General features: G+C 70.7%; 48 protein-coding genes and 2 pseudogenes (2 of these 50 cut by a window edge). 32 read left to right on the forward strand and 18 right to left on the reverse strand.

Annotation, left to right across the window (positions count from 1 at the left end; genetic code table 11):
• Positions 1-1892, forward strand: the 3' end of a protein-coding gene (locus ABZU74_RS20110; protein WP_355425873.1) for a S8 family serine peptidase. It extends 2491 nt beyond the left edge of the window; only the last 1892 of its 4383 coding nucleotides appear in the window; its start codon lies beyond the left edge, outside the window; its stop codon occupies positions 1890-1892.
• Positions 1893-1964: 72 nt separating this feature from the next.
• Here ABZU74_RS20110 and ABZU74_RS20115 read toward each other — a convergent pair whose 3' ends face one another.
• On the reverse strand, positions 1965-2465 hold the full coding sequence (locus ABZU74_RS20115) for a winged helix-turn-helix domain-containing protein (RefSeq protein WP_355425875.1): 501 nt from the start codon (positions 2463-2465) through the stop codon (positions 1965-1967).
• Positions 2466-2733: 268 nt separating this feature from the next.
• Here ABZU74_RS20115 and ABZU74_RS20120 point away from each other — a divergent pair, with 268 nt between their 5' ends.
• The 4 genes from ABZU74_RS20120 to ABZU74_RS20135 are packed head-to-tail and all read left to right on the forward strand — an operon-like array spanning position 2734 to position 6380.
• Positions 2734-3711: a phosphatase PAP2 family protein gene (locus ABZU74_RS20120; RefSeq protein WP_355425878.1), complete on the forward strand. Its 978-nt coding sequence runs from the start codon at positions 2734-2736 to the stop codon at positions 3709-3711.
• A gap of 16 nt (positions 3712-3727) precedes the next feature.
• The gene (locus ABZU74_RS20125) at positions 3728-4420 is read left to right on the forward strand and encodes a response regulator transcription factor (protein WP_355425881.1); all 693 of its coding nucleotides are present in this window, start codon (positions 3728-3730) and stop codon (positions 4418-4420) included.
• A complete protein-coding gene (locus tag ABZU74_RS20130; RefSeq protein ID WP_355425884.1) occupies positions 4417-5874 on the forward strand; it encodes an ATP-binding protein in 1458 nt (485 codons plus the stop codon). Before ABZU74_RS20125 ends, ABZU74_RS20130 begins: the two co-directional genes overlap by 4 nt.
• Positions 5871-6380, forward strand: coding sequence for a hypothetical protein (locus tag ABZU74_RS20135; protein ID WP_355425887.1), 510 nt, complete (start codon positions 5871-5873; stop codon positions 6378-6380). Before ABZU74_RS20130 ends, ABZU74_RS20135 begins: the two co-directional genes overlap by 4 nt.
• Positions 6381-6399: 19 nt before the next feature.
• On the opposite strand, the gene ABZU74_RS20140 is transcribed toward ABZU74_RS20135, so the two are convergent.
• Genes ABZU74_RS20140 through ABZU74_RS20150 form a run of 3 tightly spaced genes read right to left on the reverse strand, consistent with a single transcriptional unit; the run spans position 6400 to position 9709 of the window.
• Positions 6400-7422: a D-alanine--D-alanine ligase family protein gene (locus ABZU74_RS20140; protein ID WP_355425890.1), complete on the reverse strand. Its 1023-nt coding sequence runs from the start codon at positions 7420-7422 to the stop codon at positions 6400-6402.
• Positions 7419-8561, reverse strand: coding sequence for an alanine racemase (gene alr / locus ABZU74_RS20145; protein ID WP_355425893.1), 1143 nt, complete (start codon positions 8559-8561; stop codon positions 7419-7421). Before alr ends, ABZU74_RS20140 begins: the two co-directional genes overlap by 4 nt.
• Positions 8558-9709 carry an acyltransferase gene (locus ABZU74_RS20150; protein WP_355425896.1) on the reverse strand — a complete coding sequence of 384 codons (1152 nt, stop codon included), beginning with the start codon at positions 9707-9709 and terminating at the stop codon, positions 8558-8560. Before ABZU74_RS20150 ends, alr begins: the two co-directional genes overlap by 4 nt.
• Before the next feature lie 148 nt (positions 9710-9857).
• On the opposite strand from ABZU74_RS20150, the gene ABZU74_RS20155 reads away from it, so the two are divergent.
• The 3 genes from ABZU74_RS20155 (at position 9858) to ABZU74_RS20165 (ending at position 12907) form a co-directional block, all read left to right on the forward strand.
• Positions 9858-10730 (forward strand): LLM class F420-dependent oxidoreductase, encoded by an 873-nt coding sequence (locus tag ABZU74_RS20155; protein WP_355425899.1) that lies wholly within the window; start codon positions 9858-9860, stop codon positions 10728-10730.
• A 96-nt stretch (positions 10731-10826) separates the two neighbouring features.
• Positions 10827-11924, forward strand: a complete 1098-nt coding sequence (locus tag ABZU74_RS20160; protein ID WP_355425902.1) for an FHA domain-containing protein — start codon at positions 10827-10829, stop codon at positions 11922-11924.
• Positions 11921-12907, forward strand: a complete 987-nt coding sequence (locus ABZU74_RS20165; protein WP_355425904.1) for a serine/threonine-protein kinase — start codon at positions 11921-11923, stop codon at positions 12905-12907. Before ABZU74_RS20160 ends, ABZU74_RS20165 begins: the two co-directional genes overlap by 4 nt.
• Here the strand turns inward: ABZU74_RS20165 and ABZU74_RS20170 are convergent.
• Together ABZU74_RS20170 and ABZU74_RS20175 are read right to left on the reverse strand one after the other, a co-directional pair.
• Complete coding sequence (locus ABZU74_RS20170; RefSeq protein WP_355425907.1) at positions 12891-14429, reverse strand: serine/threonine-protein kinase; 1539 nt, start codon at positions 14427-14429, stop codon at positions 12891-12893. The two genes, ABZU74_RS20165 and ABZU74_RS20170, sit on opposite strands and share 17 nt — an antisense overlap.
• A gap of 109 nt (positions 14430-14538) precedes the next feature.
• A complete protein-coding gene (locus ABZU74_RS20175) occupies positions 14539-16800 on the reverse strand; it encodes a catalase (protein ID WP_355425910.1) in 2262 nt (753 codons plus the stop codon).
• 184 nt (positions 16801-16984) lie between these two features.
• Here ABZU74_RS20175 and ABZU74_RS20180 point away from each other — a divergent pair, with 184 nt between their 5' ends.
• From ABZU74_RS20180 to ABZU74_RS20230, 11 genes are all read left to right on the forward strand, one after another.
• Positions 16985-17884, forward strand: coding sequence for an alpha/beta hydrolase (locus ABZU74_RS20180; protein ID WP_355425913.1), 900 nt, complete (start codon positions 16985-16987; stop codon positions 17882-17884).
• Positions 17885-18020: 136 nt separating this feature from the next.
• Positions 18021-18809, forward strand: a complete 789-nt coding sequence (locus ABZU74_RS20185; protein ID WP_355425916.1) for an ATP-binding cassette domain-containing protein — start codon at positions 18021-18023, stop codon at positions 18807-18809.
• 58 nt (positions 18810-18867) lie between these two features.
• Positions 18868-19590: an ABC transporter ATP-binding protein gene (locus ABZU74_RS20190; protein ID WP_355425918.1), complete on the forward strand. Its 723-nt coding sequence runs from the start codon at positions 18868-18870 to the stop codon at positions 19588-19590.
• Between the two features lie 30 nt (positions 19591-19620).
• Entirely contained in the window at positions 19621-20499 is an 879-nt protein-coding gene (locus ABZU74_RS20195; protein ID WP_091399163.1) for a branched-chain amino acid ABC transporter permease, read from the forward strand.
• The gene (locus ABZU74_RS20200) at positions 20496-21608 is read left to right on the forward strand and encodes a branched-chain amino acid ABC transporter permease (protein WP_355425922.1); all 1113 of its coding nucleotides are present in this window, start codon (positions 20496-20498) and stop codon (positions 21606-21608) included. The genes ABZU74_RS20195 and ABZU74_RS20200 overlap by 4 nt, the downstream gene beginning before the upstream one ends.
• An 84-nt stretch (positions 21609-21692) precedes the next feature.
• Positions 21693-22979 carry an ABC transporter substrate-binding protein gene (locus ABZU74_RS20205; protein WP_355425925.1) on the forward strand — a complete coding sequence of 429 codons (1287 nt, stop codon included), beginning with the start codon at positions 21693-21695 and terminating at the stop codon, positions 22977-22979.
• 142 nt (positions 22980-23121) lie between these two features.
• Positions 23122-23889 carry an SDR family oxidoreductase gene (locus ABZU74_RS20210; protein WP_355425928.1) on the forward strand — a complete coding sequence of 256 codons (768 nt, stop codon included), beginning with the start codon at positions 23122-23124 and terminating at the stop codon, positions 23887-23889.
• Positions 23890-23983: 94 nt separating this feature from the next.
• On the forward strand, positions 23984-24595 hold the full coding sequence (locus ABZU74_RS20215; RefSeq protein WP_355425931.1) for a TetR/AcrR family transcriptional regulator: 612 nt from the start codon (positions 23984-23986) through the stop codon (positions 24593-24595).
• A 64-nt stretch (positions 24596-24659) separates the two neighbouring features.
• Positions 24660-27482 (forward strand): AAA family ATPase, encoded by a 2823-nt coding sequence (locus ABZU74_RS20220; protein ID WP_355425934.1) that lies wholly within the window; start codon positions 24660-24662, stop codon positions 27480-27482.
• Positions 27483-27528: 46 nt separating this feature from the next.
• The gene (locus tag ABZU74_RS20225) at positions 27529-28677 is read left to right on the forward strand and encodes an acyl-CoA dehydrogenase family protein (RefSeq protein WP_355425937.1); all 1149 of its coding nucleotides are present in this window, start codon (positions 27529-27531) and stop codon (positions 28675-28677) included.
• A gap of 20 nt (positions 28678-28697) precedes the next feature.
• The gene (locus ABZU74_RS20230; protein WP_355425939.1) at positions 28698-29162 is read left to right on the forward strand and encodes a MaoC family dehydratase; all 465 of its coding nucleotides are present in this window, start codon (positions 28698-28700) and stop codon (positions 29160-29162) included.
• A 39-nt stretch (positions 29163-29201) separates the two neighbouring features.
• On the opposite strand, the gene ABZU74_RS20235 is transcribed toward ABZU74_RS20230, so the two are convergent.
• Together ABZU74_RS20235 and ABZU74_RS20240 are read right to left on the reverse strand one after the other, a co-directional pair.
• The gene (locus ABZU74_RS20235) at positions 29202-30503 is read right to left on the reverse strand and encodes a vanadium-dependent haloperoxidase (protein WP_355425942.1); all 1302 of its coding nucleotides are present in this window, start codon (positions 30501-30503) and stop codon (positions 29202-29204) included.
• A gap of 184 nt (positions 30504-30687) precedes the next feature.
• Positions 30688-31747: pseudogene (locus ABZU74_RS20240) on the reverse strand (cellulose binding domain-containing protein).
• Between ABZU74_RS20240 and ABZU74_RS20245 the strand changes: the two are divergent.
• On the forward strand, positions 31641-31871 hold the full coding sequence (locus ABZU74_RS20245; RefSeq protein WP_355426051.1) for a hypothetical protein: 231 nt from the start codon (positions 31641-31643) through the stop codon (positions 31869-31871). The pseudogene ABZU74_RS20240 and the gene ABZU74_RS20245 overlap by 107 nt on opposite strands.
• 257 nt (positions 31872-32128) lie before the next feature.
• Here the strand turns inward: ABZU74_RS20245 and ABZU74_RS20250 are convergent, their stop codons facing one another.
• From ABZU74_RS20250 to ABZU74_RS20265, 4 genes and pseudogenes are all read right to left on the reverse strand, one after another.
• Positions 32129-32467, reverse strand: coding sequence for a zinc-binding dehydrogenase (locus ABZU74_RS20250; protein WP_355426045.1), 339 nt, complete (start codon positions 32465-32467; stop codon positions 32129-32131).
• A pseudogene (locus ABZU74_RS20255) lies at positions 32370-32642 on the reverse strand (zinc-binding dehydrogenase); the annotation flags it as partial. The gene ABZU74_RS20250 and the pseudogene ABZU74_RS20255, both read right to left, overlap by 98 nt.
• Before the next feature lie 557 nt (positions 32643-33199).
• Positions 33200-34204: an acetylxylan esterase gene (locus ABZU74_RS20260; RefSeq protein ID WP_355425945.1), complete on the reverse strand. Its 1005-nt coding sequence runs from the start codon at positions 34202-34204 to the stop codon at positions 33200-33202.
• A gap of 22 nt (positions 34205-34226) precedes the next feature.
• Positions 34227-35264 carry a LacI family DNA-binding transcriptional regulator gene (locus tag ABZU74_RS20265; protein ID WP_355425948.1) on the reverse strand — a complete coding sequence of 346 codons (1038 nt, stop codon included), beginning with the start codon at positions 35262-35264 and terminating at the stop codon, positions 34227-34229.
• Positions 35265-35583: 319 nt separating this feature from the next.
• Between ABZU74_RS20265 and ABZU74_RS20270 the strand changes: the two genes are divergently transcribed.
• From ABZU74_RS20270 to ABZU74_RS20290, 5 genes are all read left to right on the forward strand, one after another.
• Positions 35584-37947: a glycoside hydrolase family 3 N-terminal domain-containing protein gene (locus ABZU74_RS20270; RefSeq protein WP_355425951.1), complete on the forward strand. Its 2364-nt coding sequence runs from the start codon at positions 35584-35586 to the stop codon at positions 37945-37947.
• A gap of 10 nt (positions 37948-37957) precedes the next feature.
• The gene (locus ABZU74_RS20275) at positions 37958-38947 is read left to right on the forward strand and encodes an ABC transporter permease subunit (RefSeq protein WP_355425954.1); all 990 of its coding nucleotides are present in this window, start codon (positions 37958-37960) and stop codon (positions 38945-38947) included.
• Complete coding sequence (locus ABZU74_RS20280; RefSeq protein ID WP_355425957.1) at positions 38944-39852, forward strand: carbohydrate ABC transporter permease; 909 nt, start codon at positions 38944-38946, stop codon at positions 39850-39852. The genes ABZU74_RS20275 and ABZU74_RS20280 overlap by 4 nt, the downstream gene beginning before the upstream one ends.
• Before the next feature lie 53 nt (positions 39853-39905).
• Complete coding sequence (locus tag ABZU74_RS20285; RefSeq protein WP_355425960.1) at positions 39906-41543, forward strand: extracellular solute-binding protein; 1638 nt, start codon at positions 39906-39908, stop codon at positions 41541-41543.
• Between the two features lie 67 nt (positions 41544-41610).
• Positions 41611-42300, forward strand: a complete 690-nt coding sequence (locus ABZU74_RS20290) for a DUF624 domain-containing protein (RefSeq protein ID WP_355425963.1) — start codon at positions 41611-41613, stop codon at positions 42298-42300.
• Here the strand turns inward: ABZU74_RS20290 and ABZU74_RS20295 are convergent.
• Complete coding sequence (locus ABZU74_RS20295; RefSeq protein ID WP_355425966.1) at positions 42290-43486, reverse strand: transposase; 1197 nt, start codon at positions 43484-43486, stop codon at positions 42290-42292. The genes ABZU74_RS20290 and ABZU74_RS20295 overlap by 11 nt on opposite strands.
• A gap of 38 nt (positions 43487-43524) precedes the next feature.
• Between ABZU74_RS20295 and tnpA the strand changes: the two genes are divergently transcribed.
• The 5 genes from tnpA to ABZU74_RS20320 all read left to right on the forward strand — a co-directional run bounded on the left by tnpA (position 43525) and on the right by ABZU74_RS20320 (position 51193).
• Positions 43525-43920: an IS200/IS605 family transposase gene (tnpA, locus tag ABZU74_RS20300; RefSeq protein ID WP_355425968.1), complete on the forward strand. Its 396-nt coding sequence runs from the start codon at positions 43525-43527 to the stop codon at positions 43918-43920.
• Between the two features lie 54 nt (positions 43921-43974).
• Positions 43975-46008 (forward strand): beta-galactosidase, encoded by a 2034-nt coding sequence (locus ABZU74_RS20305; RefSeq protein ID WP_355425971.1) that lies wholly within the window; start codon positions 43975-43977, stop codon positions 46006-46008.
• On the forward strand, positions 46005-48143 hold the full coding sequence (locus tag ABZU74_RS20310) for an alpha-glucuronidase (protein WP_355425974.1): 2139 nt from the start codon (positions 46005-46007) through the stop codon (positions 48141-48143). The genes ABZU74_RS20305 and ABZU74_RS20310 overlap by 4 nt, the downstream gene beginning before the upstream one ends.
• A 310-nt stretch (positions 48144-48453) precedes the next feature.
• Entirely contained in the window at positions 48454-49794 is a 1341-nt protein-coding gene (locus ABZU74_RS20315; protein ID WP_355425977.1) for a PHB depolymerase family esterase, read from the forward strand.
• 115 nt (positions 49795-49909) lie between these two features.
• On the forward strand, positions 49910-51193 hold the full coding sequence (locus ABZU74_RS20320) for an endo-1,4-beta-xylanase (RefSeq protein WP_355426048.1): 1284 nt from the start codon (positions 49910-49912) through the stop codon (positions 51191-51193).
• An 85-nt stretch (positions 51194-51278) separates the two neighbouring features.
• Here the strand turns inward: ABZU74_RS20320 and ABZU74_RS20325 are convergent, their stop codons facing one another.
• The gene (locus ABZU74_RS20325; RefSeq protein WP_355425980.1) at positions 51279-51974 is read right to left on the reverse strand and encodes a methyltransferase domain-containing protein; all 696 of its coding nucleotides are present in this window, start codon (positions 51972-51974) and stop codon (positions 51279-51281) included.
• Positions 51975-52002: 28 nt separating this feature from the next.
• Between ABZU74_RS20325 and ABZU74_RS20330 the strand changes: the two genes are divergently transcribed.
• Positions 52003-52410, forward strand: coding sequence for a MerR family transcriptional regulator (locus ABZU74_RS20330; RefSeq protein WP_355425983.1), 408 nt, complete (start codon positions 52003-52005; stop codon positions 52408-52410).
• Here the strand turns inward: ABZU74_RS20330 and sthA are convergent.
• The 4 genes from sthA to ABZU74_RS20350 form a co-directional block, all read right to left on the reverse strand.
• Entirely contained in the window at positions 52407-53810 is a 1404-nt protein-coding gene (gene sthA / locus ABZU74_RS20335; RefSeq protein ID WP_355425986.1) for a Si-specific NAD(P)(+) transhydrogenase, read from the reverse strand. The genes ABZU74_RS20330 and sthA overlap by 4 nt on opposite strands.
• A 53-nt stretch (positions 53811-53863) precedes the next feature.
• On the reverse strand, positions 53864-54886 hold the full coding sequence (locus ABZU74_RS20340; protein ID WP_355425989.1) for a cellulose binding domain-containing protein: 1023 nt from the start codon (positions 54884-54886) through the stop codon (positions 53864-53866).
• Positions 54887-54974: 88 nt separating this feature from the next.
• The gene (locus tag ABZU74_RS20345) at positions 54975-55613 is read right to left on the reverse strand and encodes a response regulator transcription factor (protein ID WP_355425992.1); all 639 of its coding nucleotides are present in this window, start codon (positions 55611-55613) and stop codon (positions 54975-54977) included.
• On the reverse strand, positions 55610-56812 hold the full coding sequence (locus tag ABZU74_RS20350; protein WP_355425995.1) for a histidine kinase: 1203 nt from the start codon (positions 56810-56812) through the stop codon (positions 55610-55612). Before ABZU74_RS20350 ends, ABZU74_RS20345 begins: the two co-directional genes overlap by 4 nt.
• Before the next feature lie 147 nt (positions 56813-56959).
• On the opposite strand from ABZU74_RS20350, the gene ABZU74_RS20355 reads away from it, so the two are divergent.
• Positions 56960-57671, forward strand: the 5' portion of a protein-coding gene (locus ABZU74_RS20355) for an ABC transporter ATP-binding protein (protein ID WP_355425998.1). The gene runs 47 nt beyond the window's last position; only the first 712 of its 759 coding nucleotides appear in the window; it begins with the start codon at positions 56960-56962; its stop codon lies beyond the right edge, outside the window.

Raw genomic sequence — 57671 nt, forward strand, 5'->3', positions numbered from 1 at the left:
TGGTCGTCGGCAACGTCCGCGACAAGAACGACGACAGCTACGTCAACGGCGCGACCGTCACCAGCAAGGACCGGCCCGCCGAGAAGGCCGTCACCGTGGCGACCCCGGACGACCCGGGGCTGGCCGACGGCTTCTACTGGATGTACTCGTCGCTCACCGGCGAGCACCCGTTCACGGCGACCGCCGGCAACTACGTCAGCCAGACCAAGACTGTCGACGTCGAGGCCGACTGGGCGACCACGGCGAACTTCCAACTGGCGGCCGGTCGACTGTCGGTGACTCCGACGCAGCTGAGCGCGACGCTCCAGATGCCCGGCGGCAAGACCAGCAAGTCGTTCACGGTGACCAACACCGGCGGCGCGCCGGTCGAGGTCAAGTTCGGTGAGCGGGACAACGGATTCGAGTTGCTGCGGGCGGACGGCTCCACTGTCACCCGGCAGCAGGTGCTCGGGTCCGGCGGCGCGCCGGAGCAGCGGCTCACTGTACCGACGTCGTTCGCCGCCAAGGCGTCCGGCAAGGAGGCCAAGGCCGCTGCCGCGGCGGTCGGCCCGCAGGCGGCGCCGTGGACCGACATCGCCAACTACCCGGCCACGATCATGGACAACCGGGTGGTGAACCTGGACGGCAAGGTGTACTCGCTCGGTGGCGGCGACGGTGAGGCCTCCACCACCAAGAACTACGCCTACGACCCGGCCGCGCAGACCTGGACGGCTGTCGCCGACCTTCCCGGCGCGCGCAACGCAGTGACCGCTGGCGTGGTGAACGGCAAGATCATTGTCACGGGTGGTTGGGCCGACGCCGGCCCGGACTCCGCCACCTGGTCGTACGACCCGGGAGCCAACACCTGGACCGAGCTGGCCGACAACCCGGCGCCGCGGGCTGCGGCCGGTCAGGCCGTCGTCGACGGCAAGCTGTACGCGGTCGGCGGCTGCACGACGGCGGCCTGCCTGCCGATGTCGAACAGCGTCGTCCGGTACGACCCGACCAGTGACACCTGGGAGACGATGGCCAACTACCCGAAGTCGGTGGCCTTCGCCTCCTGCGGCGGGATCGACGGCGTCGTCTACTGCACCGGCGGCAACGACGGTTCCGCCGCGCAGAAGTCCAGCTACGCCTTCGACCCGGGTGCCAACACGTGGACCGCCATCGCCGACGCGCCGGCCGACAACTGGGCCAGCTCGTACGCCGTCGCCAGTGGCAAGCTCCTCGTCGTCGGTGGTTCGCAGGGTGGGGCCATCAGCAACGCCGGCTTCGCCTTCGACCCGGCCACCGGTTCGTGGTCCAACCTGCCGAACGCCAACACCGCGCGCTACCGCGGCGGCGCGGCCTGCGGCTTCTACAAGATCGGTGGCTCGTCCGGCAGCTTCAACGCGGCTCCGGACAGCGAGGTGCTCCCGGGCTTCGAGGGATGCTCCGAGTCGGCGGCCGACGTCAGCTGGATGACCATCGACAAGTCGGCGGTCACCCTCGCACCGGGTGCGAAGGTCACTGTCACCGTCGGTCTGACGGCGAACGTGGACCAGCCGGGCACCTACTCCGGCGCGGTGGCGATCTCCGAGAACACCCCGTACTCGGTGCCGCCGGTGGCGGTGACCATGACCGCGAACCCCCCGAAGACCTGGGGCAAGCTCATGGGTACGGTCACCGGCACCAGCTGCCAGGGTGCGACCTCGCCGCTGACCGGCGCGGTCGTGCAGGTCGACTCGTGGGCGGCGTCGTACACCTTCGCCACCGATGCCGAGGGCAAGTACGCCTACTGGGTGGACCGCCGTAACAACCCGCTCACGATGATCGTGGCCAAGGACGGCTGGAAGCCGCAGACCCGTCAGACGAGGATCGACACCGCCACTCCGACGGTGGAGAACTTCGGCCTGGCGCCCATCAGGTGCTGACGCCTGAGCACTAGCCGAAATAGTCCGGCCCGCCTGGTCCTCGACCAGGCGGGCCGGACCGCGTCCGGGGGATCAGACGGGGGCGAGCCGGAAGCCGACGCCGCGCACCGAGTGGATCGTCGCCGCGGCGTTGAGCCGGGCGAGCTTGCCGCGCACCCGGCGGACCACCGAGTGCATGTCCGAGCCCCGGCCGAGGTGCCGGTTGCCCCAGACCTCAAGGTGCAGACGCTCGTAGGTCCAGACCTGACCGGGCGCGTGCACCAGGCAGAGCAGCACGTCGTGTTCCAATCGGGTCAGGTCGATCTCCTGGTCGCGCCAGCGCAGCACCCGGCGGTCGGAGTCGACGGCCAGGTCCGGTGGCGGTGGGCTCGGCGCCACCTCGGCGAGCGCCGCCCTGGTCGGGGGAGCCGGGGCGGGAGGCGCCTCGACCACCCCGAGGAACTCTCGTGCCTGGTCGACGGTCGAGACGATCAGGAAGGCATCACTGCCGCCGAGCAGCCGGGCCAGCTGTCGCCGCTCGGCCGGCGAGGAGGCGATGCCGATGACCAGGCTGGCGACTGGAATTTCCTGCATTTGCCAACACCTTCCGGTTCCCCAACTCACTCCGGATGGATTTTTCGCACCGCCGGCCGAGACATCGATCGGCGTCCTGACCCTAGTGGTGGCTGATCTCGGCTGGGTAAAACATAGTTGCATGGAAGCATGTGAATCCCGCCGCGCCGTCCCGGCCGCCCTGGCCCACCGCCGACGATCCGCTTTCCGGAAGCGGTCGGGGTGGTTGTGACAGAACCAAGACAATTCGAGTACGGGGTACGGACCTGCCGGGGCGAGCATTGTCGCCATGTCCATCGGATCGTCGTACTCCGTCGGGCGGCCGACGCCCGGCCCGGCGCGACCGCTGCCCCACGCCCGCGCGGCGGTGCCGATGGGGCTCCGACTGCTCGCTGCGGCGCTGTGCGGTCTGGTCGCCCTGGCACTCACCGCCGCCGTCTTCGTGCGGACGTACCCCGGGCAGTGGCTGGACGGGGTGCTCGTGCCGCGCGCCGAGCGGGGCGGAGGGTACGAACAGCAGACCGTACTGGTGGGCCCGGCCAGGAGCGTGCTGGCCACCTTCGGCGACCCGGCCCTGCTCGCGGCCCTGCTCGGCGTGGTGCTGCTGGTGGGTGTGCTCCGCCGACGGCTGGTGGCCGGGGTCGTCGGCGTGGGCATTGTCGTCTGCGCGGTGCTGGTGGCCGGAGCGGTGAAGTCGGCGCTGCCTCGCCCGGATCTGCAGATCGGAAGCTCCACCACCCACAACAGCTTCCCCAGTGGCCATGTCGCGGCGGCGACCGCCCTGCTGCTGGCGTTCATGCTGGTCCTGCCCGGGTGGGGCCGACGGTGGCTGGCGGTGCCGGGCGCGGCGGGGGTCTCGGTGATCGGCTCCGCCACGATGATCGCGGGCTGGCACCGGTTCAGCGACGTGCTCGGTGGCGTACTCCTGGGGGTGACCCTGTTCTGCCTGGCCGCGGCCGCGTTGGCGGCCTGGCCCGGCGATCGCGACGCGGCCGGCGGTTCGGACGGTGGCAGCCTCTGGCGCAGGCTGACCGAGACGGCGGCCGGGCTGGTCGTGCTGGTCTGGGCGCTGGTGGTGGTCGTGCCCGGTCTGGCGGCGTCGGTGCAGCGCGGCGTGCTGATCGCCATCGTGGCCGCGGCCGCGTCGACGATGTTCCTGGTGGGCGCTGTGGTGTTCCTGGTGCGGTCGTCGGATTTCGCGGTGCCGGTTCCCTCGAGGAGCCTTGAGCAGCCGCCGCCGTCGACGGAAACCCGAAACAACTCATGATGGGATACTTGACGACATGTCCCAGGTGCTGTTGATCGAAGACCACCAGACGGTGCGCGACGGACTGCAGTTGGCGCTGACCCGACAGGGCCACACAGTGCATGCCGTGGAGACCGGTGAGCAGGGGTTGGAGCGGCTGCGCACGGCCCAGTCCGACGTCGTGGTCCTCGATCTCATGCTGCCCGGGATGGACGGGTTCGAGGTCTGCCGCCGGATTCGGCAGCTCGGTGACCTGCCGATCATCATGCTCACGGCCCGCAACGACGACATGGACGTGGTGGCCGGCCTGGAGGCCGGCGCGGACGACTACGTGGTCAAGCCCGTGCAGGCCCGGGTCCTCGAGGCGCGCATCCGCGCGGTGCTGCGACGGACCGGTGGCGAGTCGCGGCGCGGCGGTGACCGGGCCGGCCTGGAGCAACACGGCGCGTTGACCATCGACCGGGCCGCGCTGGTGGTCAGCAAGGACGGGGCGCCGGTCAGCCTCGCCCCGACGGAGCTGCGGCTGCTGCTCGAACTCTCGCACACGCCGGGTCAGGTGCTCAGCCGCCAGCAGCTGCTGGAGGCCGTGTGGGAGCACGGGTATCTCGGTGACTCGCGACTCGTCGACGCGTGCGTCCAGCGGGTACGCGCCAAGATCGAGGCCGATTCGTCGGCGCCGGTCTTCATCCAGACCGTGCGTGGTTTCGGATACCGGTTCGGGCCACTGTGACGTTCTGGCGCTCGGTCGCCGCCCAGGTCTCCGGCCTACGGGTCCGGCTGCTCCTGGCGTTCGGGTTGCTGGGGGTCACCACCACGGCAGTCGTGGCCAGCGGCAGCTACTTCCAGGCCCGGACCGTCATCCTCCAACAGGCGCAGGACGCCGCGGTGACGTCACTGACCGACCAGCTCACGAAGGTCTATCCGATCGCCCAGCTTCCGCCGACCCAGGACGAGCTGAACCTGTTGGCCCAGCGACTCTCCGACCGCGAGGGGTTCGCTGTCGTCGTCTACCGGGACATGCGGGCACAGGGCTCTCCGACCCCCGCCCCGCTCACCCCCGAGCTGCGGCAGGAGGTCGGCGACGGCCACATCGCCTGGCAGCGCGTCTCGCTGGACGGGCAGCCGTGGCTGCTCATCGGCACCCAACTGAGGCTCGACCGACCCGACGGCGCGTCCCGACCGTCCGGGCTGGAGGTCTACTCGGTGCGCAATCTCGTGCCCGAGCAGCAGAGCATCGACCGGCTCGCCACCAGGGCGTGGCGGACCGGCGGGTTGTCCCTGCTCCTCGCCGTCCTGCTGGCGTTGCTGTCCGCCCGCGGCGTCCTGCGACCCGTCCGCGAACTGGGCCGGGCGGCCCGCCGCCTCGGTGAGGGCGACCTGACCACCCGGCTGACGGTCCGGGGGGTCGACGAGCTGGCCGACGTGGCGCGGACCTTCAACGACACCGCCGGCACGCTGGAGCGGCAGGTCGGTGAGCTGCGGCGGATGGAATCCGATGCCCGCCGCTTCGTGGCCGACGTCTCGCACGAACTCCGTACGCCGCTGGCCGCCATGACGGCGGTCACCGACGTGCTCGACGAGGAGGCCGAACACCTGCCCGGGGACGCGGGCCGGGCCGCCCGGCTGGTCAGCCAGGAGACGCAGAACCTCACCCAACTGGTCAACGACCTGATCGAGATCAGCAGGTTCGACTCCGGTACGGCACGGCTCGCCCTCGACGACGTGGACGTGGCCGCGGCGGTGACCGCGACTCTGCGGATCCGCGGCTGGGCCGACCGGGTACGCGCGGACCTGCCGCCCGCAGTGGTGGCCCGGCTCGATCCCCGCCGGCTGGACGTCATCGTCGCCAACCTGGTCGGCAACGCCTTCCGGCACGGTGCCGAGCCGGTGTCCGTACGCCTGAGCGCCGACCCGGACTGGGTCACCATCGAGGTGGCCGACCAGGGGCCGGGACTGGACCCGGAGGTGTTGCCACACGTCTTCGACCGCTTCTACAAGGCCGACACCGCGCGAACCCGCTCCGAGGGCAGCGGCCTCGGCCTCGCCATCTCCTGGGAGAACGCGCGGCTGCACCGCCACGGCGAGCGACGGGGGACTCTCGTCGCCGGCAACGGCCCGGGCGGCGGCGCGGTCTTCACGCTCCGGCTGCCCCGCGAGACGACGGACGCCGGAGGTGCCCGGTGACCGGCCGGCGGACCGGCCGCCGGCTGCTCGCCGGCGGACTGCTGCTCGGCACGCTGCTGACAGCGGGTTGTGGGGTACGCCCCAGCGCCGTCATCACCGGTCGTCCCGCTGTCAGCGGCCCGGGGCAGGGCGTCGGGCTCTACCTGGTCGCGCAGGGCGAACTCGTGCTGGTCCTCCGCAGCGTCAACGCAGGTGCCTCACCGAGCGAGGCGCTTGCCCTGCTCGCCGCCGGCCCGCAGCAGAACGAACGCAGCCAGGGCCTGACCAGCGACGTGCCAACCGGGTTGACCCCGGTCGTCGAGGTGACGCCCGGGGCCGGTCAAATCGGTGCCCTCACGGTGCGAATCACCGGGACGGCGCGGGCGTTGGCGCCAACGGCGAGCGACCAGATCATCTGCACAGTGGCCGACGCCGCCGCCCAGAATGGCCTGGTGGGAAGTTCGGCCCCGGTCACCATCGTCGGGTCCGACGGTGCCCAACCAGCCCGCCGCTGTCCCGCCAGGTGACCGGGCACCGACCACCGCCTCACACCAGGTCGACCGCTCGGGCCTGCCGGGGCAACCCGCTGTGCTGGCCGTGGTCCTGGTCGGCCAGCGCGCCCGCGATCAGGATGTCGATCAGGGCGGCGAACCCGATGCCGGCCTGCTGCCAGATCTGCGGGAACTGTGACGCGGCGGTGAAACCGGGGAAGGTGTTGACCTCGTTGACGATGGGCTCCGACGACCCCTCGGTGGGCAGGAAGAAGTCGACCCGCAGCAGCCCGCGGCAGTCGAGGGCCTGGAAGGCGCGGATCGCGCGGTCCTGCAGCACCTCGGTGGTCGTCGCGTCGAGCGGGGCGGGAATCTGGAAGATCGCCCCGCCGTCGTACTTCGCGTCGTAGTCGAAGAAGCCGGCGCCGGTCACCCGGATCTCCAGCGGCGGACCGGCCTGCACCCGGCCGTCCGGGTGTTGGAGGACGGCCACGTCGATCTCGCGCCCCCGCGCACCCTGCTCGATGAGCACCTTCGGGTCGACCTGGCGGGCCTGCTCCAGCGCGGCGGGAACCCCCGCCCAGTCGTTCACCTTGACGACGCCCAGGCTCGACCCGGCCCGGGCCGGCTTCACGAAGACCGGCAGCTCCAGCCGACGCTGGTCCTCGGGCGACAGGTCCTCGCCGGCGCGCAGTGTCACCCCCGGGCTGACCCGCAGGCCCTCCGCCGCGAGGAGCCGCTTGGTGACCCCCTTGTCCATGCCGGCGGCGCTGGCGAACACGCCGTTGCCGACGTACGGCACACCGAGCCATTCCAGCAGCGACGACACGGTGCCGTCCTCGCCGTACGGGCCGTGCAGGGCCGGGAACACCACATCCTGGGCGCGCAGGACACGCAACGCCGCAGGCAGAGGCGTCGGTCGGCCGTCGACATGCCACCCGCCGTCACGGTCGATGAGCACCTCGGTCACCTGGTACCGCTCACGGTCCAGGTGGGCGAGGATGCTCGCCGCCGAGCGGCAGGACACCTCGTGCTCGCCGCTCTGCCCGCCGTACAGCACTGCCAGTCGGGTTGTCATGAATTCGGTGCCCTTCCGTGGAGGTGCTCGCGGGCCACCCGGGCCCCGATGCCGGTCAAGATCTCGTGCGGGTTGGTGTCGGCCCAACGGGCCCACTCGACGACCGTCGGCGGGCTCTGGTCACCCTCGCCGGGGCCGAACACCACGACCGGGTCGCCGATCGCCACGGGAAGATCCCCGGCGTCGACCACGCACTGGTCCATGGCGATGCGCCCGACGATCGGGCATCGCCGACCGGCGAGCCACACCGAGGCGTGGCCACCCGCAGCCCGGGGCAGCCCGTCGGCGTAGCCGAGTGGCAGCAGCGCCAGCGTGGTCGGTGCGCCGGTCACGTGCTCCGGCCCGTAGGAGACGCCCGTGCCGGCCGGCACCCGCTTGACGTTGACGACGCTCGTCCGCACTGTCATCGCGGCGTGCAGCCCGAACTCGCCCGGACCGCTCGCGCCGAACGGGTCCACGCCGTAGAGGGCGATCCCGATCCGGCAGAGGTCGAAGCGGGTCCGTGGTGCGGAGAGCGCAGCCGCCGAGTTGGCCAGGTGGACGAGGTCGGGGTCCAGACCAGCCGACCGCGCGGTCCGCAGCGCCTCCTCGAAGATCGCCACCTGCCGGTTGAGCGCCGGGGCGCCCGGCACATCGGCGTCGGCGAGGTGGGACCACACCCCGCGCACCCGGATCCCGCCCTCCCGTTCGTACTTGCGGGCCCAACCGACCAACTCGGGCCAGTCGTCCCCGGCGGCCCCGTTGCGGGACAACCCGGTATCCGCCTTGAGCTGCACCATCGCCGGTACGCCGAACAGACGGGCCGCGTCGGCGACGGCGTGCAGATGCGTCGTCGTGGACACGCCGACGTCGACGCCATCCTTGATCAACATACCGAAGTCGTCATTCGGGCCGTGCAGCCAGCTCAACGTGGGCGCTGTCACACCCGCCGCGCGGAGGGTCAGCGCCTCGGCCGCCGAGGTCACCCCCAGCCAGGCGGCACCGGCACGCAGCGCGGCCCGGGCCACCTGCACCGCGCCGTGGCCGAACCCGTCGGCCTTCACCACGGCCATCAGCCCGGTGCCGGTGACCGACGCGATCGTCCGCACGTTTGTGGCGATCGCGTCCAGGTCGACCAGGGCTTCGGCGAGGGCGTTCATCCGGCCACCTCCACCCGGCGCTGGCCGGGGAGCGCGAACAGCCAGCCCGCGCGAACCGCCAGCAGCCCGCGGTGGACGGCCAGGCTCAGGCCGATCACCAGCCCGCTCAGCAGAATCGGATAACCGAGCACGATCAGGCCCTGAGCAGACCCAGTCAGCCCGGAAACCGGTACGAGCAACAGCCGGTGCAGCAGGGCCAGGACCGGCATGTGCATGACGTAGATCGGCAGCGTGATGCGGCCGAGCTTAGCCAGCGGTTTGCTGAGCGCCGACCACCGGGCCAGCCGGGCAGCGGCGGTTATGCCGAAGATCACTGCCACCCCGGAGACCATCGTCCATACCCCGAACCACTGCTGGGCACCGGTCATCGCCATCGCGGCGAGCGCCAGCACATAGGCGCCCGAGGTCAGCAACAGCCGGCGGCGGCTGGCGGTGCCGGCCCACTGCTGGATCTGCGCCCGAAGGTGCAGGCCGACGAGGAAGAAGACCAGGTTCTGGTAGAGACCGGCGCGGTTGCCCGGCGTGTCGAGCAGGCCGGCGGCGGTGACGGCGGAGAGCGCGGCGGCGGGGGCCAGGACCAGCGCCCGGGGCAGACGACGGGTCGCCTTGGCGATCGTGAAGTACAGCGCCAGCGCGTACAGGTACCAGAGGTTGGACGGCGTGACGGTGAGCTGCTCCAGCAGGCCGAGGGCCGAGGTGGCGCGGTCGGTCGGCAGTTCCGGCGCGGCGGCGAGGACCACGGTGTGGATCAGCAGCCAGACCACGTACAGGTAGAGGAACCCGGCGATCCGGCTGCGGGCGACGACCCGCCACGGCCGCTGGGCGGCGTTCGCCGCGAAGACGCCCGAGATGGTGAAGAACAGCGGCATCCGCAGCGGAAGGAACTGCTCACCCAGCGTTCCCCAGAAGCCCGGCACCGGTGCGCCGACGTGCCAGTCGATCTGGAGGTAGTCCTTCACGACGACGTGCCACAGCACGACGAGGATGATGCAGACGCCCTTCGCGGCATCGGCCCACTGCGCCCGGTGTGCTCCGGCTGCGGGCGCGGAGGCAGGGGCGGGTCCGGTCCGTTGGCGGTGGCGGAACCGGACGTGCGTCGCGTCGGGCTCGAGTTCGGCGGGCCGGGACTCGGTCAGCTGTTGGATCACCCACCGAAAACTGCCAGCCGGATATCCGCACGTGATCCGCGAATTGTCATGATCCGGTAATGGACGCCGCCGGACCTGGTTCGTGGGCAGCTCCGAGCCGCCCCCGGCGGACGCCGGGGGCACTAGGCTCGTTGCGGAGGTGCCGAACATGAAGCTCGGGCTGCACTACTGGAACTACTCGACCCCGGCCGATCCGGCTGCGATCGCACCGACCCTGGCCCAGACGGCGGCCACCGCCGAGCAGGCCGGCGTCGCGTCGTTCACGGTGATGGACCACTTCTTCCAGATGGACGCGGTGTTCGCGGCCGAGGAGCCGATGCTGGAGGCGTACACCACGCTGGGCTACGTCGCTGCGACGACTCAGCGGATGACGCTGGGCGTGCTGGTCACCGGTGTGATGTACCGCTACCCGGGGTTGCTCGCCAAGACCGTGACGACCCTCGACGTGCTGTCCGGCGGCCGGGCCCGACTCGGGATCGGTGCCTCCTGGTACGAGCGGGAGCAGCTCGGGCTGGGCGTGCCGGTCGTGCCGGTGGCCGAACGGTTCGAGCGGTTGGAGGAGACGCTGCGCATCTGCCGTCAGATGTGGAGTGCCGACGACGGCCCGTTCAACGGGAAGCACTACCAGCTCGCCGAGACCATCAACTCGCCGCAGCCGTTGAGCCGCCCGCACCCGCCCATCATGATCGGTGGTGGGGGCGAGAAGAAGACCCTGCTGCTCGTGGCCCGGTACGCCGACGCCTGCAACCTGTTTGGCCGTGGCGGCACCGACGACGTCGCGCGCAAGCTGGATGTGCTGCGCGGGCACTGCGCCGCCGAGGGCCGCGACTACGACACCATCGAGAAGACGGTGGTCGCCTCGCAGGCGCCGCTGGACGACACCGACGCGTTTCTCGCCGAGGTGTCCGAGTACGCCGCGCTCGGGGTGAGCGAGGTGCAGGTGACGCCGGATCGGCACCCGGTGGAGTTCGCCCAGCGGCTCGGCGACGAGGTGCTGCCCCGGTTGGCCGACATCGGCTGATTCCGCTACGACGCTGCGGGCGCCAACTCTGAACAGGATTATCGGTGGGCCCGGTTTGGGGCCTCGTAGCCACTGCTGAGACGTACAGTGTGGACGGTGTGGATTGAAGAGCATCTAACCACGGTCCCGGACGTGACTGATGTCGTACTTGATCTATCCAATGTTGTGCGGGAGCGTGGGCTCTGCAGTGAACGAAAAGCCGACCTGCGTCGCCTGCCAGCCTTGATCAACGGTCTCAAGGTCTACCTGCAGGACGAGACCGTTCGGGTGTACACCGTGACCGACTGGTCGCTGTGGCGCCGGGAGGACCTGCTGCCGCAGGCCGACAGGCGCACCCTGAAGCGCTGGATTGATCTCGGCTGGGTCGAGGCCCGCGACGGGGCGGACGATCGCGTCCTTGAGATCGCTGATGTCACCGGCGCCAGGATTGTCAGCCACGACACCTTCAAGGGCAGGCATCGGGCTTTTCCCTGGATCCCGGGCAGCTCCGACCGCTTCCTCGGCATGGAGCCCGACGGCGAGGGCGTCCGGGTCGTCGCGCGGGAGATCCCGATCTACCCCGAGCGTGTGCTGTCCAGCGCCGAGGAGCAGGATCTGCTGCGGGAGGCGGGGCTGTACGACCGGGAACGCCAGCTGCGGCGCGCGCCTCTGTCCCGTGCCTGGTTGTGCCCCGAGCCGGAGTGCCCGCTGTTCAGCGCCGAGCGTGCCGATGGTCAACCGCTTCCGGTGTACCGCAACGGTCGGGTGTGCTGCCCGACGCACCGGCAGGCGATGGCCGACCTCGGCCCGCTCGTACGCCCGTTGCAGATCAAGGTATCTGTGGACCGTAAAGTGGTCGATCGTTTTCAGGTGCCGCCGGGAGAGCCGGTGATCGTCGGCCGGGAGTTGCTTCAGCGCGTGCCTCCGGCGCTCCTGGAGTGGATCAGCCGGCGACACGCCGAGATCCGCTGGGACGGCCAGGCGCTGACGATCGCCGATCTGCGCAGCAGCCACGGTGTGCGCGTCAAAGGCCGCCGGCTCACGCCCGGCCGGCCGGAGCGGTGGAACTTCCGCGACGCGGTCGCCCTGCATGACCGGGTCAAGCTGGTGGTCAGCGGCCGACACTACGTCTTTGACGTCGGGCCGTCATCGCCTGCCGAGCCGCCCGCTGTGGCGTTCGACGCGCAGACTCGCCAGCACCGGGATCAGCGGTGACCGTCCGGCGGCTGGATGATCGCTACACCCTTGGTGAGCGCATCGGCGCCGGCGGCTTCGGGCAGGTGTTCCTGGCCCGGGACACGAAAATGGACCGGGACGTCGCGATCAAGGTGGTCAAGGATGAGGGAGAGCCGGCTCACCTTGCCCGGTTGCTGCGCGAAGCGAAGGTGCTCGCCGGGATCCGACACCCCAACATCGTCTACATTCTCGACGTCGGTGACGACTACATCGTCATGGAACGGCTCACCGGTCCGGATCTGCTGACGTTCGTGAGGCCGCGGCTGCCGCTCCCGGTGGACGAGGCGGCCAGCTACGGGGTCGCGCTGGCCGGCGCTTTGACGGTTCTGCACGACCGGGCGGACCCGATCGTGCATCGCGACCTCAAGCTGGAGAACATCATGCTGGACGGTGAGCGCGGCCGTCAGCAGGTCAAGCTCGTCGATTTCGGGCTCGCCGCCGCCCCGAACTTGACCCGGGTGACCCAGATCGGTGTGGTGGTCGGCACGCCCGGTTACATGGCGCCGGAGCGGCGCAACGGACTCCCCAGCGGTCCGCCCTCCGATGTCTACGCGCTCGGCGTCATCCTGCACGTGCTGCTCAGCGGGTCGATGCCGGTCGCGGCGGACCCGGCCTCCGGACGGGCCGCCCGATCGCTCGCGCAGCTGCGGCCGGCGCTGCCGCCCGGCCTGGCGGACCTCGTCGATCGCATGCTCGCCGCTGACCCGGCCGTGCGACCCGGCGCGGCGGAGGTCCGTGACGCCCTGGCCGGTGTCGGCGGGGCGCGCGTCGCGGCGGAGGCCGTCGCCTCCCGGCTGGCCGGCCAGTTCACCGAGATCCAGGTCCAGTTCGGTCAGGGACGCGAGGCGTTGGCGGCCTTCGCGCTGGTACGGCTGCTTGCCCGGGCCGGGGTGGAGCTGGGGCCCGACCATTCGCTGGTGCGTCGGATCAGGGCGTATGCCGAGCTCAGGCGAACTCCGTAGTGGCCCACAGCGTCGCCGACGCGGTGTCCCCCGCGGTGAAGCCGCCACTGATGTTCTTGATGGTGGCGTAGCCCACCAGGCCCTTCTCGGTCTGGAAGCAGAAAATCGAGTTCTTCTGGACCACGACACGGGTGGTCCCGGCCGTCGCGATTTGGTCATGGCAGGTCCGGGGCGACGGCTGGGTGCCCGCGAGCAGGTTCGCGACGCTGGTCTCGTATCCGCCGCGGCTCCCGAGGATCGTGGACTCCACGTCGTCGGTGAGGCCGAGTTTCAGATCGACCACGCCGGCGGTCGGGTCCACGGTGGGAGGGATACGGTCCATGTCGATGCCATCGCCGTTGATCCGGATGACCCCCGTCCACCGGACCTCGTCCGCTGTCGCAGACGGGGACGCAGGCGCAGACGGGGACGGAGATGGCGGGCTGGACGCCGCCGCTGTGCTGCTGACCTGAGCCGCCGGCGTTGATGACGAGCCGGCCAGCCCTCCGGGGTCCCTTCCACTGTCGGTTGGGTCGGCGAGCAGTTTGACCGTGACCAGGATCGCCGCCGTCAACACCACGGCTGTGGTTCCGGCGGCGATCAGCCACCGCCGGACGCTGGCCCGGCGAGGCTGGACCTCAGCCGGCGGTGCGGGTTGGGCCGCGATGCGAGCCAGCTCCGCCGTACGTGCGGCGATGTCGGCCGTCAACGCCGGAGGCAACCAGCCCTCGGCCGGCCTGGGCGTGCCGGCGCATTCGGCGATCACCTCTGCGGTGGTCGGCCGAGCGGTGGGGTCGACCGACAGGCACCGCTCGATCAGGCCTCGCAGCTCCTGCGGGCAGCCGGTCAGGTCCGCCTCGCCGTTGGTGATCCGCAGGAGTTGGCTGGTAAGCGTCCCGTCACCGTAGGCCGACCGGCCGGTCGAGGCAAAGTACGCGATCGCGCCGAGGGCGAAGACGTCGGAGGCTGGCACGGCCTCCTGACCGAGCGCGACCTCCGGAGCCATGAAGCCGGGCGTGCCGACGGGTGTGCGCGTCATGAGGCTTCTGGCGATGTCTGTCGCGCGGGCGACGCCGAAGTCGATGACCGTCGGGCCGTTGGCGGCGAGGATGACATTGCCCGGCGAGAGGTCCCGGTGGATGACATCGCAGGAGTGGATGTTTTGCAGCGCGGAGGCGACCGTGGCGATCAGCGTCTGCGCGGTTGCCAGCGGCAGGGGGCCATGCGCGCGAACGGCGTCCAGCAGCGTCGGCCCGATCACGTATGCCGTCGCCAGCCACGGCACGGGTGCGTCCGAGCCGGCTTCCAGCAGCGGCGCCGTGTACCGGCCGGACACTTCCTGGGCCGCCCGTACCTCTTGCGCGAACCTGGCTCGGAAGGCCGGATCGTCGGCGTACTCCGGGCGTATCACCTTGATGGCCAGCGGGCGTCCTCCCGGCGCGAAGCTGAGGTAGACCTCGCCCATGCCGCCGGCACCGAGCCGGGCGCGCAGGCGATACCCGCCGATCTCCCGCGGATCGCGACTGTTCAAAGGGGACAACACAGGCTTCAGCGTAAGGCAATGCCGCCTCTCGGGTCGGCCGGAGCTGGCGACGACGAGGGCTGCCCTCCCGGCGAAGCGGAGGGCAGCCCTCGTCACTGATCGACTACGGTCAGGCGACCGAGGCGGGGAACCGTTCCCACACCCGGTGCGCGGCCATCAACTGCTGCACAGCGGTCAGCGCCTCGGCGCCCGAGCCCGCCGCCACGACGCCCGGGGTGCCGGCGACGCCGGCCTGCTCCAGCACGGTGACGCCGGCGCCCCAGGCGCCGATCGCCTTGGCGTGCCGCCAGCACTCCTCCACGAGCAGCAGCACGCGGGGATCGACGGTGGTCGGGCTCGGCGTGCCCGCCTTGGCGTCGCGGGCGGGCAGGGCGTCCGGCGCGGGTGCCGGCGCTCCGGCCAGCAGGACCGCGTCGAACTCGACCGACCGGCCGGTGGCGAAGGTGCGCTGCACCGGCAGGTCACCCACCATGCCGCCGTGCGGGGCGATCAGCAGCGGCACCATGCCGGCGCTGAACACGGCCCGGCGGACCTCGTCGACGTCGTCCAGGTCGCCGTCGGGGTCGACGACGATCCCGACCGTACGGCCGTCACTCGGCCACTCCCGACCGACCTGTGACAGCGCCGGGCTGGGCGTGACGTCGGGGAGCGGCACGGTCGGCTGTGGTGCGGGCAGGCCCAGGCCGGTGGCGACCTGCTCGCACAGCACCGGGTCGATGTTGGCGAGGCTCCGCAGCTGACGCTCCTTGATCGCCTGGTGGTAGCACTTGCCCAGCTCGAAGGTGTACGCCCGGATGATGTGCTCCTTCTCGACCGGCGACATGCTCAGCCAGAACAGGCGGACCTGGCTGTAGTGGTCGTCGAACGAGGCCGGGTTCGCGCGTACCTTTGGTGCCTGCGCGACAGTGACCGGCACGTCGACGAAAGCGTGCTCGGCGTCTCCGGCGGGGAACGGGTTGCCGCCGTCGAGCGAGTTCGGTCGGTACGGCGCGACGCCCGCGTGCACGGCGTGCTGGTGGAAGCCGTCGCGCAGCATGTCGTTCACGGCGGCGTGCGGGCGGTTGATCGGGATCTGCGTGAAGTTGGGCCCGCCCAGCCGGGTGAGCTGCGTGTCGAGGTACGAGAAGAGCCGGCCCTGCAACAGCGGGTCGTTCGTGACGTCGATGCCCGGGGGCAGGTGACCGAGGTGGAAGGCGACCTGCTCGGTCTCGGCGAAGAAGTTCGTCGGCGTCCGGTTGAGCACCAGCCGCCCGATGGGCTGCACCTCGGCCAACTCCTCCGGCACGATCTTCGTCGGGTCGAGCAGGTCGATGCCGGCGAAGGTCTCCTCGGGAGTGTCCGGAAAGACCTGGATGCCCAGCTCCCACTCGGGGTACGCGCCGGCCTCGATGGCGTCGTAGAGGTCGCGCCGGTGGAAGTCCGGGTCGATGCCGCCGAGCAGCTGCGCCTCCTCCCAGGTCAGCGAGTGCACGCCCAGCTTCGGCTTCCAGTGGAACTTGGCCAGCGCCGTCTCCCCGGCCTCGTTGACGAGGCGGAAGGTGTGCACGCCGAAGCCTTCCATCGTCCGGTACGACCGCGGGATGCCTCGGTCGGACATGTTCCAGATCGTGTGGTGCTGCGCCTCGGTGTGCAGTGACACGAAGTCCCAAAAGGTGTCGTGGGCACTCTGCGCCTGCGGGATCTCCCGGTCGGGGTGCGGCTTGCCGGCATGGATGATGTCCGGGAACTTGATGGCGTCCTGGATGAAGAAGACCGGGATGTTGTTGCCGACCAGGTCGAAGGTGCCCTCGTCGGTGTAGAACTTCGTGGCGAAGCCACGCGTGTCGCGGACCGTGTCGGCCGAACCCCGCGAACCGAGCACGGTGGAGAACCTGACGAAGACCTCGGTCTCACGCCCCTTCTTGAGGAACCCGGCCCTGGTGACCGCCTCGGCGGTGCCGTACGCGGTGAAAACCCCGTGCGCGCCGGCGCCCCGAGCGTGCACCACACGCTCCGGAATGCGCTCGTGGTCGAAGTGCATGATCTTCTCGCGGAGGTGGTGGTCCTGCAGGAGCACCGGGCCGCGCGGGCCGGCCTTGAGCGAGTGGTCGGTGTCGCGCAGCCGCGCCCCGTTCGCGGTCGTGAGGTAGGCCCCCTGCTGACCGTTCGCGATCGTCGGCGCGCCGGTCTCCGCGCCGGTCGGCGTGCGCGTCTGCGGTGCCCCCTGTTCCGGCTTCGGCGGCAGCGGGTCGTGCGGCGTCGTCGGCTCCTCGAGCGGCGGTGGCGCGCTCCCCGGCGCACCGGGGACATCCGGGGTGAGGGCGTCGGCGATCTTTCCTGAGGCGGTCTTCACGACGTTCTTGACCGCCTCGGCGGGCTTGCTGGAATCCACTGAATGAACCTCTCCATGGCGCGTGGGCGGGCCGGCGCCTGCCCTGCTACCCCAGGTCAGAGGGTCGAAACACGACTCGCGCCGCCATCCTGCGCCGGGACTGGTGATTTCGCCGATGCCGGGACGGGCGAAGCAGCCAAAACTGACACACGTCGATATCCCTCGACTTTAGGGAGTGCCCGACGTGTCGTCACCAACCACCACCCGTCCCCGTTCCGTCGCAGCCCGTGCCACCCGGCTCGCGCTGGCTGCCGTCCTGGCCGCCGGCGGCGTGCTGGCCGGATCGTCCGGCGCCGCCCAGGCCGCCGGCCCGTACGAGCGGGGCCCCGCCCCGACCACCGCCATCCTGGAGGCCAGCCGCGGCCCGTTCGCGACCTCCTCGCTGAGCGTGTCCTCGCTGAGCGTCACCGGCTTCGGCGGCGGCGTCATCTACTACCCGACCAGCACCAGCGAGGGCACCTTCGGCGCCATCGCCATCTCGCCCGGTTACACCGCCGCCTGGTCCAGCATCAGCTGGCTCGGACCGCGCATCGCCTCGCACGGCTTCGTGGTGATCGGCATCGAGACCAACAGCCGGTTGGACCAGCCGGACAGCCGCGGCCGGCAGCTGCTCGCCGCGCTGGACTACCTCACCCAGCGCAGCTCGGTGCGCACCCGGATCGACAGCAGTCGACTCGCGGTGGCCGGTCACTCGATGGGTGGCGGGGGCAGCCTGGAGGCGGCCTCGTCGCGACCCTCGTTGCAGGCCGCGGTGCCGCTGGCACCGTGGAACCTGGACAAGAGCTGGTCGGAACTGCAGGTGCCCACGCTGATCATCGGCGGTGAGAGCGACACCGTCGCGCCGGTCGCGTCGCACTCGGTGCCCTTCTACAACAGCATCCCGACCTCCGCCGAGAAGGCCTACCTGGAGCTGAACGGGGCGAGCCACTTCTTCCCGCAGACCACGAACACGCCGACCGCGCGGCAGATGGTGGCCTGGTTGAAGCGGTTCGTCGACGACGACACCCGCTACGAGCAGTTCCTCTGCCCCGGCCCGAGCGGGACGCAGATCGAGGAGTACCGCAACACCTGTCCCAGCGCCTGACGGCGGTCACGGGGCGGTCGCCGCTGGCGGCCGCCCCGTCCACGTGCGCGCAGGAGCATTGAAGGTCTTGACGCCAAACCCGAGAAACGTACACTGCGAGTGTAAATAAACACCCGCCACGACCGAGGGATGGGTGATGGAGCGCGGCCTCGAACTGCACCACATCGGCGTCCGTTTCGGCGGCCTCACCGCCCTCGACGACGTCTCCCTGCGGGTGCCACCCAACCGGGTGGTGGGCATCATCGGGCCCAACGGCGCGGGCAAGACCACGCTCTTCAACGTGATCTGCGGCTTCGTCGCACCGGAAACGGGTTCACTCACCCTCGACGGCCGGCCGCTGCGGCCACGGCCGCACCGGCTGACCCGGCTCGGCATCGCCCGGACCTTGCAGGGCACCGGGCTCTTCGCCGGGCTGAGCGTGCTGGAGAACGTGATGACCGGCGCCTCGCACACCGCCCGCGCCGGCTTCGTCCCGGCGTTGCTCGGGCTGCCGGCCAGCGACCGCGACGAGCGCCGGCTCCGCGGGGACGCCCTGAGCATCCTCGACGAACTGGGCATCGCCGAGCACGCCCAGGCCGCGCCGACCACCCTGCCCTTCGCCGTACGCCAACGGGTCGCCCTGGCCCGCGCGCTCGCCGCCCGGCCCCGGCTGCTCCTGCTCGACGAGCCGGCCGGCGGCCTCGGCGCGGACGACATCGCCGAGCTGGGGGAGCTGGTCCGGCAACTGCCCCGGCGGGACACCGACCCGTGTGCGGTGCTCCTGGTCGAGCATCACATGGACCTGGTGATGGCCGTCTGCGACGAGCTCGTGGTGCTCGACTTCGGCCGGGTCATCGCCGCCGGCACCCCGGACGAGATCCGTGACGACCCCGCGGTCACCGACGCGTACCTCGGCGCCACCGTCGAGGAGGAGGTGTCCCCGTGAGCGCGAGGAGTGAGCCGGGTTTGCGAGCCCCGCAGTCGCGAACGAAAGGTGGCTCGACATGACCGGGACCGATCTGCTGGTGGTGCGGGGGCTGGTCGCCGGCTACGGTGCCGCTCCGGTGCTGCGGGCCATCGACCTCACCGTCCCGGCCGGCACCATCGCCGCTGTCGTCGGCGCCAACGGCGCCGGCAAGACCACCCTGCTGCGCGCGCTCTCCGGCATGATCCGCCCGGCCGCCGGCCAGGTCCTCCTGGCCGGGGAGGACCTTCGCGGTACGCCTGTGGAGCAGCTCGTCCGGCGCGGCATGGCGCACGTCCCGGAGGGCCGGGGGGTGATCAGCGAGCTGACCGTCGACGAGAATCTGCGGCTGGGTGGGCTGTGGCGGCGCGACCGGGCGGACGCGGGGAGGGCCCTCGACGAGGTCTACCAGCTCTTCGAACCCCTGGCCCGCCGCCGTCGGCACCTCGGCCACCAGCTCTCCGGCGGTGAGCGGCAGATGCTCGCGCTCGGTAGGGCCCTGGTCGGCCGACCTCGTCTGCTGCTGCTGGACGAGCCCTCGCTCGGTCTGGCGCCACGGGTGGTCGCCCGGACCATGGCGCTGCTCCGCCAATTGCGCGACCGCACCGGCCTGACCGTCCTGCTGGTCGAGCAGAACGTGCGCAGTGCGCTCGCGGTCGCCGACCAGGGCGTCGTGATGTCCCTCGGTCGGGTGGTGATCGCCGCCCCGGCGGCGCAGCTACGCGACGACGTCGACCTGCGCCACGCGTACCTCGGTTTCTGACCACCACCTCGTCCCCCGGAGGGAGGACTGTTGGACCGCTTCGTCTTCCTCACCGTCGACGGCCTGTCCCGGGGCGCGGTGTACGCCGCGTTCGCGCTGGCCCTGGTGCTCATCTGGCGGGCGGCGCGGGTCGTCAACTTCGCCCAGGGGGCGATGGCCGTCGCCGCCGCGTACGTCGCCTACACCGTCAGCACCGCGACCGGTTCCTACTGGTTGGGCTTCGTGGTCGCGATCGTCGCCGGCCTGCTGCTCGGCGCGCTGGTGGACCGGGTGGTGATGCGGCACGTCGATCACGCCTCACCGCTCAACCCGGTGATCGTCGCGCTCGGGTTGGTGCTGCTCATCCAGGCCGTGCTGGGCATGGTGTACGGCAGCGAGTTCCGCCCCGCCGAGGCCCCGTTCAGCCGGTCCGCGCTAACCGTGGGCGGGGTCGCCGTGCTGTCCCCGTACGACCTGTTCGTCTTCGCCACGATCGGCGTGGTGGTCAGCGGCCTGGCCTGGATGTTCGCGCGTACCCCGGTGGGGTTGCGGATGCGCGCGGCAGCCTTCGCCCCGGAGGTCTCCCGGCTGCTCGGGGTCAACGTCGGTGGCATGCTGACCCTCGGCTGGGCGCTCGCCTCCGGGGTGGGCGCGCTGGCCGCCATGCTGGTCCTGCCGACCGAGTTGGGCCTGCACCCGCACGCGATGGACCTGGTGTTCGTCTCGGCGTTCACCGCGGCGGTGGTCGGCGGGCTGGACAGTCCACCGGGGGCGGTGGTCGGTGGTCTGGTGGTGGGGCTGCTGCTCTCCTATGTGAGCGGCTACGCCGGCAGTGACCTCACCCCCCTCGCGGTGCTGGTCCTGCTGCTGGCGGTGCTGCTGGTCCGGCCCGGTGGGTTGTTCGCCCCGGTCGCGGCGAGGCGGGTGTGAGCGCCACGAGGGCGGCACTGCCGCCGCAACAGCAGCTCGACGACCCGGGCGCCCGACCTGTCGACCGGCGACGCGGCTCCACCCTGCTGCGCCACCTCGCGGTGGTGTTGGCCGCCGCGCTGCTGCTGGTGGCGGTCAGCTACGCCGTCGAGCCGTTCCGTAACTTTCAGCTCGCCACAGTGGCCGCCTACCTCTGCGCGACCGCCGGGCTGACCGTCCTCACCGGGCTCAACGGTCAACTGTCGCTCGGGCACGGCGCGTTGATGGCCACCGGGGCGTACACGGTGGCCCTGTGCCAGACCGCGTTCGCCGACCGGGGGATGACCGGCGGCTGGCTGTTGCCGCTCTCGCTGGGCGCGGCGATCGTCAGCACGGTCGCGGTCGGCGCGGTGGTCGGGGTGGCCGCGGCCCGGCTGCGCGGCCCCTACCTGGCCGGGGTGACCCTCGCGGTGGCGGTGGTGGTGCCGGCGCTGGCCGTCACCTTCGACGGCGTGTTCAACGGCGAGCAGGGGTTGTCGGTGCCGGTGGAACCGCCGCCGCTGTCGCTCGGCCCGTACTTCCCGTACGAGCGGTGGCAGCTCTGGGTCACCGGCGCGGCGACCCTGCTGGCGTTGCTGCTGTTGGCGAACCTGATCCGCAGCCGGTACGGGCGCACCTTCCGGGCGGTGCGCGACGACGAGGTGGCGGCCCGCCTCGCCGGCATCCACGTGGCCCGCACCCAGGTCCTCGCGTTCGTGGTCAGCGCCGCCACCGCCGGGCTCGGCGGCGCGCTGCTGGCGGTGCTCGCGCAGAGCGTCTCACCCGGGGCGTTCTCGTTGACCCTGTCGCTGTTCCTGCTGATGGCCGTGGTGATCGGTGGCCTGGGTCGACTGACCGGGGCGCTGTGGGGGGCCGTCCTGCTGGTCGCCCTGCCCGATCTGACCCACTCGGTGACCGAGCTGCTCACGCTCTCGCCCGCGGTGGCGCAGCGGCTGGAGGGCAACCTCCCCCTGGCGATCTTCGGACTCACCCTGATCGTCGTCATGATCGCCGCCCCCGGCGGTGTGCAGGGTCTGCTGTCGCGTCTCGGCCGGGCGTTGCTGGCCAGGCGGCCGACCCGGCGTTCCTGAGCTGTCCTCGGTCCGGCCTCGGCCGGGCGCCCCACCACCACACCGTTCCCCAGACAACCGGACCGAGAAAGGTCGGTGTTTCCCATGCACCGTAAAGCGCATCGCGGGCTCGCGATCGCCAGCACCCTTGCCCTGCTCATCACCGCAGCCGGCTGTAGCGGCGACGACGGCCCCGGCTCCGGCGGGGCGTCGGTGCCGGGTGTCACCGGCACCGAGATCGTCGTTGGCACCCACATGCCGCTGACCGGGCCGGCCTCGGCCGGCTATTCGAAGATCGCCCCGGCGACGAAGGCGTACTTCGACTACGTCAACGCCAACGGCGGTGTGCACGGCCGGGAGATCACCTACAAGATCATGGATGACGGCTACAACCCGGCGAACACCCAGCAGGTGGTCCGTCAGCTCGTCCTGCAGGACAAGGTCTTCGCCATCCTCAATGGTCTGGGCACGCCGACGCACACCGGGGTGCTCGACTTCCTCAAGAGCAATCGGGTGCCGGATCTCTTCGTCGCTTCCGGCAGCCGGAGCTGGGACCAGCCGGACAAGTATCCGGGCACGTTCGGGTTCAACCCGGACTACACGGTGGAGGGCAAGATCCTCGCCAACTACGCGAAGCGGGACCTGGCCGGGCAGAAGGTCTGTTTCCTCGGCCAGGACGACGACTTCGGCCGGGACAGTCTGGCCGGCGTGGAGAAGGTGCTCGGCGCCGCAGCCGTGGCGGTCAAGCAGACCTACGTGACCAGCAACACCAACGTGGCGCCGCAGATCGGCGCGTTCAAGGCGGCCGGTTGCCAGGTCGTCGTGCTGGCCACCGTGCCGGGCTTCACCGCGCTCTCCGTGGGCACCGCGGCGCGGCTGGGCTTCAAGCCGCAGTGGTTGGTCTCCAACGTCGGCGCCGACCACCCGACCCTGGCCAAGCAGCTCGGTGCCGCCGCGCCGTTGCTGGAGGGCATGGTCGGCACCAACTACCTGCCGATGCAGAACGACACCGCGAACCCGTGGATCCAGCTCTTCACCAAAATCAACAAGGAGCACAACGGGGACGCGCCGTTCGACGGCAACACCGTCTACGGCATGTCGGTCGGTTACCTCTTCGTGCAGACGCTGCTCGCTGCCGGGAAGGACCTCACCCGGGAGAAGGTGCTGGACGCCGTGCAGAAGGGCGGCTTCCAGGGCCCCGGGCTGGTGCCGCTGCGCTTCTCCGCGACTGACCACTCCGGGTACGGCGGCCAGCGGCTGAGCCGGGTGAGCGGGGGAGTGCAGAGCTACTTCGGGCCGGCGTACGAGACCGACGAGGCGGACGGGCCGGTCAACGAGTACACCGCCGCCCCGGCGGCGCCGCCGGCGAACGGGGTGCCGACCGTCTCCTGAGGCGGTAGTCCCGCCGTCCGACCGGGTGTGGCCGCGCGTGACCACACCCGGTCGGACGGCTGCGCGCGTGCTGCTGGCGCGGCCTGCCGCCGATCGTCCGAGGCGTTGACCGATACCGATCGACGCTCCTACTATCTGCACCGTGAATGCATATTCGGGCCGACTCGCGGACCGGGTCGCCATCGTCACCGGCGCCAGTCGAGGGATCGGTCTGGCCATCGCCCAACGCCTCGTCGCCGAGGGCGCGCGGGTGGGTCTCACCGCCCGCCGTCCGGAGGGGCTGGCCGAGGCGGTCGCCACCCTGGGCGGGCCGGCACACGCAGTGGCGGTGCCGGGCCGGGCCGACGACCCCGAGCACCGGGCCGCCGCAGTGGGCCAGGTCAGCGCGGCGTTCGGGCCGGTGGACGTGCTGGTCAACAACACCGGCATCAACCCGGTGCACGGCCCGCTGGTCGAGCTGGACCTGGCCGCCGCCCGCAAGATCCTCGACGTGAACGTGGTCGCCGCGCTCGGCTGGGTGCAGGAGGTCTGCGCCGCCGGCATGACCGAGCGCGGCGGCAGCGTCGTCAACGTCTCGTCGATAGCCGGCCTCGGCCCGTCGCCCGGCATCGCCTGCTACGGGGTCAGCAAGGCCGCGTTCAACCACCTCACCGCCAGCCTCGCCGCCGAGCTGGGGCCGACGGTCCGGGTCAACGCGGTCGCCCCCGGCGTGGTGAAGACCCGCTTCGCCGCCGCCCTCTACCAGGGGCGGGAGGCCGAGGTCGCCGCGCGGTACCCGCTCGGGCGCCTCGGCCTGCCGTCGGACGTGGCGGGCGCTGTCGCCTTCCTGGCCTCCGACGACGCCAGCTGGATCACCGGGCAGACCATCGTCTGCGACGGCGGCGTCTCGCTGACCGGCCGGGCCGGATGACGACGTCGGCGGAGCGTCCGGGGCCGCTGATCAACGCCTGTCTAGACTCGGCGGTGCGTCGGTGGACGCCATGGCGGTGAGGGGGCGGGGGCGGATGGACGGGGTCGATGTGGCGGGCCGGGTCGACGGGCGCACCGCCCGCGCCGAGCGGACCCGCGCGGCCATCGTCGAGGCGCACCTCGCGCTCATCTCCGAGGGCGACCTCCGCCCCACCGGGGAACGCATCGCCGAACGGGCCGGCATCTCGCTGCGCACCCTCTGGACCAACTTCAAGGACATGGAGACCCTCTTCGAGGCGAGCGGCGCTGAGGTGCTCCGCCAGCAGGACGCCGCCTACCGGCCGATCTCGACCGGGCTGCCGTTGGCGAAGCGGGTCGATGCGTACTGCCGGCAGCGGGCCCGGCTGCTCCAGCTCATCGCGCCGTCGGCGCGGGCCGCCCAGATGCGTGAGCCGGTCTCCGAGCAGCTGCACCGCAACAAACTCAAGCACATCGAACGGGTCCGCGACGAGGTCGAGGAGCTCTTCGCCGTCGAGCTGGCCGAGGCCGGGCCGGGCCGGGAGCAGTTGCTCAACGCCCTGGTGGCGGCGAGCACGTGGCAGGCCTGGTCGATGCTGCGCTACGGGCTCGGTCTGGGCGTGGACCAGGCCCGCGCGGTGATGTCCCGGACCGTGGGCGCCCTGCTGGCCGAGGTCGCGCCCGACTGATCGCGGCCCGGGCCGATATCGCCGCCTCTTTCCATTCGGTTTCCGATGGGTAACACTGGCAGGCATGGTTACTGCATCAAGAGTGCAACTAACCGTGCTGCGTGGCCGGGACGACGAGTGCCGGGCTGTCCGGAGCCTGCTCGACGGCATGACCAACGCCGGCGGTGCCCTGCTGTTGCGCGGAGAGCCCGGATCGGGCCGAACCGCGCTTGTCGGCTACGCCCACCGGCACGCCGAGGGCCGCACCGTGCTCGCCGGCAGCGGGCTCGCCGAGGAGGCCGCCCTGCCGTACGCCGGCCTGCAACGTCTGGTCGACCCGGTGCTCGACCGGGCCGCCGCCCTGCCCAACGAGCAGCGCCACCTGCTGCGGCGCGCGCTGGCCGGGGAGAGCTGCCCGGCCGACCGGCAACTGACCCTGTCGATGGCGGTGCTCGGGCTGCTCGCCGCCGCCGCCCGGGACCGGCCGTTGCTCGCCACCATGGACGACGTCGACCGAGGTGACCCGCAGACCGCACGGGTGCTGGCGTTCGTGGCCCGCCGACTGCGGCACCTGCCGCTCGCCGTCCTGCTCACCGCAGACGTCACCGCCAACCTCGACGGGATACCGGCACACCGGCTGCGCGCGCTGACCGAGCGCGAGAGCACGGCCGTCCTCACCGACCGGCTCGACCAGCTGATCGAGCGCGAGGGCGTCGAGCGGCTCCCCGACCGGCCCGCCGCGTCGGCAGTGACCGCGCTGGCCACTATCGGGGGCGGCAACCCGCAGGCCCTGGTCGACCTCGCCGAGATGCTCACCCCGGGGCAGTGGCGGGGCGAGGAGTCGCTGCCCGCCGCGCCGCCGGCGGACGGGACGCTGGGTCGCGCGTACCGCGCCCGGCTGGACCGGCTGCCACCGGAGACCCGACGGGTGCTCCTGCTCGCCGCGCTCGACGAGGACGGCGAGCCGGGCACCCTGATCCGGGCCGCGGCGGCAGCCGGCGCCGAGGTCGAGGCGCTCGCCCCGGCGGAGGTCGCCGGCCTGGTCCGCGTCGAGCAACACGGCGTCACCTTTCCGCAGCCGCTGGTACGCACGATGATCGCGGCCAGCGCGCCGCTCGCGGAGCGCCGCGCCGCGCACCGACTGATCGCCCAGGTGCTGGTCGGGGACGGGCAGCGGCTTCGCCGGGCGATGCACCTCGCCGCCGCCACGGCGGGTGCCGATCCGGCCCTCGCCGCCGAGCTGGAACAGGCGGCGGTCGGCGGACCCGACGGCTGGGCCGCCGCCTCGGTGGCCCTGCGGTGGGCCGCCGAGCTGAGCGACCAACCGAGGTTGACCGCCGCCCGCCTGCTGACCGCCGCCCGCTACGCCTGGGCCGGGGGGCAACCCGACGCGGCCCGGCCGCTGCTCGACCGACTCCGCGCGGTCTGCGCCGACCCGGTCGTCCGAGGACGCGCCGACCTGCTCCGCGGCGAGCTGGAGCTGCGCTGCGGCCCTGCGTCGAGCGCGTCGGTCACGCTGCTGGCTTCCGCCGCGGCGGTGCAGGGCACCGACCGAGCCCTGGCCTTGGCCGGGCTGGTGCGGGCCGGCGAGGCGGTCTGCTTCACCGGCGACCAGCACCGGTACGCCGAGGTCGGCCGCCGGGCGTTGGCCCTGCGGAGCCCGGACGACCCGCCGGCCATGGAGGTCATGGGCTGTCTGATCGCCGGCGTGGCGGCGACCCTGCGGGGTGACCACGAACGCGCCGGGCCCGCGCTGCGCCGCGCCGTGGTGCTGGGTGGCCGGCTGACCGGTCGGGCGTTGACCCCCACCGCGCTCAGCTGCGCCGCGGCGGCCGGACTGCTGGTGGCCGTGGACGGGGCGGCCCACCGGCTCGCCGAGCGCGCCGTCGAGCTGGCCCAGGAACGGGGCGAACTGTCCATGCTGTCGCGGGCGTTGGAGCTGCGGGCGGTCGCCGAGTACTGGCTCGGTCGACACGAGGCAGCGGCGGAGACCTCCCGCGACGGGCTGCGCGTCGCCCGGGCCACCGGCCAGGTCAACTACGCCAACGTCCATCTGGGCATGCTCGCCGTCCTGGCCGCGATTCGGGCCGACCGGGACACCAGCCTGCGGCGGATCCGCGAGATCGGCGAGTCGCCGACGCCGGGCAGCCGCCCGCACGCGTTCGCCGCGTGGGCCCTGGCGGTGCTCGACCTGGTCGACGGCCGGCACGCCGAGGCGGCGGACCGGCTGGCGTCGCTGGCCCGGATCGGCACGGGTCGAGGTCAGGTCCTCGTGCAGGTGATGGCCACCCCGTACCTGGTGGAGGCGGCGGCGCACCTGTCGCACCGACCGGCGGCGACGACCGCGCTCGCCGCGTTCGACAGGTGGGCCAGCAGCACCGCGAGCCCGCTGCGCCGGGCCCTCTCCGCGCGGTGCCACGCGCTGCTCGCCCCCCGTGGCGGTGCCGAGGCGGAACGGGATTTCCAGGCGGCGCTGCGCCTGCACCCGACGGAGGCCGGCACGTTCGAGCGGGCCCGCACCGAACTGCTCTTCGGCCAGGAGTTGCGCCGCAGTCGACGTCCTCGCGACGCGCGGACGCACCTGCACCAGGCCCGCGAGATGTTCAGCCTGCTCGGGGTGGAGTGCTGGGCCGAGCAGGCCACCACGGAGCTGCGGGCGGCCGGGGAGTCGATCGGTCCGCCGGACCTGCCCGCGGCGCGGTTGCTGACCGGCCAGCAACTGCGGATCGCGGAGCTGGTCGCCGAGGGGGCCACCAACCGGGAGATCGCCGCCCGGATGTTCCTCTCCACCCGCACTGTGGACCACCACCTGCGCAACGTGTTCCACCGGCTGGGCATCCGTTCACGTACCGAGCTGGCCCGCGCGTTCACCGCCGAACGGCACGTCGGTCTGGCCTCCGACCGGTGACCCTCCGGTCTGGACGCGTTAAACTATCACCGCTAGTTTGAGCGTCATGGACCTCACCCTCTCCGCCGAGCAGGCGGCGGTCCGCCAGCTGGCCGCCGAGTTCGCCGACCGCGAGCTGCTGCCGCACGCGGCTGCCTGGGATCGCCGCGAATCGGTCGACCCCGCCATCGTCGGCATGCTTGGTGACCTGGGCTTCCTGGGGCTGACCATCGCCGAGGCCGACGGCGGTTCCGGCGGCGACCACCTCGCGTACTGCCTGGTCCTGGAAGAGCTGGGCCGGGGCGACTCGGCGGTGCGCGGCATCGTCTCGGTCTCCCTCGGCCTGGTCGCGAAGTCGATCGCCGCGCACGGGAGTGCGGAACAGCGGGCCGAGTGGCTGCCAAAGCTCTGCGCCGGCAGCGCACTCGGCTGCTTCGCGCTGACCGAGCCGGACAGCGGCTCGGACGCGGCCGCGCTGCGTACCCGTGCCGTCCGTGACGGCACCGACTGGCTGCTCACCGGCACGAAGACGTTCATCACCAACGGCACCACCGCCGACGTCGCGCTGGTCTTCGCCCGCACCGGCGGCCCCGGGCACCGGGGAATCACCGCCTTCCTGGTGCCCACCGGCAGCCCGGGGCTGACCCGGCGGGAGATCCACGGCAAACTCGGCCTGCGCGGTCAGGCCACCGGCGAGCTGGGCTTCGACGAGGTACGCGTGCCCGACACGGCCCGCCTCGGCGCCGAGGGGGCCGGGTTCCGGTTGGCCCTGGCCACCCTCGCCAAGGGCCGGATGTCGGTGGCCGCCGGGTGTGTCGGCATCGCCCAGGGCTGCCTCGACGCGGCGGTCGGTTACGCCGGGCAGCGCACCCAGTTCGGCAAGCCGATCGCCGGGCATCAGCTCGTCCAACAACTGCTCGCCGGCATCGCGGTGGACACCGCCGCCGCCCGGCTGCTGGTGTGGCAGGTGGCCGACCTGATCGACCGCGACCAGCCGTTCGCCACCGAGGCGTCGATGGCCAAGCTCTTCGCCAGCGAGGCCGCCGTCCGCGCGGCCAACAACGCGGTCCAGGTCTTCGGTGGGTACGGCTACATCGACGAGTACCCGGTCGGCAAGTACCTGCGCGACGCGCGGGTGGCCACGCTCTACGAGGGCACCAGTCAGATTCAGCAACTCCTCATCGGACGTGCGCTCACCGGCGTCAACGCCTTCTAGTAGCTGTAGGGAGACCTGGCATGAGAGTGTTCACCTCGTTCGAGGAGTTGGCCGCCGCCACCGGTGAGAGCATCGGGCCCGGTCCGTGGCAGCGCATCGAGCAGAGTCGCGTCGACCTCTTCGCCGACGCCACCGACGACCACCAGTGGATCCACCTCGACCCGGTCCGAGCCGCGGCGGGGCCGTTCGGCGGGACGATCGCGCACGGGTACCTCACCCTGTCGCTGTTGCCGGCGTTGGCGGGCGGGCTCTACCGGGTCGAGGGAGTGACGATGGGGGTCAACTACGGGCTGAACCGGGTGCGTTTTCCCGCGCCGCTCCGGGTCGGCGCGGCCGTCCGCGCCACCGCCACCATCGCCGACGTGTCTCCGGTGAGCGGCGGTGTGCAGCTGGTCGTGACGGCCACCGTGGAGAGCGACAGCGGCGGTAAGCCGGTCTGCGTCGCCGAGACCGTGAGCCGGCTCTACCGCGCCGCGGAGCAGTGACCGCTCAGCTCGGCAAGGGCTGGGTCTCGTAAGCCCCCTTTACGTCAGGGGGCGGAAGTAGTGCCGGACCGCGTAGCGGTAGACCTCCGCACCCAGATGCGCCCCCTCGACATCAGCGGTGCGGAAGTGGACGCCGCCCCAGACACGTGCGCCGATCAGCTCGCTGAGCGCCTGGGAGAAGCTGGTGAAGTGCCTGGTCGTGCCGGAGTCGACGCTGGAACCGCTGAACGCGATGTCGTCTCGGCCGAAGAAGTACCGGTACAACGACATGCGCGCGCCGGTGCCGCAGGCGTGGCCGGAGGGATATTCGGGGAAGGGGGGCGTGACGAGCAGCGACTGCCAGCCTGGCTCGGCCGCCGTCCTTGGGTTGCCGTCCGTGTCGGCCAGTTGGATCCCCGTGACCGGACGCCAGTAGCTCCAGAGGTCCTTCTGGCTGAAGCAAGCTACTCCCGAGTCGGCCACGATGAGATCGGTCATCGCGAAGAATCGCGCGGTCTGCAGGGCGTCCAGTCGTTGGGTGGTGGCGAGTTGTCGCTTGATCTCCCAGGAGGCGGAGCGCCGGTCGTGCCACCAGATCGCGGCCTCCGTCTGGTCCTGGGTGCGCACCGTGCTCGTCGTGGAGCCGACCTCCTTCACCTCATTGAGGTCGCGGGCGTATGCGCTGCTGCTCAGTCGTGGCGGCGGGGGTGTGCGGAACGTCGACGCACGAGGGATGAGGAACGGCCGCATGTGGCCGGTCCATGCGCCCTGGGACAGGAAGAGCGGCGGCGTCGGTCGCCACTGGCCGGGTCGTGTCCCGTCTTTCCAATGCTGGTCCCCGAACGCGCCGTCGTCTTGCCGCGCGGTGACCATCGCGGCCGCGGCTCGTGCTCCGATCACGATGCCGCCCTGCTTCGACCGCCCGTCGGGAATGACGGCGAGAGCCGCGTCGTACTGTGCGCGGAGCCGGTCCTGCTGAGCGGGGAAGAGGGCGGCGAGTACGTCGTGGGCGGCGGCGGCGACGGCAGCGTCCGCCGACTCGGTCCCCCTCGACGGCGGTGCGGTCAGGTACGGCTGGTAGGGGGTGCCGGCGATCGCGTTCAACGCGTCGTAGACAGCCCCGTTCACCATCGCGAAGCTCCGCACCTGTTCGTTCGGCTGCTGAGCCGCGACGTCCCAGATCGCCGTCTGGGCATGGAGATCCCAGGTGACCACCGGATTGGCGGGATCGGTGCCAGGGGCCGCGGCCTCGGCGCGGGTTGCCGGCCCGGTCATCGTGGACGCGACCAGCGAGCAGAGCGCGATGGCTGTGGGAATGACGCGGGACCAGATCGCACGGCGTGTTGGGTTCTGGCTCGTCATGATCTCCCCGTCGCTGACGTGTCGACGCTCTTGTCGAAAGAAGCGGCCGACGAACGGTATCGATGACGATCGAACATAGCACCGTCACGCCTCGACGGTTGGCCGTCCGGTCGCCCCCGGGTACGGGCAGTTGGGTCCGAGCGCGGTGCCGGGCCCGTGGGGCCCGGCACCGCGTCGGCTGGTGTCAGGCGACAGTGCAGGCGGTGCCGTTGAGGGTGAACGCGGGCGGACGACCGGTGCCACCCGTGTGGGTTGCCTGGAAGCCGATGTCGACCGAGGTGTTCGGCGCGATCGTCGCGTTGTAGGAGACGTTGCGGGCGGTCACCGCTCCGCTGGACGGCGAGTAGGTGGCGTTCCAACCGCTGGTGATGCTCTGCCCGGCGGGCAGCGTGAACGCCAGGGCCCAGCCGTTCACCGGTGCGCTGCTCGTGTTGATCACCGAGACCGACGCGGTGAGACCGCTGTTCCAGGCGTTGACCGTGTACGTGACGCGGCAGTCACCGGCCGGCGGGGGCGTGGTGGGCGGGGGAGTGGTGGGCGGGGGAGTGGTGGGAGCGGGAGTGGTCGGAGGGGTGTCGCCCCCGATGCTGCCGGGCACCGTACGGAGAGCGTCGTACCAGGCGGCGGCCATCTTGCGGTAGCCGGTGGCGTTGGGGTGCACCCCGTCGGCCAGGTCGCTGAGCGTCAGGGCGCGGTACATGTCGACCAGGTGTACGCGTTTACCGGCGGCGGCCCTGCTCTGCACGATCCCGGGGATCGCGGCGTTGTAGCCCCGGACCTGGTTGTCCGCGCCGGACTTCGGGATGATCGTCGCGACGAACACGTCCGCGTTCGGGGCGGTGGTGGTGATCCGGTCGACGAGCGTGGCCAGCCGGGACGGGGCCCCGGACGTGTCGCCGTACATGTCGTTGGTGCCGATGTGCAGCAGCACGGTCCGCGGGTTCGTGGCCCGCAACCAGTTCACCACGTTGGCGTCGATCTGGGCGATCGTCCAGCCGGAGTGGCCCTGGTGGTCGTGGTCGCCGAGGCTCGCGGGCCCGTTGAACTGGGAGCCGACGAAGTCGATCCGGTAACCACCGGACGTGAACCGCTGCCACAACTCGATCCGGTAACCGCCGGGAAACGTTGAATCCGTCGGTGATCGAGTCGCCGAGCGGCATCACCCGTACGCCGCCGTTGGACTCCGCGCTGGCGGGGGTCGTCGCGATCGGTACGGCGGCGACCAGGGCGGCGACGGCGGCCAGCGCCGTCCACCACCGTCTGACCCGCCGGGGCCTCGACGTCGGCACGCTGCGGGTCGATGCGATAGGGACGGGTTGGGCAAGCCTTGGACTGGGCATGGGATTCCTCTGGTGGTGGGGTGCGTGACGACAGCGGCCACCGACGAGACGGGAGCCGCCATTCGTGCGGTACGGGGAAAGTGCCGCTGCGCGGAACGACCAGAGCCCGGATGTCGTCGCTGGTGGTCGTATCGCTGAGCCGGGCGACGTGTGCCCTGCACCTCGCCGGACGCACCATAGCGTCTTATCGTTAACACAAGCAATAGACGGATAGCGATCGCTGTCTACCGTTGCAGCAGGCTCCGGGCCCTGCCTGCGGTGCCCGGAGCGAGCCGACAATCGGGGTCAGGGAATGAGCAACGCCTTTCCCGAAATCGCGCGGGCTTCCATCGCACGGTGAGCTTCGTCCGCCGACGACAGCGGATACGTACGTGCGATCACCGGGCGCATCAGCCCTTCCGCGGCCATTGCGAGGGCCGTACCGGCGAGCCGCGTCATCTTCCGACGCCTCGAACTGCACGTCGGTGATACCACGCAGAACGATGCCGCGGGCGCGTGCGTCCGTCGCGTCGATCGTGGCGAAGTCGCCGCTGGCCGCCCCGTGGGCCGACACGCGCCCACCGTCCGCCACCAGGTGGAATGCCTCGCTGCCGAGGTCGCCTCCGACGCCGTCCAGCAGCACATCGACGGGCAGACCCCCGAACGCGTGGCGCACCGAGTCGGTCCAGCCGCTCTCGGTGTAGTCGACGGCGGTGTCGGCGCCGAGTTGCCGTACCAGCGTGAGCTTGTCCGCGCCCCGCGCGGCTCCCACGACCTGTGCACCCAGGGAACGCGCGAGCTGGACCAGTAGCGTTCCCATGCCGCCCGCAGCCCCCAGGATCAGCACCCGGTCGCCGGGGGTGATGCCGGCGCGCTCGATGATCCCGGTGCCGGTCACCCCGTCGTGCGCGAGAGCCGCCGCCTCCCGCAGGTCCAACCCGTCCGGGACCGGCACCAGCCGGTCGACGGCGGCGCGAACCAGCTCGGCGTAGGAACCGCGCGTTCCAGCGCCTGCGACGACCCGGCGGCCCACCCAGGACGGGGAGACGCCCGGACCGGTGGAAACCACGGTTCCCGCGGCTGCGCCCCCCGGCACGTACGGCGGGATGACGCCGAACCTCGGGCCCCAGCCACGGCGGATCTGGGTCTCGACATAGATGGTGTCGACCGCCTCGGCCCGTACCACCACCTCCCCTTCGCCGGCTTGCGGGTCTGGCAGTTCCACCGGGACCAGAACCTCGGGCCCGCCGTACTCGGAAACCTGTATCGCACGCACGCAGCTGCCCCCACTCGGCCATGGCCCGCCGTTTCGACCGGCCTCGACGACTGTTGTGGCGACGCTACGACTTGAATCTTGGTTGAAGTCAAGGTGACTGCTCAACGAGGCGCGGGAATCGGGTCCAGGACCGAGCGCAGCCAGCGCAGCTGACGCCGGACGTGGACGGCCTCGCCGCCCTCGTGACCGTTGAACGGGTAGACGTGCATCTCCCGCTCGGGCGGGACCGGCCTCCCGTTCGCGGCGCCGTAGTGGTTGTAGGCGGCGAAGGCGGTTCGCGGTGGGCAGACGGTGTCGCGCCGGCCGACCCCGAACTGCGCCGGCGCTGTCGCCCTCCGCGCGAAGCTCACCCCGTCGACATAGGACAGGGTGCGCCACACCGCCTCCTCGACCTCCCGGTGCACCGCCAGGTACCGGGCGATCTCGCCGTACGGCGCGAGGTCGGTGAGCGCGACGGCCCGGCGCATGTCGCAGAGGAACGGGGCGGTGGTCAGCACCGCGCTGAGATCGTCGACGAGACCGGCCACCGCCAGCGCGATGCCACCGCCCTGGCTGTTGCCGACCACGCTGATCCGGTCAGCCGCGACCCCCGCCAGCGCGCGGGCCGCCTCGACCGCCCGGACCGCGTCGGTGATCAGACGGCGGTAGTGGTAGTTCCGCGGATCGAGGATCCCCCAGGTGACCGGCCAGGGCCCGCCGGGCGCGCCGTGCGGGTCGGGAGTGTCCCCGGCGCCGTGCTGACCCGCCTGACCCCGGTTGTCCATCAGCAGGTGCGCGTACCCGGCCGCCGGCCACGTCAGCCGTTCGTGGGGCAGGCCGCGCCCGCGACCGTAGCCGGCGTACTCGACCACGGCCGGCAGCGGCTCCCGAACCCCGGCGGGGCGGGTGTACCAGGCGCGCACCGGGTCACCGCCGAAACCAGCGAACGTGACGTCCCAGGAGTCGAGCAGCCACAGGTCGGTGGGCTCGGGACGGACGTCGACGAGCACCGGCACGGCGGCCGCCTCGGCGAGCGTGTCCCGCCAGAACTCGTCGAAGTCGTCGGGCTCGGCGACCTCGGGCGCGTACCGCTGGAGGTCGTCGAAGGTGAAGGCGGAGTGGGGCACGGGTCCTCGCAGGGGCCGGGGGTCAGCGCGGGTCGGCGGGTGGGGCGGTGCTCTCCCGGACGACCAGTTCGGTCACCAGGTCGATCCGGCTGGTCGCCGGCTGGTTCCCCCTGGTCAGGTCGAGCAACATCTGGGTGGCGATGCCGGCCATGTCGCGCAACGGCTGGTTGATCGTGGTGAGGGCCGGGTCGGTCCAGGCGGAGACCGGCAGGTTGTCGTACCCGATCACCGAAAGGTCCTCGGGCACTCGCAGACCGCACTGACGGGCGGCCCGGAGCACCCCCATGGCCTGGATGTCCGACCCGGCGAAGATCGCCGTGGGTCGGTCCGGCCGCTGGAGCAGTTGCAGCCCGTGGGCGTGCCCGGCTCCGGCGGAGAAGCTGCCGTACCGGATCAGCTCGCGGTCGACCACGATCCCGGCTTCGTCGTGCGCGGACTGGAAGCCGGCGGCACGGGCGCGGCTGCACAGCACGTCGGGTGGCCCGGAGATGATGGCGATCCGTCGGTGCCCCAGCTCCAGCAGGTGCCGGGCGGCGAGCAGGCCGCCGTTCCAGTTGTTCGACCCGACGGTGGGCACGGAGGCCGAGGTGGCGCTGTCGGTGTCGACGACCACGAACGGTATGCCCTGCCGGCGCAGGTGCTGCTGTTGGGCCTCGGCCAAATGGGAGAGGACGAACACCACGCCCAGGGGACGGTCGGCGAGTAACGCCTCCAGCCACTGTGCGGGCGGGCGGTGCGCGCCGTCGAGCTGGGCGATCGACAGCCCGATGCCGGCTGCGGAGGTCACCGCCTCGACGCCCCGCAGGATCTCCATCGCCCAACCGGTGTCGAACTCGTGGAACACGAGGTCCACCCGGCCGCCGCTGGTCGCGTGTCGCCGGGCGCGGCGCTGGTACTTGTGGCGGTCGAGGCTCGCCTCCACCCGGGCCCGGGTGCCGGGGGCGACATCGCCGCGTCCGTTGAGGACCTTGGACACGGTCGCGACCGAGACACCGACATCGTTGGCGATGGTCGCGATGGTGGTGGAGGCGGGTGGGTCGAGCGGGCGGTGCTCTGTCATCGCGGCCTCATACGACATCCGAAAGTTTCGGGCGACCTTAACATGATGAGACATTCACGCCAGTCGGTGCCGCAGTCGGGTCACGCATTGACGGGTTATTGTGCCGCTCGTCGGCGACGGAGCGCCGATTGTGGAGTCACCGTGTGCTGGAAACACCCCCTGGTAGTCCGATTGAGGCTCTTGACAGGCATCGATGGGGCACTTAGGTTGCCGAAAAGGTTACGCAGGTTTCCGGAAAGTTTCGGATCGTGAGAAACGTCCGCCACTGAGCTGGTTCCACGAGGACACCGGGATGTGGCCGGAGCTGAGGGGTCATGGCATGGGTAGTCAGTCGCTCGAGGACGGCAGCGCTGCGCCGTGGCGTGATCAGCGGCTGTCGCCGACAGAGCGGGCCGATGCGCTCCTGCCGTTGATGTCCCTCGAAGAAAAGATCGCCCAACTCGTCGGGGTCTGGGTCGGCGCCGACGCCAGCGGCGAGGGTGTGGCACCGCACCAGTCCGACATGATCAGCGAGTTGCCGCAGTGGAGCACCGTCATCCAGTACGGGTTGGGCCAGCTGACCCGCCCGTTCGGCACCGCCCCGGTCGACCCGGTGTCCGGCGCCCGGTCGCTGGCGGCCTCACAGGCGCAGATCGTGGCCGCCAGCCGGTTCGGCATTCCCGCGCAGGTGCACGAGGAGTGCCTCACCGGGTTCGCGGCGTGGCGGGCCACCGTCTACCCGACTCCGCTGAGCTGGGGCGCGTCCTTCGACCCCGAACTGGTCGAGGCGATGGCCGACCGGATCGGCCGGTCGATGCGTGCCGCCGGTGTGCATCAGGGCCTCGCCCCGGTGCTGGACGTCACCAGGGACTACCGCTGGGGCCGTACCGAGGAGACGATCGGCGAAGACCCCTACCTGGTCGGGACGACAGGCGCCGCCTACGTGCGGGGTCTGGAGCGGGCCGGCGTGGTGGCCACGCTGAAGCACTTCGCCGGCTACTCCGCCTCTCGGGGCGGACGTAACCTCGCGCCGGTGCCGATGGGCCGCCGGGAGTTGACCGATGTCATCCTGCCGCCGTTCGAAATGGCGCTGCGCCTCGGCGGCGCCCGCTCGGTGATGAACTCCTACGCCGAGATCGACGGCCTGCCCGTCGCGGCCGACCGTGGGCTGCTGACCGGGCTGTTGCGTGACGAGTGGGGCTTCACCGGCACCGTGGTGGCCGACTACTTCGCCGTACGGTTCCTGCAGACCCTGCACGGAGTCGCCGAGGATGCCGCCGACGCGGCCCGGCTCGCCCTGCGGGCCGGGATCGACGTCGAGCTGCCCACAGTGGACGCCTTCGGCGCACCGCTGGTGGAGGCGGCGCACCGCGGCGAGGTCGACGAGGCGCTGCTCGACTGCGCGCTGCGTCGGGTGCTGATCCAGAAGATCGAGCTCGGTCTGCTCGACGAGGGCTGGCAGGAGCTGCCAGAGGACGTGGCGTCGCTGCGCTTCGACGACGAGGCCAGCCAGGACATTGCCGTACGCCTGGCCCGGGAGTCCGTCGTCCTGCTGCGCAACACCGGCGTCCTCCCGCTGCCCGTGGGCAGCCGGGTCGCCCTGGTCGGCCCGGCCGCCGACGACCCGATGGCCATGCTCGGCTGCTATTCGTTCCCCAACCACGTGGGCGTCCACCACAGCGACTTCGGGCTCGGCCTGGACATCCCCACACTGCACGACGAGTTGGCCCGACGCGTCCCGATGCTCACCTACGAGCCGGGATGCACCATCACCGGCGAGGACACCTCAGGTATTCCGGCCGCGGTCGCGGCGGCCGCCGCCGCCGACGTGTGCGTGCTTGCCGTCGGCGACCGGGCGGGAATGTTCGGCAGGGGCACCTCCGGTGAGGGCTGCGACGCCGTCGACCTGCGACTACCCGGGCTGCAGACCGACCTCGTCCGCGCCGTCCTCGCCACCGGCACCCCGGTCGTCCTGGTGTTGATGACCGGCCGCCCCTATGCGCTCGGCCCGGATTTCGACGGCGCGGCGGCCGTGGTGCAGGCGTTCTTCCTCGGTCAGCTCGGTGGTCAGGCACTGGCCGAGGTGCTCACCGGCGCGGTCAACCCGTCCGGGCGGTTGCCGGTCAGCGTTCCCCGCGACGCCGGCGGGCTGCCGAGCACCTACCTGGCGCCACCGCTCGGCCGGCGCAACAAGGTCTCCTCGATCGACCCGACCCCGGCGTACCCGTTCGGCCACGGGCTGAGCTACACCACCTTCGAATGGTCCGACGCAACGGTGGTCGAGCCGCGCGAAGATCCGGCTGCCTGGCCGGTCGACGGCGAGATCCGGGTGCGGATCACCGTCGCCAACACCGGTGAGCGGGCCGGCAGCGAGGTCGTGCAGCTCTACCTGCACGATCCGGTCGCGCAGACCACCCGTCCGGTGGTGCGGCTGATCGGCTACACCCGGCTGCCGTTGGCGCCCGGCGAGGTGGCGCACGTGACGTTCGGCGTACCGGCCGACGTGGCGTCGTTCACCGGGCTGACCGGCCAGCGGATCGTCGAGCCCGGCGCCGTCGAGCTGCGGTTCGGCCGGTCGAGCGGCGACGTGGCGGCGGTCCTACCGCTGCGACTGGTCGGCACCGAACGCCAGGTCGGTTACGAGCGGGAACTGCTCACCTCGGTGCGGATCGAGCCCCTCGTGGCTGTTGCACAGTCGGCATAGGAGGCCAAGGATGACATCCACCCTGCGGCCACCGCCGCCGGCGCCGCCGAGTTCTCCGCAGCAGGCGCAGAACCCTGCCCCGCGCTCGCCACGACGCCGTCGCAGTTGGCGGCAGGCGCTGCGCCGGGACTGGCAGCTCTACTCCCTGGCCATCCTGCCGCTGCTGTTCTTCCTGGTCTTCCGTTACCTGCCGATGATCGGCAACATCATCGCGTTCCGTCGGTTCAAGCCGGGCGGCAGCATCTTCGGTGAGTACTGGGTCGGGCTGCGCTACTTCCGGATGTTCCTCACCGACCCGACGTTCTGGGAGGTGTTCACCAACACCCTGGTGCTCGGGACGCTGACCCTGCTGTTCTGTTTCCCGCTGCCGATCGTGCTGGCGCTGCTGCTCAACGAGGTCCGGGCCCGCCGCTTCAAGCGGTTCGTCCAGTCCGTGTCGTACCTGCCGCACTTCCTGTCGATCGTGATCGTGGCGGCCATGGTCATGCAGTTGACCTCGATCGAGGGCACCGCCAACCAACTTGTCAGTCTGTTCGGTGGCGACCCGGTGGCGTTCCTGCAGAGACCGGAGTGGTTCCGCACCATCTACGTCTCGTCCGAGGTCTGGCAGACCGTCGGGTGGGGCACGATCCTCTACCTCGCGGCCCTCACGACCATCGACGAGGACCTGTACGAGGCCGCCCGGATCGACGGCGCCGGCCGGCTGCGGCAGACCTGGCACGTCACGTTGCCCGGCATCCGTCCGACGATGGTGACCTTGCTGATCCTCAACATCGGCAGCTTCCTGGCGGTTGGGTTCGAAAAGATCCTGCTGCTCTACAACCCGTTGACGTATCCGACAGCCGACGTGGTGTCCACCTATCTGTTCCGGATGGGCTTCCAGTCGAGCAACTTCAGCTACGCGGCCGCCATCGGCCTCTTCGAGGCGGTGATCGGGCTGATCCTGGTCCTGTCGGCGAACGTCATCTCCCGTCGGACGGTGGGGACGAGCCTGTGGTGACCCTCGGTACGAAGATCGACGCCCCGAAGACGCGGGGGCCGGTGGACAGCCGGGGTTACCGGATCTTCCGGGTGGTCAACACGATCGTCCTGCTCGGCGTCGTGGTCGTGACGCTGTACCCGTTCCTCAACATCGTGGCCCGCTCGCTCAGCGAAGAGGCGTACATCATCGCCGGCAAGGTGACGATCGTCCCGCGTGGGTTCGACCTGACCGCCTACAAGCTGCTGATGTCGGACGCGATGTTCTGGACGAACTATCGCAACACGGTGGTGTACACGGTGGTCGCCACGCTCATCTCGATCGTGCTGACCACGTGTTACGCGTACGTGCTGTCGAAGCCGCAGCTCAAGGGGCGCCCCTTTCTCATCGGTGTCGCGCTGTTCACCATGTTTTTCTCCGGTGGCCTGATACCCAACTACGTGCTGGTCACCAGCCTGGGCATGAAGAACACCATCTGGGCCGTGGTGATCCCCAATGCCATCAGCGTGTTCAACCTGCTGGTCATGAAGGCGTTCTTCGAGAGTCTGCCGAGCGAGTTGGAGGAGGCCGCGGCGGTCGACGGGCTGAACACGTACGGCATCCTGCTGCGGATCGTGCTGCCGCTGTCGAAGGCGATCATCGCGACGATGGTGCTCTTCTACGCGGTCTCCTTCTGGAACTCGTGGTTCACCGCGTTCCTCTACATCGACCAGCAGGATCTGCTGCCGGTCACCGTGTACCTCCGCAATCTCATCGCGGGCGCCACGAGCGCCGAGTCGGCCGCGGCCGACGCCGACAAGGTTCAGGCCGCGGCCACCCTCCAGGCCGTGACGATCGTGCTCACCACCCTGCCGATCCTGGCGATCTACCCCTTCGTCCAGCGGTACTTCGTCCGCGGCGTGATGCTCGGCGCGGTCAAGGGATGACGGCGAGCGCCGCACCGCTGCACCTCCGAACCCCACCACCGAAAGGACGAGCCATGCTCCACAAGACGTGGCGCCGCGTGGCACTGACCACCGCGGGTCTGCTCGCGCTCTCCCTCACCACCGCCTGTTCCGAGGACCCCGGTGAGTCGACGGACCTCTCCGAGAACCGGGTTGGCGCGATGGCCAACTACGGCATCGGCGACCAGTTCAAGGCCACCGAGGCGCTCTCGTTCTCCACCCTCTACAACAACCACACGTTCTATCCGCTCAAGGAAGACTGGCTGTTCTGGTCGGAGCTCACCAAGCGGACCAATGTCAAGATCGATCCGGTGGCCGTGCCGCTGAGCGACTACGAGCAGAAGCGCAGCCTGCTGATCGGCGCCGGCGACGCCCCGCTGATCATCCCGAAGACGTACCACCCGCAGGAGGACGCGTTCGTGTCCTCCGGGGCGATCCTCCCGGTGAGCGACTACCTGGATTTGATGCCCAACCTCAAGGACAAGATCACCAAGTGGAACCTCCAGCCGGAGATCGACAACCTGCGGCAGGCCGACGGTAAGTTCTATCTGCTGCCGGGCCTGCACGAGAAGCCCACCCAGGACTACACGGTGCTGGTACGCACCGACATCATGGAGGAGCTGAAGCTCGCCGTCCCGAAGACCTGGGACGAGCTGTACACGGTGCTCAAGGCGATGAAGGCGAAGTACCCGAACGTGTACCCGTACTCCGACCTGTTCAGCAAGCCCAACCCGACCGGCGCGCTGCTGAACCTCCTCGGCTCGTCCCACGGCACCTACGCGGGCTGGGACTACCAGCACGCCACCTGGGACCCGGCAGCGAAGAAGTTCACCTACACCGGCGCGTCCGAGCAGTACAAGCAGATGGTCACCTACCTGCACAAGCTCGTCGCCGAAGGTCTGCTCGACCCGGAGAGCTTCACCCAGACCGACGACCAGGCCCGCCAGAAGCTCGCCAACGGCAAGTCCTTCGTGGTCACCGGCAACGCGCAGACCCTGGTCAACAACCACCGGCCCGACCTGGCCAAGACCCTGCCGAACGCCAAGATGGCCAAGATCCCGCTGCCGATCGGCCCGGCCGGGGAGATCAACCCGTTCCCCCGCCTGGAGAACGGCATCATGATCTCCACGAAGGCCCGGGAGAGCAAGAACTTCGTCGCCATGATGCAGTTCATCGACTGGCTCTGGTATTCCGACGCCGGCCTGGAGTTCGCCCGCTGGGGCGTCGAGGGCACCACCTTCACCAAGGACGCGTCCGGCAAGCGCTCGCTCAACCCCGGCGTCGACTTCCTCGGCCTCAACCCGAAGGCGCCCAAGCACCTGCAGAAGGACTTCGGCTTCCAGAACGGCGTCTTCGCCTACGGCGGCAGCCCCGACCTGGTCCGCGGGTTCTTCTCCCCAGAGGAGCTGGAGTTCCAGAAGGTGATGGACGCCCGCAAACCGAGGGAGGTCCCCCCGCCGCGCCCGTTCACCGACGAGGAACGCGAGCAGGTGTCGCTCTGGGAGACCCCGCTGAAGGACTTCGTCACCCAGAACACCCTGAAGTTCGCCCTGGGGCAGCGTCCACTCAGTGAGTGGGACGCGTACGTGGCCGAGCTGAAGGCCAAGAACTCCGACCAGTACATCGACCTGGTCAACAAGGCGTACGAGCGGTTCCAGAAGAAGAACGGCTGACCAGCGGGGGTCCGGTCGGGTGCCTGTCGCGGCCCGACCGGACCCCCGGCGAGCAGAGGGAGCGATCGTGAGTGGCGCGGCCCAGACCTGGCGACAGTTCGGCGACGGACCACTGTCGCGGATCACCTCGCGCGTCTACATCCTGCTCGTGGTCGAGATGCTCCTGCTGCTCACCACCCTGCCCGCCCTGCTCCCGCTACTGGTCCTGGGCCGTGACCGCAGCAACCTGCCGCTGGCCGCGCTCCTCCTGGTACCGGTCGGCCCGGCCATCTCCGCCACCCTGTACGCCCTGCGCCACCAGCAGACCGACCTGACCGACCTGCACCCGGCGGCCCTGTTCTGGCGCGGCTACCGGGCCAACGCGTTCGGGGTGCTGCGCATCTGGGTGCCGACGCTGCTGTGGCTGACAGTGCTCGCCGTCAACCTCGCCTACTCCGGCGCGGTCGGCCTTCCGGGCTGGTGGGCGGTGCCGCTGGTGCTGATCGCGGTGGGCGTGACGCTCTGCGCCGCCAACGCCCTGGTGATCACCTCGCTGTTCGACTTCCGCACCCGCGACGTGCTCCGGCTGGCCGTGCACTTCCTCGTGCGTACCCCCGGTGTCCCCGTCGGCAACGCGCTGCTGCTGGCCGCGGCGGCCGGCATCACAGCGGTCTTCTCCGAGGCGGTGCTGATGCTGCTGACGTCGATCGCGGTGCTGGCGTACCTGCGCATCAGCGACCCGATGATCCACCTGATCCGGAAGGAGTTCACCTCTTAACGCTTCCCGATGAGTCCGGGGGATTTACGGCTCGGACCGCATTTGACCCCGCACCCCGAGGGGAGGTGATCGTATGTCTTACGTCGTCAGCACCGGCACGGTCGCGCTCTACCGTGGCGAGGATCGTCCTCGCGGCGTTGAGGTCGCGGCAGGCGGTGAAGCCGCAGGCCGCGCACTCGAAAACTCTGACGTTCAACCCGATGCGCTGCTTGGCTCTCACCGCGCACGAGGAACACGTCATGGTCGTGTAGGCGGGCGGAACCAGCAACACCTTCCGGCCTGCCCGCATGCCCTGCTGGATCAGTTCCCGCTTGGCCGCGCCGATCGCGGCGTCCGCGGCCTTGCGTGCCATGGTCGACTTGGCGAGGAACTTCGGCTTGAAGTCTTCCACCGCGATCACCTGGTGGTTGTCAACGATGGCTTTCGCCCACTGGCGGGCGTCGTGGGTGTTCTGCCGGGCGGCCTTCTTGTGCAGCTTCGCTGCCGCACGTTTGGCGCGGCGGTAGCCGTTGGACTGTGCGTGACCTTTCGGGCGGCGGCGTCGGGCCATCTTCCGCTGCGTCTTGGCCAGTTCGGCGGCGCACCGCTTGCGGTGGCCGAGGTGCGGCAGGTCGAAGCGGGCATCAGTGGTCGTTGCGGTGGTCGTCACGCCCCAGTCGATGCCGATCGTCCCGGACGACGCTGGCGCGTCAGGGCGTTCACGCCGGACCACAAACGACGCATACCAGTGGCCGAGGCTGTCTTGGTAGATTCGGACACTGGTTGGTGGAGACGGCAGGGGGCGAGACCACACCATCGGCATGGTGATGCCGCCAGCGAGGCGCAGCCGGCCGTCCGCAAGGGTGAACCCACGCAGGGTGTACTCCAGGCTGGGCAGCGAACGCTTGCGGGTTTTCACCGTTGGCCGCCTCCTGCCTTTGATGGTGAAAGAGTGCCGCACCGCTGTGGCGTAGGTGCGCAGGGTTTGCTGCTGGGCGACCTGGGATCCGTCACGCAGCCACGTGTATCTGGCGCGCGCTTCGGTGAGCATCTTGGACAGGGCACCGAACGTGGGTTTGTTGCCGCTCTTGTGCTGGTGGACGGCTTCGTTCCACAACCACCGGCAGCGGCCCCACTCAGCCAACAGTGCGCCTGTCGCGGTCGCGCCGGGGCGCAGCCGGTAGGTATAGCGCACCACCTCGATCACATCACGAACTATACAGCAGTGCGCTATATAGTGTCGCCGTGGATGAGGTCAGGTCGAGAAACAATGTCGTCTATCGGTGCAACTACCAAGTCGTATGGTGTCCGAAGTACCGCAGGCCGGTGCTTACCGGAGCAGTCGACGGCCGCCTCAAGGAGATCATCAGCGAGGTGTGTGCCGAACGAGACGCCCCTATCGAGGCGATCGAGACGATGCCGGATCGGGTGCACCTGCTGGTCGTCTGCGATCCGCAGTACGGCATCCACCGCCTCGTCAAGCAGATCAAAAGCCGATCGTCACGACTGCTGCGCCAAGAGTTCCCGCAGCTCAAGTCCCGGTTGCCAACCCTGTGGACCAACAGTTACTTCGTCGCCACCACCGGTGGCGCAACCTCGGAGGTCGTCGAGCGCTATGTCGAAGACCAGCGCAACGCTTAACAACATCTTTCACCTCCCCACGCCTAAAGCCGGCGGATCCTCGGGACCGATCGCATGAGCCTGCCCCTCAGCGCCAAGGTGCCCTTCGGGGGCGACTACAACCCGGAACAGTGGCCCGAGGACGTGTGGAAGCAGGACTACCGTCTCTTCGACAGCGCACGGATCGACCTGGTCACCCTCGGCGTGTTCGACTGGGCGCTCACCCAGCCCGCCGAGGACACCTACGACTTCACATGGCTGGACAGGATCGTCGAGCGGGCCAGCGCCGAGGGACGCGGGATCTGCCTGGCCACCGGCACCGGAGCCCACCCGCCGTGGTTGGCGAAGGCGTACCCCGAGGTGACCCGGACCGACTTCGAGGGCCGCAAGCACCGGTTCGGTCAGCGACACAACTCCTGCCCCAGCTCGCCGGTCTTCCGTCGGCTCTCGACGGAGCTGGCCCGCCGGGTCGCCCGCCGCTACGCCGACACCCCGGCGGTGCTCGCCTGGCACGTCGGCAACGAGTACGGCGGCGCCTGTTACTGCGCGCTGTGCGCGGCCGGCTTCCGGAACTGGCTGCGCCACCGCTACGGCACCCTCGACGAGCTGAACGAGGCCTGGTACACCACCTTCTGGTCGCACACCTTCACCGACTGGGACGAGATCGAGGCGCCGTCGGCGCTGACCGAGCACTGGCGCGGCCCGGACCACACCGCGTTCCAGGGCATCACAGTGGACTACCTGCGGTTCACCTCCGACGCGATGCTGACCAACTTCCGCGACGAGAAGGCCGCCGTCCGGGAATCCAGCCCGACGCTGCCGGTGACGACGAACTTCATGGGCATGTACCGGCCGATCGACTACCATCGCTGGGCCCCTCATCTGGACTTCGTCTCCTGGGACAACTACCCGCCCGACGACAAGTCGGCAGCGCGGATGGCACTGACCCACGACCTGATGCGGGGGCTCAAGGACGGCCAGCCGTTCTGGCTGATGGAACAGACCCCGAGCTGCACCGCGTGCCGCGACGTCAACCCGTTGAAGCGCCCCGGTCTCATGCGGCTGTGGAGTTGGCAGGCCGTGGCGCACGGCGCCGACGCGGTGCTCTTCTTTCAGCTGCGCGCCTCCCGCGGGGCCAGCGAGAAGTACCACGGGGCGGTCATCGGCCACGCCGGTCGCTCCGACACCCGGGTGTTCCGGGAGGTCGCCGAGCTGGGTGCCGAGCTGGAACGGCTCGGCCCGGCTTCGCTGGGCGCGCGGACGCCGGCCCGGGTGGCGCTGCTGTTCGACTGGGACAGTTGGTGGGCGTTGGAGCTGTCCGACGGCCCGTCCCGGCTGGTCCGCTACCAGCAGGTCGTGCTCGCGTACCACCGGGCGCTCTGGGACGCCGGTGTGGACCTGGACGTCGTCGCGGTGACCGCCGACCTGTCCCGCTACGACGTGGTCGTGGCCCCGGCCCTGCACCTGCTCAAGGGTGACCTGCCGCAGCGGCTGGAGGGGGTGGCGGCGCGCGGCGGGTCGGTGCTGACCACCTACCTGTCCGGCCGGGTGGACGAGAACGACCAGGCGTTCCTGATGGACGTGCCGGGACCGCTCGGGCAGCTCATGGGTGTCCGGGTCGACGAGTGGGACGCCCGCGGCCCGGAGGTGGTCAACCCGGTCCGCCTCGGCGACGGCGCGGATCAGGTCGACGTCGACGCCCGGCTGCTGTTCGAGCTGGTGATCCCGCAGGGCGCGCAGGTCGTCGGCACCTACCAGGCCGACTTCTACGCGGGCACCCCGGCGGTGACCCGCAACTCCTTCGGCGCCGGCGACGGCTGGTACGTCGCCGCCGGTCTGGACCAGGCCGGGGTGTCCTGGGTGGTGCGGCAGGTGCTCGCCCGGCACGACCTCCTCGGGCCCCACCCGGACGTACCGGACCTGGAATCCGCCGTCCGGGTCGCCGAGGACGGGGCGCGGTTGCTGTTTCTGCTCAACCACCGCGCCGAGCCGGTCGAGGTGACCGCCCGGACCGGCGGCGTCGACCTGCTCACCGGCGACCGTACGGCGGCCGGCGCTGCCCTGCGGCTGCCGGCGTACGGGGTTGTCGTGCTGGAGGAGGACAGGTGAACGCCGAAGAGTCGGTGGAGTTGGAGCAGCTGATGTTCGTCGAGGAGCCGATGGACGGTGACGAGCCGCGCGTCCACCCGGCCTGGCTGCCCCCGGAGGCGTTCCGGTCGCTCGGTGCGCGCCGCATCCTCCTGCACGGCGAGGGGTTGCTCGTCGACACCGTCCTCAACGAGGTCTCGCGCGCCTGCGCGCGGTACGGCGGGCGGGTGTGGCATTCCCCGTCCTGGGACGTCGACGTCGACCTGGTGCTCGCCCTGCGCGACGCGGCTGAGCTGCCCAACCCGACGGTGGAGGCGGCGCGCGCCGCCGGCGAGGCGGCGCTGGCCGAGCTGGGCGACGGCGGGACGCTCGGCGACGAGGGTTTCGTGCTGGCACGGGCCGGTGACGTGACAGCGGTGGTGGCCGACGCGCCCGCCGGCCTGCTGTACGGGCTCTTCCACGTGGTCCGGCTCTGCGCGGCGGCCTTCGACCCGGCCCGACCTGCCGAGCGGCACCGCCCGGCGCTGCGCCGACGCATGCTGAACCACTGGGACAACGTGGCCGTGCACCCGGTGATGGGCCAGGTCGAACGGGGGTACGCGGGCGGTTCGATCTTCTGGCGGGACGGCCGTCCGCGCGGCGACCTGGCCCGGGTGCGGGAGTACGGGCGGCTGTTGGCCTCCTGCGGGGTCAACGCGATCTCGGTGAACAACGTCAACGTGGCCCGCACGGAGGCGCTGCTGCTCACCGAACGGCTCGGCGACGTGGCCGAGATCGCGGACGCGCTGCGCCCGTACGGCATCCGGGTGCACCTGTCGGTCAGCTTCGCCGCGCCGGTGGTCCTCGGGGGCCTGCCCACAGCCGACCCCCTGGACGAGACCGTGCGGGCCTGGTGGGCCGCTACCACCCGGCGGGTGTACGACCGCATCCCGGACTTCGGCGGCTACCTGGTGAAGGCCGACTCGGAGGGGCAACCCGGCCCGTTCACCTATGGCCGTGACCACGCCGACGGGGCGAATCTGCTGGCCGAGGCGCTCGCTCCGCACGGGGGAGTGGTGCACTGGCGGGCGTTCGTCTACAACCACCACCAGGACTGGCGGGACCGGTCCACCGACCGGGCTCGGGCCGCGTACGACCACTTCGCCCCGCTCGACGGACGGTTCCGCACCAACGTGGTCGTCCAGGTGAAGTTCGGCCCGGTGGACTTCCAGACCCGCGAGCCGGTCTCGCCGGTGCTCGCCGCGATGCCGGCGACCCGGCTGGCGGTGGAGTTGCAGGTCACCCAGGAGTACACCGGCCAACAGCGGCACGTCTGCCACCTCGGCCCGTGGTGGAGCGAGGTGCTGAGCTTCGCCCCGTGGGGGCCGGGCGGACGGACGATCGCCGACGTGGTCACGGGAGAGGCGGCGGCCGGCGGCGGGCTGGTCGCGGTCGCCAACGTCGGCGACGACCTCTTCTGGACCGGGCATCCGTTGGCGCAGGCCAATCTGTACACCTTTGGTCGGCTGGCCTGGGACCCTCGCCGGGACCCGACGGCGATCCTCGACGAGTGGATCACGCTGACGTTTCCGCCGTCGGCGACAGCCGACGCCGAGCTGGTGCGGCGGACCCTGCACCAGATCATGGACGACTCGTGGCGCACCTATGAGCGCTACACCGCCCCGCTGGGCGTCGGCTTCATGGTCAGCCCCGGCGACCACTACGGCCCCGGCGTCGACGGGTACGAGTACACCCGGTGGGGCACCTACCACTTCGCCGACCGGGACGGCGTCGGCGTGGACCGCAGCCGCGCGTCGGGCACCGGCTTCGCCGGCCAGTACCCGCCGTACTGGGCCCAGGTGTACGAGTCACCCGAGAGCTGCCCCGACGAGCTGCTGCTCTTCTTCCACCATGTGCCGTACGGACATGTGTTGCACAGCGGTTCGACAGTCATCCAGCACATCTACGACACCCATTTCGCGGGGGTCGAGGAGGTGACGGCGATGCGTCGGAGGTGGCAGGCGTTGACCGGCATGATCGACCCGAGCGTCTACGAACGGGTCGCCGAACGCCTCGACGAGCAGGTGCGCTGCGCCACCGAGTGGCGCGACCAGATCAACACGTACTTCTTCCGCAAGTCCGGGGTGCCGGACGAGCGAGGGCGGGACATCTACTGAGCGGCGGCGCGGGGCGGCCTGACCGTCCGGTCGGACGGCCCCGCGTGCCGTGCCCACCAGAGGTCTGCCTGGTTCCGAAAACCTCCCGATAATTTCTCGGCATCTGTCGGCGCCGACAATGCCCGTCAATGCCCATTGCTACGCAGGTGGCCGCCGGAAGCGTTGCGCCGAAAGGTTTCCGGAAGTCTTGACAATCGAGTGTGCTCGATTGAAGCTGGCATGGTCACGCGAGCCGCGGTCAAGGTCGGGCGAAGGGCAGTCCTCGACTTAAGTCCCCTTCCACGCGCCTTTTTCGCAAGGGATCGCGACGATGACACTGAAGACGAGAACGCTTGGCGTCGTCATGGCTGCCGTGACGCTGGCCGCCGCCGCGCTGACGTTCGCCACTCCCGCGTCGGCGGCGACGCTGACGCAGGTGACCAACTTCGGCACCAACCCCACCAACCTGCAGATGCACCTGTACGTCCCGGACCGGGTGGCGACCCGACCGGCGATCCTCCTGGCCATGCACTACTGCACCGGGACGGGCCCCGCGTTCCACTCGGGCACCCAGTACGCGTCCCTCGCGGACCGGTACGGGTTCATCGTGATCTACCCGTCGGCCACCCGCAGCAGCAAATGCTGGGACGTCTACTCGCCACAGGCGTTACGCCGCGGCGGCGGCAGCGACCCGGTCGGGTTGATGTCGATGGTCGACTACGTGCGGCAGCGCTACTCCGCCGACCCCGCGCGGATCTTCGCCACCGGCACCTCCTCCGGCGCGATGATGACGAACGTCATGCTGGGCGTCTACCCGGACGTGTTCGCGGCGGGCGCCTCGTTCGCCGGGGTGCCGTTCGCCTGTTTCGCCACCGGCGGCAGCTCGGAGTGGAACAGCCAGTGCGCCAACGGGCAACTCATCCGGACCGCGCAACAGTGGGGTGACCTGGTCCGGGAGGCGTACCCGGGTTACACAGGCCAGCGGCCCCGGATGCAGATCTGGCACGGCACCAACGACGAGACGCTGCGCTACCCGAACTTCGGCGAGCAGGTCAAGCAGTGGACCAATGTGCACGGGCTGAGCCAGACCCCGACGTACACCGACTCCCCGCAGTCCGGCTACACCCGCACCCGCTACGGCAGCAGCGGCCCGATGGCGCCGGTCGAGGCGATCAGCATGCAGGGTGTCACGCACAACCTGCCGGTCGACGCCGCGCAGGTGATCCGCTTCTTCGGGCTGGACGGCACCGCGCCGCCGACGACCCCACCGCCGACGACCCCGCCGCCGACCACGCCACCGCCGACGACTCCGCCGCCGACCACCCCACCGCCGACCCCGCCGCCGCCGACCGAGGGCGCCTGCCGGGTCGGTTACACGGTCAACGCCTGGAACAGCGGTCTCACCGCGAGTGTCGCCATCACCAACACCGGTGCCACCGCCGTGAACGGCTGGGCGCTGACCTTCACGCTGCCCACCGGGCAGCGCATCACCAGCGGCTGGAACGCCCAGTACGCCCCGACCAGCGGTGCGGTGACCGCCCGCAACGTCTCCTACAACAACACCATCGCCCCGAACGCGTCGGTCGAGATCGGCTTCCAGGCCACCCACGAGGGCGGCACCGGCAAGCCCACGTCGTTCGCCCTCAACGGTGCCGCCTGTTCGGTGTCCTGACTTCCCCTTCCACCCCACCACCCTCAGAAGGAGTCACACGATGAGAACCACGAGATGGAAGGTGGCATCGAGAGCCGCCATCGCGCTGACCAGCGCGGGTGCCCTCGCCGCCGGCATGGCGCTGTTCCTGACGGCGCCGGCCGCCGCCGGGACCACGCTCGGCGCGTCCGCCGCCGAGAAGGGGCGCTACTTCGGCACGGCGGTGGCCGGATTCAAGCTCTCGGACAGCGCGTACACCACGATCTTGAACCGTGAGTTCAACATGGTGACGGCCGAGAACGAAATGAAGATGAACGCCACCGAGCCGCAGCAGAATCAGTTCAGCTACGGGGCGGCGGACCAGATCGTCAACCACGCCCGCAGCCGGGGGATGAGCGTGCGAGGCCACACCCTGGCGTGGCATTCGCAGCAGCCCGGCTGGATGGAGAGCATGAGCGGCAGCGCGCTGCGGCAGGCGATGCTCAACCACGTGACCCAGGTGGCCACGCACTTCCGGGGCCAGGTCGTGGCGTGGGACGTGGTGAACGAGGCGTTCGCCGACGGCAGCTCCGGTGGCCGCCGTGACTCCAACCTCCAGCGCACCGGCAATGACTGGATCGAGGCGGCGTTCCGGGCCGCGCGTGCCGCCGATCCGGGTGCGAAGCTCTGTTACAACGACTACAACACCGACAACTGGACGCACGCCAAGACGCAGGGCGTCTACAACATGGTCCGGGATTTCAAGGCCCGTGGCGTGCCGATCGACTGCGTGGGATTCCAGTCGCACTTCAACAACGACTCGCCGTACGTGAGCAACTACCGCACCACGCTGTCGAGCTTCGCGGCGCTGGGCGTGGACGTGCAGATCACCGAGCTGGACATCCAGGGTGCCTCGGCGAGCACCTACCGCAGCGTGGTGGAGGACTGCCTGGCGGTGGCCCGCTGCAACGGCATCACCGTGTGGGGCATCCGGGACAGTGACTCGTGGCGGGCTTCGCAGACGCCGCTGCTGTTCAACAGCAACGGCTCGAAGAAGCCCGCGTACGACGCGGTCCTCGCCGCGTTGAACAACGGCACCACGCCCACCGACCCGCCCACCGACCCGCCCACCACCCCGCCGCCGGGGCCGGGTGGCTGCACCGCGACGGTGACGGTGAACCAGTGGACGGGTGGCTTCGTCGCGAACGTTCGGGTGACGGCCGGCTCATCGGCCCTCAGCGGCTGGACGGTGACGATCGCGCTGCCGTCGGACGCGACGGTCACCAACGCGTGGAGCGCCGACCGCAGCGGTAACACCGGCACGACGAACTGGCGGAACGTGGCCTACAACGGCCAGGTCGGCGCCGGGCAGTCCACCGAGTTCGGCTTCCAGGCCAACGGCACCGCCGGCAGCATCAGCCCAACCTGCTCGGCAGGCTAAAGCCCACCGGCCGGTGCGGAGGCCTGCCGCCTCCGCACCGGCCCACCTCCCGCCCTCGTTGACCAGGAGGTGTGCGTCATCCCGGTCAGGCCTGGGCGGCGACGAGGAACATCGGCACGACGACGAGGATCCGGTTCGCGCTGGCACGCTCGGCCTGCTCGGCGAGCCAGCCCTCCTCGTCGGTGATCCGCTTCAACACGTCGAGCGCGGTGTCGTCGGTGAACACGGCGGTGTGCACCTCGACGATCGGGTCGGTGAACCCGGCGTCGAGCAGCAGGTTGCGATACCTGCGGGCAACGCGGGGCGACGGTAGCGAGTCCGCCTTCGCGTGGACCAGCCGACGGGTGGTTTCCGAGTCGTCCGAGTCAATGGCGATCAAATCCCAGTCCTGGCCGAGCAGCACGGCTCGACCGCCTGGCGTGAGCACCCGCCGGGCCTCGGCCACGGCGAGTGCCGGGTCGTCGAGCACATGCAACACCTTGTCCGCCCGGTAGTAGCTGGCCGATCCGGTCTCGATCGGCAGCGCGGTGGCGTCGCCGACGTGGAACTCGCCGGCCGGCCAGCGCGTCCGGGCCACGGCGATCATGTCGGGATCGAGGTCGACGCCGACCGCGTGCGCTCCGCGCTCGGCCAGCTCGGCTACCGCGCGGCCACTGCCACAGCCAGCATCGACGACGGTTCGACCGGTGAGGTCGCCGAGTAACTCGTAGGAACGGGCGCGCAGTTCGACGGCTGCGGGCTCGCTCTCGATGGCATCGAGGACAGCTAGAAGGCTGGACATGCCCGCCATGGTCGGACTTAATGTCAACATGAAGTCAAGCCCGATGACGATCGGCGAGGTGGCCGACCACTTCGGCCTGCCGGCGCACGTCCTGCGGCACTGGGAATCGGTGGGCCTGCTCCGCCCCGCCCGGGTCACCGGCGGCCGTCGCCGCTACACCCGCGACGACCTGTTCCGGGTGGCCTCGATCCTGCGTGCGAAACAGGCCGGCCTGTCGCTGCCGGACATCCGGGCGTTCCTCGCCGCAGGCGACCCCGCCGTCCGCAAGGACGTGCTGCGCCGCAACCACGGCGCGCTGCGGGCCAGGATGGCCGCGCTGCAGTCGGCGCTCGACCTGCTGGAGGCCGGGCTGAACTGCTCACACGAAGACATCTCGACCTGCCCGAACTACCGCAACCGGTTGGCGGAGCTGGTGGAGGTCGGGGGCAGTGGCTAGCCGTCGATGCGGGTGATGTTGCGGATCTTGTTGGACGCGTCCAGAGCGGCGACCTTGTACGCCTCGGCCAGCGTCGGGTAGTTGAACACCGCGTCGACCAGGTAGTCGATCGTGCCGCCGCAGCCCATCACCGCCTGACCGATGTGGACGATCTCGGTGGCGGCGGTGCCGAACACGTGCACCCCGAGCAGTCGGCCGTCGTCGGGGGAGACGAGCAACTTCAGCATGCCGTACGAGTCGCCCACGATCTGACCCCGGGCCAGCTCGCGGTACCGGGCGATGCCCACCTCGAACGGCGTCGAGCTCTCGGTGAGCTGCGCCTCGGTCTGCCCGACGAAGCTGATCTCCGGAATCGTGTAGATGCCGATCGGTTGCAGGCCGTGCATCTCCCGGATCGGTTCACCGCAGGCGTGTTGCGCGGCCAGCCGGCCCTGCTCCATCGAGGTCGACGCGAGCGCGGGAAAGCCGATCACGTCGCCGACGGCGTAGATGTTCTCCACCGGGGTGCGGTAGTTGGCGTCCACAGCGATCCGGCCGCGTCGGTCCGCCTCCAGCCCGGCCGCCTCCAACGCCAGGTCGTCGGTCTGACCCTGCCGCCCGGCCGAGTACATCACCGTGTCGGCGACGATCTTCTTGCCGCTCTTGAGGATGCACAGCGCTGCCGTCTGGTGCTTCTCCACGGCGGCGACCTCCTCGCCGAAGCGGAACGCCACGGACAGGTCGCGCAGGTGGTACTTGAGCGACTCGACGACCTCGTCGTCGCAGAACTCCAACATCCGGTCACGGCGTTCCACCACCGTCACCTTGGTGCCGAGCGCGGCGAACATCGAGGCGTACTCCATGCCGATCACGCCGGCGCCCACCACCACCATGCTGCGGGGTACGGCCTGGAGGTTGATGACGCCGTCGGAGTCCACGATCGTCCGGTCGTCGAAGTCGACGCTGTCCGGGCGGGCCGGGCGGGTGCCCGCGGCGATGACGATCTTGTCGAAGGTCACTGTGGACTCGCGGCCGGAGCCGCCGTCGACCCAGATCGAGTGCGCGTCGGCGAACCGCCCGGTGCCGGTGATCATCGCGACCCGGTTGCGGGCCAGTTGATTGCGGATGACGTCGGTCTGTCGGGTGATGACGTGCTGGGTCCGGGCGGCCAGATCGCCGACCGTGATCTCCTCCTTGACCCGGTAGCTGCTGCCGTACAGGTCCCGCTGGCTCAGGCCGGTCAGGTAGAGCACAGCCTCGCGCAGGGTCTTGGAGGGAACGGTGCCGGTGTTGATGCACACCCCACCGATCATGTCGCGGCGGTCCACGATGCCGACCCGCCTGCCGAGCTTGGCGGCGGCGATCGCGGCCTTCTGACCGCTGGGTCCGGAACCCAGCACCAACAGGTCGTAGTCATACACGAGCGTTAGCGTCGCAAGATGTCGCGGCGCGCGCCAGACTTCGTACCCGAGTGTTACTCGTCCGCCACCACGCAGGTGCCGCCGTTCACCGTCACCTCCTGCGGCGTTTGAGAGCCGGTGGCGACGAACCCCAGCGACACCGTGCCGCCGGGCGGGATCAGCGCGTTGTGGCGGACGTTGCGCACCCGCAGGTAGCTGCTGTCGCGGTCGACGACCTCGGCGCCCCAGAGGCTGCGCAGTTGCTGGCTGGCGTAGAACCGCCACCTCATCGTCCAGCCGTCGATCGCCGTCGAGCCGGTGTTCGTGACCAGGAGGCGTGCCACCAGACCATCGGGCCACTGCCCCACAGTCGACCGGACCGTGCAGCTCGGCGGTGGCGGCAGCGTGGTCACGGTGACCGGCGTGGAGAGCGGTGACAGGTGGCCGGCCTCGTCCCGGGCCTGCACCACGAAGGTGTACGTGGTGTTCGGCGTCAGCCCGCTGATCTGGGTGCTGTTTCGCCCGGGCGGGTACTGGTAGACCTCGCTGACCCGGGTCAGTGTGCCACCGGCGTCGACCTGGAACACCTCGTACCGATCGAGTGCGACATTCTCCACCGAGTGCGTCCAGCGCAGCCACACAAGCGTGGCGGCGACGTCGTAGGCGACCGGTTGGCCGGGCGCGCCGGGCGGTTGGTCGTCCCCCGGTGGCATGGTCAGCCGCAGGCTCGGATCGTTCAGCGACCTGTTGCCGGCCGCGTCCACGGCCGAGACGAAGAAGGTGTACGTGCGCGACGGCCGCAGGTCGGTGATCCGGATGCTGTTGGTGTCGGTCGAATACTGGGCGCCGAAATCTTCGAACCGGACTCCGACCGGGTAGCGGACCACCCCCACGTTGTCGGTGGAGGCGGCCCAGGTCAGCTCGACCCAGGTGGTGTCGACGGCGACGACGGTGATCGGGCCGGGTGCGGTGGGGCGTTCGGTGTCCGCCGCGGCGTACGCCGGGGTCGCGCCGGCCGCGACCAGTGTTGACGCCAGCGCGCACGCGACCAGCGCAGCGGCCTTCGACCGGATTCTGCGGAACGGATGATCAAGCACGATGATGACCTCGCTTCCGAGTGTCCGCAGCGGACCAGTCATTGACTGCCATTGATGTTAGGGCAGTGTCGGTCGCGCCGTTGTCCCGTCAGCCGACGAGGCGGCGTTCCCAGGCCCAGGCGGCGATCTCGACCCGGTTGCGGGCCTTGAGTTTCATCTGCACGCTCGCCAGGTGGGTCTTCACAGTGCCCACGGCGATGAAGAGTCGGGTGGCGATCTCGGCGTTGGTCAGGCCCCGGGCGACGAGCTTCACCACGTCGAGTTCCCGTGGCGACAGGCCGCCGTGGTCGCGTGCCGGGGCGGGGGAGCTGAGGTGCTCCAACAGCCGTACCGTGATGGACGGGCTGATCAGCGCGTCGCCGGACACGGCCGCGCGGACCGCCTCCACCAGCAGGGCCGGGCCGGAGTCCTTGAGCAGGAAGCCGCAGGCACCGTTGGCGAGCGCGGTGTGCACGTACTCGTCGAGGTCGAAGGTCGTCACGACGACCACCCGGACCGGGTCGGCGACGCCCGGCCCGGCGAGCAGCCGCAGCGCCTCAAGGCCGTCGAGGCGGGGCATCCGGATGTCCAGCAGCACCACGTCCGGGCGCAGGCGTCGGGCCAGTTCGACGGCATGGACTCCGTCGGCGGCCTCGCCGACCACCTCCATGTCCGACTGGGCACCGATGATCATGCCGAAGCCGGTCCGGACCATGGCCTGGTCATCGGCGATCAGCACCCGGATCACCGGGCCACCGCCGCTTGCAGCGGGAACGCCGCGTCGAGCACCCAGCCACCGGCGACGCCGGGCCCGGCGGTGATCGTGCCGCCGAGGGCGCGTACCCGCTCGGTGAGGCCGATCAGGCCGAAGCCGTGCCCCCGGGCCGGCGCGGTGCGCGGCGACGCGCCGTCGTCGGCGACCCGGACCAACAACCAGTTCGGGGTACGCCGCACCGCCACGTCCACGGATCGCGCGTTCGGCGCGTGCTGGCGGGTGTTGGTCAGCCCCTCCATCACCACCCGGTACGCCGACGTCGAGACCTCCACCGGCAGTCCGTTCAGATCACCGTCGATGTGCAGTCGTGCCGGCGCGTTGGCCGCGCCGTTGAACCCGGTCAGCAGCGGCTCCAGCTCGGTCACCCCGGCAAGTGGGGCCAGCGGCGCGTCCGGTGGGGCGTCCGGGTTGCGCAGGATCCCGACCATCCGCCGCATCGAGGCCATCGTCTCCGCGCCGGCCCGCTCGATCTGCTCCAGGGCGACGATCACCCGCCGCGGGTCCTGCTCGGCGACGAACCGGGCGCCCTGTGCCTGCACCACGATGCCGGTGACGTGGTGGGCGATGAAATCGTGCAGGTCCCGGGCGAACTCCGCGTGCTGCTCGGCGCGGACCAGCGCGATGGCCCGCTCCCGGCCGGCTGCCATGATCCGCAGGTAGAGCCCCACCCCGGCGGCGCCGGCCGCGGCGAGCACCTGGAGCAGACCGAAGATCACCAGCAGGTTCTCGGTGCCGACGCGCAGTGGCATCGCGGCGACGGCGAGCCCGGCGGCCGCCGCCGCCCACGGGGCGAGCCGGGCCGCGCCCCAACGGCTCACCACGAAGACCACGCCGATCAGCCCGGCCGACTCGGCGAGACCCCACGTGCGGGCGGGCAGGAGGTCACCGCCTTCGGAGACGAGCACCACCCCTGCGGTCACGGTCAGTGAGGCGGTGGCGAGGGCCAGCGCGGCCACCGGCAGCCGCCGGGAACCCGACCGGTGCACTGGCAGCCAGAGTGGCACGGTCGCCACCGCCAACCCCATCGGCACCAGCAGGAGCACGAGAGCGGCGAAACTGCGTTCATCCGCCGTGCTGGCCGCGAAGTCGAAGAAGGCGAGCAGGCCAAAGGCCACCAGCCCGGCCGTCTGGGCCAGGCGTACCCAGAAACGTCGAAGATCCGGCGCGCTCATGATGACCCAGCGTAGCCAACCGGACGGAGGTGGCAGATCGGCCAAAAGGCAGACCCGACGACGGCGATACCCGGCCCCGGGCCGATGCGCCCGCCCGTCGGCGGCGGCGACGCTTCCGGAGGTCACATCGCAGCCACTGGAGGAACAATGACAACCCACGCCCCGCCGGAGACCAGCCACGCCGCGGTCGCCGCGGTCGACCTGGTGAAGGTGTACGGCAGCGGCGACACCGCCGTCCGTGCCCTGGACGGGGTCTCGGTCGGCTTCGGCCGGGCCGAGTTCACCGCGATCATGGGCTCGTCCGGGTCCGGCAAGTCGACCCTGATGCACTGCCTCGCCGGCCTCGACACGGCCACCTCCGGCCGGGTCCTGCTCGGTGGCACGGAGCTGACCGGCCAGTCGGACCAGACGCTGACCCGGGTACGGCGGGAGCGGATCGGATTCGTCTTCCAGTCCTTCAACCTGCTGCCGCAGCTCACCGCCGCGCAGAACATCACCCTGCCGCTGGACCTCGCCGGTCGGCAGCCCGACGCCGAACTCCTGGCGCACCTGGTGCGGGTGCTGGGCCTCGGCGACCGGCTGAACCACCGGCCCAGCGAGCTGTCTGGCGGCCAGCAGCAGCGGGTGGCGCTGGCCCGGGCGCTGGTGGCCCGGCCCGAGGTGGTCTTCGCCGACGAACCGACCGGCAACCTGGACTCCCGCTCCGGCGCCGAGGTGCTCACCATCCTGCGCGACTCGGTACGCGACCTCGGCCAGACCGTCGTCATGGTCACCCACGACCCGATCGCCGCCGCGTACGCCGACCGGGTGGTGCTGCTCGCCGACGGTCGGCTGGCTGGCGAGATCGACAAGCCGAACC

Origin of the sequence: Micromonospora sp. NPDC005171 (assembly GCF_040608575.1) — a bacterium.
Lineage (GTDB): Bacteria > Actinomycetota > Actinomycetes > Mycobacteriales > Micromonosporaceae > Micromonospora.

What these genes read in the sequence shown, in the direction of transcription:
- ABZU74_RS20325 (WP_355425980.1), bottom strand. Translation starts at nt 51,974, where the DNA reads ATGTCCAGCCTTCTAGCTGTCCTCGATGCCATCGAGAGCGAGCCCGCA.
- ABZU74_RS20320 (WP_355426048.1), top strand. Translation starts at nt 49,910, where the DNA reads ATGGCGCTGTTCCTGACGGCGCCGGCCGCCGCCGGGACCACGCTCGGC.
- ABZU74_RS20220 (WP_355425934.1), top strand. Translation starts at nt 24,660, where the DNA reads ATGGTTACTGCATCAAGAGTGCAACTAACCGTGCTGCGTGGCCGGGAC.
- ABZU74_RS20190 (WP_355425918.1), top strand. Translation starts at nt 18,868, where the DNA reads ATGACCGGGACCGATCTGCTGGTGGTGCGGGGGCTGGTCGCCGGCTAC.
- ABZU74_RS20285 (WP_355425960.1), top strand. Translation starts at nt 39,906, where the DNA reads ATGCTCCACAAGACGTGGCGCCGCGTGGCACTGACCACCGCGGGTCTG.
- ABZU74_RS20125 (WP_355425881.1), top strand. Translation starts at nt 3,728, where the DNA reads ATGTCCCAGGTGCTGTTGATCGAAGACCACCAGACGGTGCGCGACGGA.
- ABZU74_RS20330 (WP_355425983.1), top strand. Translation starts at nt 52,003, where the DNA reads ATGAAGTCAAGCCCGATGACGATCGGCGAGGTGGCCGACCACTTCGGC.
- ABZU74_RS20315 (WP_355425977.1), top strand. Translation starts at nt 48,454, where the DNA reads ATGACACTGAAGACGAGAACGCTTGGCGTCGTCATGGCTGCCGTGACG.
- ABZU74_RS20120 (WP_355425878.1), top strand. Translation starts at nt 2,734, where the DNA reads ATGTCCATCGGATCGTCGTACTCCGTCGGGCGGCCGACGCCCGGCCCG.
- ABZU74_RS20250 (WP_355426045.1), bottom strand. Translation starts at nt 32,467, where the DNA reads ATGTGCTGCTGGACGGCGTCGGAGGCGACCTCGGCAGCGAGGCATTCC.
- ABZU74_RS20350 (WP_355425995.1), bottom strand. Translation starts at nt 56,812, where the DNA reads ATGAGCGCGCCGGATCTTCGACGTTTCTGGGTACGCCTGGCCCAGACG.
- ABZU74_RS20140 (WP_355425890.1), bottom strand. Translation starts at nt 7,422, where the DNA reads ATGACAACCCGACTGGCAGTGCTGTACGGCGGGCAGAGCGGCGAGCAC.
- alr (WP_355425893.1), bottom strand. Translation starts at nt 8,561, where the DNA reads ATGAACGCCCTCGCCGAAGCCCTGGTCGACCTGGACGCGATCGCCACA.
- ABZU74_RS20275 (WP_355425954.1), top strand. Translation starts at nt 37,958, where the DNA reads ATGACATCCACCCTGCGGCCACCGCCGCCGGCGCCGCCGAGTTCTCCG.
- ABZU74_RS20205 (WP_355425925.1), top strand. Translation starts at nt 21,693, where the DNA reads ATGCACCGTAAAGCGCATCGCGGGCTCGCGATCGCCAGCACCCTTGCC.
- ABZU74_RS20230 (WP_355425939.1), top strand. Translation starts at nt 28,698, where the DNA reads ATGAGAGTGTTCACCTCGTTCGAGGAGTTGGCCGCCGCCACCGGTGAG.
- ABZU74_RS20225 (WP_355425937.1), top strand. Translation starts at nt 27,529, where the DNA reads ATGGACCTCACCCTCTCCGCCGAGCAGGCGGCGGTCCGCCAGCTGGCC.
- ABZU74_RS20185 (WP_355425916.1), top strand. Translation starts at nt 18,021, where the DNA reads ATGGAGCGCGGCCTCGAACTGCACCACATCGGCGTCCGTTTCGGCGGC.
- ABZU74_RS20215 (WP_355425931.1), top strand. Translation starts at nt 23,984, where the DNA reads ATGGACGGGGTCGATGTGGCGGGCCGGGTCGACGGGCGCACCGCCCGC.
- ABZU74_RS20305 (WP_355425971.1), top strand. Translation starts at nt 43,975, where the DNA reads ATGAGCCTGCCCCTCAGCGCCAAGGTGCCCTTCGGGGGCGACTACAAC.
- ABZU74_RS20265 (WP_355425948.1), bottom strand. Translation starts at nt 35,264, where the DNA reads ATGACAGAGCACCGCCCGCTCGACCCACCCGCCTCCACCACCATCGCG.
- ABZU74_RS20270 (WP_355425951.1), top strand. Translation starts at nt 35,584, where the DNA reads ATGGGTAGTCAGTCGCTCGAGGACGGCAGCGCTGCGCCGTGGCGTGAT.
- ABZU74_RS20115 (WP_355425875.1), bottom strand. Translation starts at nt 2,465, where the DNA reads ATGCAGGAAATTCCAGTCGCCAGCCTGGTCATCGGCATCGCCTCCTCG.
- ABZU74_RS20155 (WP_355425899.1), top strand. Translation starts at nt 9,858, where the DNA reads ATGAAGCTCGGGCTGCACTACTGGAACTACTCGACCCCGGCCGATCCG.
- ABZU74_RS20235 (WP_355425942.1), bottom strand. Translation starts at nt 30,503, where the DNA reads ATGACGAGCCAGAACCCAACACGCCGTGCGATCTGGTCCCGCGTCATT.